Below are 57,671 nucleotides of genomic sequence, written 5' to 3'. Positions count from 1 at the left end.
GTGCAGATTGGTTTTTTATGCATTGGCATGGCGCAACAACCAGTGTGAGTCAGGCGCTGCGTGGTGTTCTTCCGCTGCTTCGACCCTTGCCATTACCTGCCCGACGAGTGATGAATTAGGCAGTGGCGCCGGACTGATCTGCACATTTTCCTGAGCGAACCCGGCATCGTTCTGCAAGGGTGCTGACGGTTCGTTGTAGATCAGAGCGTGGCGAACTTGCTGGTTATCGAGCACAAAGCCCTGCAAATCGAGGGCGCCTGCCGCCAGTTCAGCATTGATCACCAGCACATCGAACGGCTCGCAGCCGTAGTCGACTAGGGTCAACAATTCGCCGAGATTCTGCACCGGGGCTACGCGGTAGTAACCGAGCGCGTTGAACAGGCGCTCGATCTTCATGCGATGAAAGTGCTGCGGGTCGGCGATCAGGATGCGCAACGCTTTATTGCTCATGGTCATTCTCCCGGTGAGGTTTGGGGAGGGCAAGACTACGCAAGCGCCGAGGATAGCTCTGTAGGACTTTTCCTAAAAAGCAGGCCATTCATCCGGCGCCCCAGACACAACAATATTCCGTGTGGGGGCGAGCCTGCTCGCGAAGGCGGTATACCCGTCAGAGATGTATTGACTGACACGACGCCTTCGCGAGCAGGCTCGCTCCGACAGGGGAAAGCATTCCATGGCGGTTATTGCCAGCCGAACCGGCGGATGTAGAAGCCTTTAACAGCTTGGGTGAGCGCCATGTACGCCAGCAGAATCAACGGTAGAAAGACGAAATACAGCGACGGCAGCGCCTGCAATTTGAAGTAATGCGCCAGCGGCCCCATTGGCAGGAAGATGCCGACCGCCATGATGACCCCGGTCATCACCAGCAGCGGCATGGCGGCGCGGCTTTGCAGAAACGGGATCTTCGGCGTGCGGATCATGTGCACGATCAGCGTCTGGGTCAGCAATCCGACCACAAACCAGCCGGACTGGAACAGCGTCTGGTGATCCGGGGTGTTGGCGTCGAACACGTACCACATCAAGGCGAACGTGGTGATGTCGAAGATCGAACTGATCGGGCCGAAGAACAGCATGAAGCGCCCGACGTCAGCCGGCTGCCAGCGCTGCGGCTGTTTGAGCATCTCGTCATCGACGTTATCGAACGGAATGGCGATTTGCGAAATATCGTAGAGCAGGTTCTGCACCAGCAGGTGCATCGGCAGCATCGGCAGAAACGGAATGAACGCGCTGGCAACCAGCACCGAGAACACGTTGCCGAAGTTGGAACTGGCGGTCATCTTGATGTACTTGAGCATGTTGGCGAAGGTGCGCCGCCCTTCGAGCACGCCCTCCTCCAGCACCATCAGGCTTTTTTCCAAGAGAATGATATCCGCCGCTTCCTTGGCGATGTCCACCGCGCTGTCGACGGAAATGCCGATGTCGGCGCTGCGCAGTGCCGGCGCGTCGTTGATGCCATCGCCCATGAACCCGACCACATGGCCGTTGCCCTTGAGAATGCCGACGATGCGCTCTTTGTGCGACGGCGTGAGTCTGGCGAAGACGTTGGTCGTCTCGACCGCCATGGCCAGCTCAGCATCGCTCATGCGCTCAATGTCATTGCCCAGCAGCAAACCCTGTTGGGCGAGGCCGACCTCGCGGCAGATTTTCGCCGTCACCAGTTCGTTGTCACCGGTCAGCACCTTGACCGCCACGCCATGCTCGGCCAAGGCCTTGAGCGCTGACGCGGTGCTTTCCTTCGGCGGATCGAGGAACGCCACGTAACCGATCAGCGTCAGCTCCTGTTCATCGGCCAGGCTGTAAATTTCGCGACCTGCTGGCATTGAGCGAGCCGCGACCGCCACCACGCGCAGACCTTCGGCGTTGAAGGCGCCGGTGACCTGACGGATCCGCGCCAGCAGTTCATCGCTCAGCGCTTCATCGACATCGCCGTGACGCACGCGGCTGCACACCGCCAGCACTTCTTCCACCGCGCCTTTGCAGATCAGTTGATGGGGCTGACCGCGGCCCTCCACCACCACCGACATGCGCCGGCGATTGAAGTCGAACGGGATCTCATCGACCTTGCGAAACGCGCTGCCGACCTTAAGGTCGCGATGGACTTCCACGTGTTCAAGCACCGCAACATCCAGCAGGTTTTTCAGGCCGGTCTGGTAGTAGCTGTTGAGGTAGGCCAGTTCCAGCACTTCGTCGCTGTCTTCGCCCCAGACGTCGACATCACGCGCCAGAAAGATCTTGTCCTGAGTCAGGGTGCCAGTTTTGTCGGTGCACAGCACGTCCATGGCGCCGAAGTTCTGGATCGCGTCGAGGCGTTTGACGATGACCTTTTTGCGCGACAGAAACACGGCGCCTTTGGCCAGGGTCGAGGTGACGATCATCGGCAGCATTTCCGGGGTCAGGCCGACGGCAATCGACAGCGCGAACAGCAGCGCTTGGGTCCAGTCGCCCTTGGTGAAACCGTTGATGAACAGAACCAGCGGCGCCATGACGAACATGAAGCGGATCAGCAGCCAGCTGACCTTGTTGACGCCCTGCTGGAACGCGGTCACCGCCCGGTCCGTCGCGCCTACGCGTTGCGCCAGCGCGCCGAAATAGGTGCTGTTGCCGGTGGTGAGAATCAGCGCAATCGCGCTGCCGGAGACGACGTTGGTGCCCATGAACAGAATGTTGTCCAGCTCCAGCGCGTTACGCGTGTTGCGATCGATCTGCCGGGTGAATTTTTCCACCGGCATCGATTCACCGGTCATCGCTGCCTGGCTGACGAACAGGTCCTTGGCGCTGAGCACGCGGCAATCGGCGGGAATCATGTCGCCGGCCGAGAGCACGATGAGATCGCCGGGCACCAGTTGCCTGATCGGCAATTCCCGCCGTGGCGCATCCCGGCGCAGCACCGTGGCGGTGTTGCTGACCATTGCTTTGAGCGCATCGGCCGCCTGATTGGACTTGCTCTCCTGCCAGAAGCGCAGCAGCGTCGACAGCACCACCATGGAGAAAATCACCACGGCAGCCTTGAGGTCTTCGGTCAGCCAGGAGATCACCGCGAGCAAGGTCAGCAGCAGGTTGAACGGATTTTTGTAGCAGTGCCACAGATGCGTCCACCACGACAGCGGCTGCTCGTGTTCGACCTCGTTGAGGCCATGTTGCGCGCGCAGTGCATCGGCCTCGACCTCGGTAAGCCCTTCGCCGTGCGTGCCCAACGATGACAGCATCGCAGCGCTGTCTTCATGGGCGGCAGCGACCAGCGTACTGGCCAGCGTCGGCGGCACTTCACGGCTGACCGATGTGTCATTGATCGAATCCAGCAACGCGAGTCGACAGAAGTGCCGGGCGATGTGGCGGCTGCGCAGAAAGCCTGCGAACAATTCCTTGAGCGTGAGTTTCATGGCTGTGTCCCCTGTGGTCAGCCGGGAAACCGTCGAGCAGGTACCGCCGCGCCCTGGCACCGGGAAAACCGGCACGGCAAGGCGTGGCACGCCGGTCAGAAACAGGCGTGTCGATAGGCAGCGATGACGACTGAGGTCGCCACCACGCTTGGTTCAGCGTCGATGAGAAGGACGTCGAGACACGACCCAGGACTGGCCGTGCACGGGATGCCGCTGCTCGCTGTTACGGCGAGACAACGGCAGGGAAAGGCTGCGCGTTATCTTGCCGAGAATCTGCCGGTGATCGAGACCGGCCGACAACTGTCACTCGAACAAGTACCCACTGTGGGTCTCCGCAATTGATGAAAACGCGCGCAGCTTACGCCCGCAGCGAAACGGCTGGAAGAGGTGCTCAAGGGGAATGTGGGGGGTGTTCAGGAAGGGTTCAGGATTCCCTCTGCGATCGTTCCCACGCTCTGCGTGGGAATGCAGCCGGGACGCTCCGCGTCCCTTCCAAAAGCCGAACGCGGAGCGTCCGTTGAGGCATTCCCACGCAGAGCGTGGGAACGATCATATGTGGGGCTTTTCATGGCCCCTTCGCGAGCAGGCTCGCTCACACATTTTGGCCTGCGTTCACAGAACCATTGTGGGAGCGAGCCTGCTCGCGAAAGCGGTGTGACAGGCGCCGCAGACTTCAGCTGGCAGTGGCCAGCAACAACTCCGCCACCGAGCGGCTGTGCCCGCGCTGTTTGCCATGCTCGTACAGCGAGCCGGCGATTTCATCGGCGCGAATCGGCAGCACCGACAGCAGCGTATCGCTCAGGCCATGGCTGGCCTGGCAGAAGCCCTGCATATATATACCGGCCTTGCAGCGCTCGTCAGTGATCAGCTTGTAATTGCGATCGACCTCGAACTCGCCGAGGTATTCCTCCAGCGGCGCGAGCAACTTGCGGTGCAGCTGCCGCTCGTAACCGGTGGCCAGCACCACCGCGTCATAGATTCGCACCGTGACTTCGCCGGTGGCATTGTTGCGCACTGCCAGTTCGATACCGTTTGCCGTGGCAGTGGCGCTCTCGACGGTGGTCAGGGTGCGGAACGCATGGCGGGCAATCCCGGAAACTTTCTGCCGGTAGAAGATGCCGTAGATGCGTTCGATCAGGTCGATGTCGACCACCGAATAGTTGGTGTTGTGGTACTCGTTGACCAGACGCTCGCGCTCGACGCTGTTCTGCTGGAACACCAGATCAGTGAACTCCGGCGAGAACACTTCGTTGACGAACGGGCTGTCGTCCGCAGGCTTCAACGCTGAGCCGCGCAGGATCATGTCGACCTGCACCGACGGGAATGAATCATTCAGGTCGATAAAGGCTTCCGCCGCGCTCTGCCCGCCGCCGATGATGGCGATGCTCATCGGTTGGTTGTTCACGCACGGCTGCCTGGCCATTTGCGACAGGTATTGCGAATGGTGGAATACCCGGTGATCGCCCTTCAGTGCTTTGAACGCCTCCGGAATGCGCGGTGTGCCGCCAGCGCTGACCACCACCGAACGCGTGGTACGCACGAATTGCTGGCCGTCGCTGCCCCGGGAAATAACCCGCAAGGCTTCGACCTGCTGGTTGTGCAATACCGGTTCGATGAATTGCACTTCTTCGCCATAACGGCTCTGCGCGGTGAACTGCCCGGCCACCCAGCGCAGGTAGTCGTTGTACTCCATGCGGCATGGATAAAAGGTGCCGAGGTTGATGAAGTCGACCAGACGCCCGTGGTGCTTGAGGTAATTGACGAACGAGTACGGGCTGGTCGGATTGCGCAGGGTCACCAGGTCCTTGAGGAAGGAAATCTGCAATTCGCTCTGCGTCGACAAGGTGTTGCCGTGCCAGCTGTAAGTGGCCTGCTTGTCAAGGAACAGCACATCCAGTTCGCCCTGAATCCGGCCGCGTTCCTGCAGAGCGATGGCCAGTGCCAGGTTCGAAGGGCCGAAACCGACGCCGATCAGGTCGTGAACGATGGGCGATGCAATTGCCTGTGTCATTTCCAGTGTCCTCTGGATGAACCCCTCAACGCGGGGAAATAAAGCCTGGGTGGCCTGACCGGCCTGAATCAGGTCAGCAGGTCGTCTGTTGAGTAGGAACGAGGACGATGAAAGGAAATTTAACCGGCGCGGATCACTGGCCATCCCATTGCTGGATGCGCAAGCGGCAATGTTTCATGGCGTTGACGATGTGTTTTTCCACCAGCGCCCGGGAGATGCCGAGGGTCTGGGCGATTTCCGGATGGGACATTCCTTCGATCTTGCGCAGCAGAAAACTGTCGCGGCACAGTGGCGGCAGCTCGGCCAGTGCGCGCTGGAGCATTTCCAGGCGCTGTCCGTGATCGAGGGTGCCGTGGGGTGACGGTGTGAAATAGCGCTCTTCGTTGTCGAGCACATCCAGCGATTCGACCTGACGCAGCGCATTGCGGCGGTGATCGTCGATGACCAGATTCAGCGCGGTGCGATAAAGGAAGGCCCGGGGTTGTTCGATCGGCACCTCGCTGGAGCGCTCCAGCACGCGTACATAGGCGTCATGCACCACATCCTCGGCGACCTGACGGTTGCCCAGTCTGGCGTTGAGGAAACACACCAGCTCACGATAGTAGTTTTCCAACATGACTCCCGACCGCATCAATGCCGTTTCTGTCCTTGAGCGCACTGATCAGACCTGCGGATCACGCAGTAGCAAGATAGTGGCAACTTGAGGTGCGTAATTTATAGTAATTCTCATATAGATTTAAAGAGTTGATTCCACATCCCGGACAAATAGTCGTGGTCCGGTCCGCGGAAACTCGATGTGTCTGCGGCTAAATTCCGTCGCCCATGCCTCGTTTACAGGACAGCCCCTGTGTCTGTCGTGCCTTGCGACGGGCCGCAACCACTGGCCGGAACCCTGCATGAATCGTCCCCGCCCCGCCCGTCGCGCGCTGTTCGCCGCCCTCTGTCTGATTCCCGTGATCGCCGTTGCTGCCTGGCAAGTGTTGCCACCCGGTCGCGACTCAGTTGCCACTGTGAAGGTCAGTCGCGGCGATATCGAAAACAGCGTAACGGCGCTCGGCACCCTGCAGCCGCGCCGCTACGTGGATGTCGGCGCGCAGGCCTCGGGGCAGATCCAGAAGATTCACGTCGAAGCCGGCGACACGGTCAAGGAAGGTCAGTTGCTGGTGGAAATCGACCCGTCGACGCAAAAAGCCAAGCTCGATGCCGGGCGCTTCTCGATTGAAAACCTCAAGGCGCAACTGCAGGAGCAGCGTGCCCAGCACGATCTGGCGCAGCAGAAATACCAGCGCCAGCAGAAACTCGCCGCCGGTGGCGCCACCCGCGAGGAAGACGTGCAGACCGCCCGCGCCGAGGTCCGTGCGACCCAGGCGCGCATCGACATGTTCCAGGCGCAGATCCGTCAGGCCCAGGCCAGCCTGCGCAGTGACGAGGCCGAACTCGGTTACACGCGCATCTATGCGCCGATGAGCGGCACCGTGGTTGCCGTCGGTGCGCGCGAAGGCCAGACCCTCAACGCGCAACAACAAACCCCGCTGATCCTGCGCATCGCCCGGCTGTCGCCGATGACGGTGTGGGCCGAGGTGTCGGAGGCCGACATCGGCCACGTCAAACCCGGCATGACCGCCTACTTCACCACCCTCAGCGGTGGCACTCGGCGCTGGAGCAGCACCGTGCGGCAGATCCTGCCGGTGCCGCCGCGTCCGCTCGAACAGAATCAGGGCGGCAGTCCCACCGGCGGCCGCAGTGGCAGCGAACGAGTGGTGCTTTATACCGTGCTGCTCGACGTCGACAATGCCGATCACAGCCTGATGACCGACATGACCGCCCAAGTGTTCTTCGTCGCGCAACAGGCGCAGGACACCCTGACCGTGCCGACTGCCGCCCTGCAACCGGGTTCGCGTCCGCAGTGGCAACGGGCGCAGATCGTCGCCGCCAACGGCGATATTCAAACGCGGGAAGTGCGCATTGGCATCAACGATCGTCTGCGCACCCAAGTGCTGGAAGGTCTGGCCGAGGGCGAACATATTCTCAGCGCACCGGCCAGCGGTCATGGGGGCTGAATGCACACGCCTCTGATCGACCTGCGGCAGATCCGCAAAGCCTACGGCGGCGATGACAGCCCGCTTGTAGAAGTGCTGCGCGGGATCGATCTGTCGATCCACGCCGGCGAGTTCGTCGCCATCGTCGGCGCCTCCGGTTCGGGCAAGTCGACGCTGATGAACATCCTCGGTTGCCTCGACCGCCCCACCAGCGGCGAGTATCTGTTCGCCGGGGAAAATGTCGCACAACTGGACAGCGATGAACTGGCCTGGCTGCGCCGCGAAGCGTTCGGTTTTGTCTTTCAGGGCTACCACCTGATCCCCTCCGGCTCGGCGCAGGAAAACGTCGAGATGCCGGCCATCTACGCCGGCACCCCGGCCGCCGAGCGGCATGCCCGCGCTTTTGCGCTACTGGAGCGGCTCGGCCTCGGTACGCGCACCGGCAACCGTCCGCATCAGCTTTCCGGCGGCCAGCAACAGCGGGTGTCGATTGCCCGTGCGCTGATGAACGGCGGGCACATCATTCTCGCCGACGAGCCGACCGGCGCCCTCGACAGCCACAGCGGCGCCGAGGTCATGACCCTGCTCGACGAACTGGCCGAGCAGGGTCATGTGGTGATCCTCATCACCCACGACCGAGAAGTGGCGCAACGGGCCAAGCGCATCATCGAAATTCGCGACGGTCTGATCATCAGTGACAGCGCCGAGCATGCGTCCACGCCCTCTGCGACCAATCCCGGCGCGCTGCAAGCGGTCGATCTGCGCCAGCGCCTGAGCAGCGGCAGCAGCCAGACCGGCGCCTGGAAAGGTGAACTGCTCGACGCCGTGCAAGCTGCGTGGCGAGTGATGTGGATCAACCGCTTTCGCACGGCGCTGACGCTGCTGGGCATCGTCATTGGCGTGGCCTCGGTGGTGGTGATGCTGGCCGTTGGCGAAGGCAGCAAGCGCCAGGTCATGGCGCAAATGGGTGCGTTCGGCTCCAACATCATTTACCTCAGCGGCTCGGCACCGAACCCGCGCACGCCCGAGGGCATCATCACCCTCGACGATGTTGCCGAACTGTCCGCCCTGCCCCAGGTGGAACGAATCATGCCGGTCAACGGCTCGACCGCCGGGGTGCGCTTTGGCAACGCCGATCACAGCAGTTACGTCGGCGGCAATGACACCAACTTTCCGCAGATTTTCAACTGGCCGGTGATTCAGGGCAGCTACTTCACCCAGGCCGACGAGGACAGCGCCGCCGCCGTCGCGGTGATCGGCACCAAGGTCCGCGACAAATTGCTCAAGGATGTCGCCGACCCGATCGGCCAATACATCCTCATCGAAAACGTGCCGTTCCAGATCCTCGGCGTGCTCGCGGAAAAAGGCGCCAGCTCCGGCGATTCCGACAGCGACAACCGCATCGCCGTGCCCTATTCGGCGGCGAGCACGCGCCTGTTCGGCAGCCGCAATCCGCAATACGTGGTGATTGCCGCCAAGGACGCGCGCAAGGTCAAGGACGCCGAACAGGCCATCGAGCAGGCGATGTTGCGTCGGCACCACGGCAAGAAGGATTTCGAGCTGACCAACAATGCCGCGATGATCCAGGCCGAAGCGCGCACGCAGGGCACGCTGTCGCTGATGCTGGGGGCGATTGCGGCGATTTCCCTGCTGGTCGGCGGTATCGGCGTGATGAACATCATGCTCATGACCGTGCGCGAACGCACCCGCGAGATCGGTATTCGCATGGCCACCGGCGCACGTCAGCGCGACATCCTCCGACAGTTTCTCACCGAAGCGCTGATGCTCTCGGTGGTCGGCGGAATTGCCGGCATCGGCCTGGCGCTAGTGGTCGGCGGCGTGTTGTTGGTCAGCGGCGTGGCGATTGCCTTTCAGGCGCTGGCGGTGGTCGGTGCGTTTGCCTGTGCGCTGGTCACCGGCGTCATTTTCGGCTTTATGCCGGCCCGCAAAGCTGCCCGGCTCGACCCGGTCACGGCCCTCACCAGTGAATGATCGACCTATGAAAGTGCGACTGACGTTTCTCGCCGCCAGCCTGTTGCTGGCGGCCTGCAGCAGCCCGGCGCCGCGCCTGGACAGCGGCGTGCAGCCACCGAGCGCGTGGCAGTCCGCCGCCAACCATGGCGCGCTGCAGAGCAATCGGCAATGGTGGACGCAATTCGGCAGCCCCGAACTGGAGCGGCTGGTGGAACAGGCGCGGCTGGGCAGCTACGACCTCGCCGCCGCCGTGGCTCGGGTCAGACAGGCCGAGGCCAGCGCAACCATTGCCGGCGCCCCGCTGCTGCCCGAACTCAAGGCCGGGCTGAACGCCAACCGGCAGAAATTGATCCACGGCAAGGGCTACAGCCAATTGGATGTCAGCCCGGAGAATCGCTCGCTGGATTATTACGATGCCGAGCTCAGCGCCAGTTACGAAATCGACTTCTGGGGCGGCAAGCGTGCCGCCCGCGACAGTGCCGTGTTCGGCGTGCAGGCCAGCGAGTTCGACCGCGCCACCGTCGAGCTGACCTTGCTCAGCGGCGTCGCCAACAGTTACACCCAGGCCCTGGCCTTGCGTGAGCAGGCGCGCATTGCCGGACTCAATCTGGCCAATGCGCAAAATGTCCTGCATCTGGTGCAGACCCGTTTCGACGCCGGCAGCGCCACCGCGCTGGAACTGGCCCAGCAGAAAAGCCTGGTGGCCGAACAACAGCGCCGCCTGCCGCTGGTGCATCAACAGGCGCGCGAAGCACTGATCAGCCTCGCCGCCCTGCTCGGCCAACCGGTGCAAACCTTGCCGTTGCCCACGCAATCCTTCGCCCAATTGCACTGGCCAGACATCGCCAGCGGCGTACCGAGCGACTTGCTCAGTCGGCGTCCGGACATTGCCAGCGCCGAGGCCAGGCTCGCCGCAGCCCAGGCTGATGTCACCGTCGCCCGCGCCGCCATGCTGCCGAAAATCACCCTGACGGCAAGCCTCGGCAGCGGCGCTGATCTCGCCGCCGATTTGCTGCGCACGACGTTCTACAACCTGTCCTCGGGGCTGACCGCGCCGATCTTCAACAACGGCCGCCTCAGCGCCGAACGCGACAAGGCCAAGGCCCGCCAGGATGACCTGCTGGAGACCTATCGCGGGGCGATCATCAACGGCTTCGCCGACGTCGAAAAAGCCCTCAGCAGCATTCGTGGCCTCGACGAACAGCGGCAATGGCAAAGCGAAGAACTGAAACAGGCACAAACCGCCTTCGACATCGCCCAGAGCCGCTACCAGGCCGGCGCCGAAGACCTGCTCACCGTCCTGCAAACCCAGCGCACGCTGTATGCGGCGCAAGACCTGAACGTGCAACTGCGCCTGTCGCGATTGCAGGCGAGCATTGCCTTGTACAAAGCGTTGGGTGGGGGCTGGGAGGTGATCTGACGGAGATGCGTCGACTGGACTGACGCCTTCGCGAGCAAGCCCGCTCCCACAATGAAATTCGGGTCAGGCCAAATACTTCGCTCCAACCATGCCCACTCTGTGGGAGCGAGCCTGCTCGCGAAGAGGCCGTGTCAGTCAAAGATGTAATGGATGACCCACCGCTTTCGCGAGCAAGCCCGCCCCCGCAATGAAATTCGGGTCAGGCCAAAACCTTTGCCCCGACCATGCCCCCCTGTGGGAGCGAGCCTGCTCGCGAAGAGGCCGTGTCAGTCAAAGATGTAACGGATGACCCACCGCATTCGCGAGCAAGCCCGCTCCCACAATGAAATTCGGGTCAGGCCAAAACCTTCGCCCCGACCATGCCCCCTGTGGGAGCGGGCTTGCTCGCGAAGAGGCCGTGTCAGTCAAAGATGTAACGGATGACCCACCGCATTCGCGAGCAAGCCCGCTCCCACAATGAAATTCGGGCTAGGCCAAATACTTCGCTCCGACCATGCCCACTCTGTGGGAGCGAGCCTGCTCGCGAAGAGGCCGTGTCAGTCAAAGATGTAATGGATGACCCACCGCATTCGCGAGCAAGCCCGCTCCCACAATGAAATTCGGGCCAGGCCAAAACCTTCGCCCCGATCATGCCCGCTCCCACAATGAAATTCGGGTCAGGCCAAAACCTTTGCCCCGACCATGCCCCCTGTGGGAGCGGGCTTGCTCGCGAAGAGGCCGTGTCAGTCAAAGATGTAACGGATGACCCACCGCATTCGCGAGCAAGCCCGCTCCCACAATGAAATTCGGGCCAGGCCAAATACTTCGCCCCGACCATGCCCACTCTGTGGGAGCGAGCCTGCTCGCGAAGAGGTCGTGTCAGTCAAAGATGTAACGGATGACCCACCGCTTTCGCGAGCAAGCCCGCTCCCACAATGAAATTCGGGTCAGGCCAAAACCTTTGCCCCGACCATGCCCCCGCTGTGGGAGCGAGCCTGCTCGGGAAGAGGCCGTGTCAGTCAAAGATGTAATGGATGACCCACCGCTTTCGCGAGCAAGCCCGCTCCCACAATGAAATTCGGGCCAGGCCAAAACCTTCGCCCCGACCATGCCCCCTGTGGGAGCGGGCTTGCTCGCGAAGAGGCCGTGTCAGTCAAAGATGTAACGGATGACCCACCGCTTTCATGAGCAAGCTCGCTCCCACAATGAAATTCGGGTCAGGCCAAAAACTTCGCCCGACCATGCCCCCCTGTGGGAGCGGGCTTGCTCGCGAAGAGGCCGTGTCAGTCAAAGATGTAACGGATGACCCACCGCATTCGCGAGCAAGCCCGCTCCCACAATGAAATTCGGGCCAGGCCAAAACCTTCGCCCCGATCATGCCCCCTGTGGGAGCGGGCTTGCTCGCGAAGAGGCCGTGTCAGGCAATGATGCACTGGATGACCCACCGCCTTCGCGAGCAGGCTCGCTCCCACAAGGGGATTGCGACCTATTCTGAGTGTGTGTGTGTGTTGAACCGATCTAAAGCTGTCGGCCCTTGACCTTCAGATTCCGTGCATACCACGGGCGCTGTGGGACTTTGCGGAACAGCTCGGTCATGTTGTCTTCGTCGCCGAAGGTGATGCGCAGCGCCAGTTTCATGGTTTCCGGGTCCATCTCCACCGAGCGCCCGACCTGCAGGCCGGGCACGGTGCTGCAGCCGTGGGTGTCCGGGCCGAGCCAGGGATCGGCGACTTCCACCCAGCGCCCCGGTGCAAACCACGGCACGCCGTTGACTTGCAAACGGCTCACTTCGCCCGGATGAAAACGTTCATGGGCGCGGAACCAGTCTTCCAGGCGATCATCGATCCAGCCGTGAAAGCGCCAGAACACCGGGTTCACATGGGACGAAAACGGGTCGCCGAGAAAGTCGTTTTCCGGCGCATACCATCGCGCGCCGAAATCCGCCTGATCGCGCGCCATCGGCACCGGAATGTCGTTGGACGGATCGCGCGCCACCGAAGCCCAGCGCATGTGCAGCCAGTCGTGCAGGCCCAGTTCGACTTCCGAACCGAACTGGCCAAGGGTCAATTTCGATAAGTAGCGCGGGTCACGGTACTGCGATTCCCAAACCAGAAAATTGCTCTGAAAAGTCTCCGCCGCTTTGATGTCGCTGACCCACTTGGTGTACTCGTCATCGCCCTCGGCCAGCCAGGTCGGCGGCAGCGAATTGCCGTCGTGATTGTCGAAATAGCGGGCGAAGCCCTGGCGGTCACGCTCCAGCTCAGGCTGCGGCTGCGGGAACGCCGGCCAGGAAGGCAAATCCTGCATCGAACGGGCGATGCCTAGCATGTGCCGATGCATAAAGAAAAAATCCACGCCCGAGCCATTGCGATCCTTGCTTGGCCCACGGGCGTCGCGCTCCTTGTCACGCGGCCCGGGCTGCCAGCCGATGCCGCGCAGCGCTTCGCGTTTTTTCTCCGAGAGCTTGTGCCACTTGTCGCGGGTGGCGTGCCAGAGCTGATGGAACAAACGATGTTCGGGCGCCACCAGCCAGGCCAACAGTCGCGGATTCAGACCGGTGCGTTCACGGGCCTCGGGAAAACGCCGTTTGATGGCGATGAACTGATTGTCCAGCTCGGGCCACGCCAACGGCCGGTCCAGACGCAGCACTTGCCCGGTGAACGTGGCGCTACCGGCATTGCCGAACGCCGCCCAGACCTCATCCAGTTTGACTTTGAATTCATACACCGGCGGCGCCAGCGGCGCATCGGTGCGCAGCAGGCGCCAATACATCTCGGCGCCGTTGCCCGGTGCCAGATCGCCGATCACTTGATAACGCGCAGGCCCCTCGGCACGCAGATTGGTCCCGGTGTCGAGATAACCACGCAGGCCGCGCCCACGATGGGCAATGTCGAGAAACAGCTCCAGGCCTTGCGCTGGCAAACCATCAAGCCCCGCTGCCGCACCGGTAAAGCGAATGTCCCAGACCCCACGCAAATTGTCCGCCAGCTGCTGCCCGGCGGTGTCCGCCAGATCGACCGTGGCTTCGCCCGGGGTGATCGGAAACTCCTCGCGGGTCAGTTCACGATGTGCATAAAAAGCGGCAGGCAGCGCGGCGCCCGTAAGTGCCATGCCCGCCATGAACCAGCGTCGAGAGATCGTCATTGCCCTACCTGTGTCAGCCATGAAGCAGGCTTTATCCAAGCTAGAACGTTTGCTCGGCGGGGAAATTTACGCTGCCGGCAAAACATCACGACGGTGCCGCCGAGCATTTGTAACGCGCGCCTAAATTAGCCCTGCAGCCACTCGTTCTTCCCAGATAGCAAAGGCCCCTGCGCCTGTACCTCGACGGCGAACTGAATGAGATGGCAATGACAAAACCGCGTTGGAAAAAGGCTCTATTCATCGGCCTGCCGCTGGCCCTGGCGATCAGTGCCGGCGCAGGATTTCTGGCCTGGGATTACCTGAACAACCCCGGCTACCCGGTGAAAGTGATGAAACAGGCGACCGAGTTGCAGGATCGCCTGCTGTCGTTCGACAGCCACATCACCGTGCCGCTGAGTTTCGGCAGCCACGATCACGAAGCCGACAAGGATGGCTCGGGCCAGTTCGACCTGGTCAAGGCCAATCGCGGGCGCCTGTCCGGTGCGGCGCTGACGGTGTTCGGCTGGCCGGAAATGTGGAACGGCCCGAACGCCCCGCACCGTCCGACCGAGGGCTTTGTCGAAGAGGCGCGCAACCAGCAGGAAGTGCGCTACAAGATCATCTCCGGGATCGTCCGCGACTTCCCCAATCAGGCCGGCATCGCCTACACGCCGGATGATTTCCGCCGACTGCACGGCGAAGGCAAGTTTGCGATTTTCATCAGCATGCTCAACGCCTACCCGCTGGGCAATGATCTGAGCAAACTCGACCTGTGGGCCGGGCGCGGCATGCGCATGTTCGGCTTCAGTTACATCGGCAACAACAGCTGGGCCGACTCGTCGCGGCCGCTGCCGTTTTTCAACGACTCGCCCGACGCCCTCGACGGGCTTTCGGAAATCGGCAAACAAGCGGTGCAACGTTTGAACGATCTGGGCGTGATCATCGATGTTTCGCAGATGTCGACCAAGGCCCTCGAGCAAGTCGCCGAACTGAGCCGTACACCGCTGGTGGCCTCGCACTCGGCGCCAAGGGCGGCAGTGGATATTCCGCGCAACCTCAGCGACAAAGAGCTGCAACTGATCAAGAACAGTGGCGGCGTGGTGCAGGTCGTCGCCTTCTCGCAGTACCTGAAACCGTTGACCCAGGTCACGCAGGACAAACTCAATGCGCTGCGTGCGCGCTTCGATCTGCCGCCACTGCCTAATTTGGCCATGGCGCTGATGCCGGGCGATCCGATCATCACCGCCTGGTCGGAGCAGAAGCTCGGCCAGTACGCCAGCGGCCTCTACGCGATCCTCGAAGAGGAACCGAAAGCCACCCTCAAGGACTTCGGCGACGCCATCGATTACACGGTACGCAAGATCGGTATCGACCACGTCGGCATTGCTTCTGACTTCAACGATGGCGGCGGCATCAAGGGCTGGGAAAACGTCGGCGAAATCCGCAACGTCACCGCCGAACTGCTGCAGCGCGGCTACTCCGAAGCGGACATCGCCAAGCTCTGGGGCGGCAACTTCATGCGCGTCTGGGATCAGGTGCAGAAAGCCGCGAAACCGGCACTGGCGTCGCGCCAGGAGGTGGCCCGGCCATGACTGATCGTCGCACTTTTCTGAAACACGCCGGCCTGCTCGCCGCCGCCCTGCCCCTGGGCGCCAGCCTGACTGCACCGGCGGCCATCGCTGCCGCGCAGAATGCCTCGCGGGACAAATGGGCGCAGTTGCGTCAGTTGTTCGATCAGGATCCCCAAGCCATCCACTTCGCCAATTTCCTCGTCACCTCACACCCCAAACCGGTGCGCGAAGCCATCGAACGCCATCGCGCGGCGCTGGATCTGAATCCGGGTCTGGCGATGGATTGGGATCTGGGCGTCACCGAGAAGCGCGAAGAAAACGTGCGCCAGTGGGCCGGCCAGTATCTGCAAGCCAAACCGGCGCAGATCGCCCTGACCGGCAGCACCACCGAAGGCCTGGCGATGATCTACGGCAGTGTGCAGGTGCGCGCGGATCAGGAAATCCTCACCACGGTTCACGAGCATTACTCGACGCGCAACATTCTCGATTTCCGCAGCCGGCGTGACGGCACGCGCGTGCGCAAACTCACCCTGTTCGAAACCCCGCAAAGCATTTCTCTGGATCAGGTGCTCGACACGATCAACCGTAATATCCGCCCCGAGACCCGCGTGCTGGGCATGACCTGGGTGCATTCCGGCAGCGGCGTGAAACTGCCGATCAGCGAGATTTCGCGGCTGGTCGATGAGCACAACCGCCAGCGCGACGACCAGGATCGGCTGATTTACGTGGTCGATGGCGTGCACGGTTTCGGCGTCGACGACCTGAGTTTCCCGCAGATGAACTGCGACTTTTTCATCGCCGGCACCCACAAGTGGATGTTCGGCCCGCGTGGCACCGGCATCGTCTGCAGCCGCACGGAAGAACTGAAATACGTCAGCCCCAGCGTTCCGACCTTCTCCGAGGCCACGGCTTTCTCGACCATCATGACCCCGGGCGGCTACCACGCCTTCGAGCATCGCTGGGCGCTGGACGAAGCCTTTAAGTTGCACCTGCAACTGGGCAAGGCCGAGGTGCAGACACGCATTCATCAGCTCAACAGCTACCTAAAGGAGCGCTTGCAGGAGCACCGCAACATCGAATTGGTGACCCCGCTCGACTCGCAGTTCTCCGCCGGTTTCACCTTCTTCCGGATCAAGGGCCAGGACAGTGACGAAGTTGCCGCTTATCTGATGCAAAACCGGGTGATCTGCGACGCGGTCAGCCGCGATGTCGGGCCGGTGATTCGCACCGCGCCGGGCTTGCTCAACAGCGAAGCCGAAGTGGATCGCTTCATGGACATCCTCGGCAAAAAGCTGCGCGCCTGACCCTCGACTGCCGTTTTCCTTTCAAAGAGACGACCCATGAAAAAGCCTCACGCGTCACACCTCTCCAAAGCCCTGCCCGCACTGGCGCTGAGCGCCCTCTGCGCCGCACTGACTCCCGGCAACGCGCTGGCAGCGACCGCGCCCGCTGCTGGCAAAGTGTTCAAGGACTGCAAGGACTGCCCGGAAATGGTCGTGCTGCCGACCGGCAGCTACACCATGGGCACGCCGGATGATGAAGTCGGCCGTCAACCCGACGAAGGCCCGCTGCACACCGTGACTTTCAGCAAACCGTTGGCCATCAGCCGCTCGCAGGTGCTGGTGGGCGAATGGGACGCCTATGTGCGCGAGACCGGCAACAAGCCCTACGACTTCGATGATCGCCCCGGCCGCCGCTGCACCGCCGGCAAGCCGGAATTCAAACAGACGCCCCGCGACCCGGCCGTGTGCATGAACGTCGCCGAAGCCCAGGGCTACATCGACTGGCTGTCGAAAAAGACCGGCCACGCCTATCGCCTGCAAAGCGAATCGATCCGCGAATACGCCGCCCGTGGTGGCAGCGCCGGGCCTTTCCCCTTTCCGTTCGATGAGGACAAGGATTACCAGATCTCCAGGCACGCCAACACCTACGGCGCGGCCGACGGCTACAACTTCACCTCGCCCGCCGGCACCTTCCCGGCCAACGCGTTTGGCGTGTTCGACGCCCACGGCAACGTCTACGAATGGACCGCCGATTGCTATCACCCGGACTACTCCGGCGTGCCCGCCGATGGTCGCCCATGGACCCGGAAAACTGCGAACGCCAAGTCATGCGCGGCAACGATTGGGGCGAGGCGCCGATCTTCTCGCGCTCGGGCAACCGCAACAGCAGCTGGCCGACCAGCAAGGGCGACTGGCTGGGCTTTCGCGTAGTGCGCGACCTCTGACACTGCCCTCGACGAGCGCAGCCACGCCTGCGCTCGGTTAAAGAAACTCCGCGACCATTCGTTTTCCTTAAGTACCGGCACTCCCTCCGCATCGAAGCAGGAATCCTCCATGACCAAGCCTACGCGTGGGGCGATCAACGAATTGTTCGCCCTGCTCAAGCCCTTCCGCCTGATCGTCTCGGCGTCCATCGTGCTCGGCATGCTCGGCGGCCTGAGCGTCACCGTGCTGCTGGCGACCATCAACAACGCCCTGCATTCCGATGACGGCCTGACCCGCACGGTGGTGATGATTTTCGCCGGCCTCTGTGCCCTGGCCCTGCTGACCACGATCCTGTCGGACATCGGCACCAACTATGTCGGCCAGCACATCATCGCCAAACTGCGCAAAGAGCTGGGGGAGAAAGTCCTGTCGGCGCCGATCGACCAGATCGAACGCTATCGCAGCCATCGCCTGATTCCGGTGCTGACCCACGACGTCGACACCATCAGCGACTTCGCCTTCGCCTTCGCGCCGCTGGCGATCTCGATGACCGTGACCCTTGGCTGCCTCGGCTATCTGGCCATGCTGTCGTGGCCGATGTTCCTGATGATGCTGGTGGCCATCGCCATCGGCACCACCATCCAGGCGATTGCGCGGGCCAAGGGCATGCGCGGTTTCTACGCCGCCCGCGACTCCGAGGACGAACTGCAGAAGCATTACAACGCTATCGCCGAAGGCGCGAAGGAACTGCGCATCCACCGCCCGCGCCGTCAGCGCATGTTCGTCGCCGGCATTCAGAAAACCGCCGAGAAAATCTGCGACACCCAGATCAGATCGATCAACACTTTCGTCATCGCCAAGTCGTTTGGCTCGATGCTGTTTTTCGTGGTCATCGGCATGGCCCTGGCCCTGCAATCGCTGTGGCCGAGTGCCGACAAAGCGGTGATGAGCGGTTTCGTTCTGGTGCTGCTGTACATGAAGGGGCCGCTGGAACATCTGATCAGCACCCTGCCAATCATCAGCCGCGCGCAGATTGCCTTCCGTCGCATTGCCGAACTCAGCGAACAGTTCTCATCGCCGGAACCGCACCTGTTGCTGCAGGATCAGGGCAGCAAGCCGGCCGTCGTCAACAGCCTGGAACTGCGCAACGTGCGCTACGCCTTCCCGCCCGTGGAAGGCAGCGAACCGTTCCGCCTCGGCCCGGTGAACCTGCGCATCGAACAGGGCGACATCGTGTTCATCGTCGGTGAGAACGGCTGCGGCAAAACCACGCTGATCAAATTGCTGCTGGGTTTGTATGCGCCGACCGAGGGCGAAATCCGCGTCAACGACAAGCCGATCACTGCGGTCAGCCGCGACGATTACCGCCAGAACTTCACCACGATTTTCGCCGACTACTACCTGTTCGACGACTTGATTCAGGGCGATCGTGAGGTACCGCAGGATGCCACCCGCTACCTCGAACGTCTGGAGATCGCGCACAAGGTCAGCGTGCGCGACGGCGCGTTCAGCACCACTGACCTGTCCACCGGCCAGCGCAAACGCCTGGCACTGGTCAACGCCTGGCTCGAAGAGCGGCCGGTGCTGGTGTTCGATGAATGGGCGGCGGATCAGGACCCGACCTTCCGGCGGATCTTCTATACCGAGCTGCTGCCCGACCTCAAGCGTCTGGGCAAAACCATCATCGTGATTTCCCACGACGACCGTTACTTCGACGTCGCCGATCAACTGGTGCGCATGGAGGCCGGCAAGGTCAGAAGCGAACTGCAAACCGCTTGATCGAGGCAGCCGCGACCGGGCCGGAGAAAAACTTTTCCGGTTTGCCGCGGCTTCCTCGTCTTAATGAGATGAATAAGAACCATTAACAACTATACCTGCCAAGGTCTTAACCTCATGTCCGCATCCCGTTTCATGCTTCGCCCTCTGACTCGAGCCCTGCTGATGCACGGCGCGACCCGCACACGCCTGGCCGGTAGCGGCCTGGGTCTGGCACTGAGCCTCGCGGCAGCGCCATATGTCCAGGCCCAGGAATGGACCCTGAACATCCCTGCCCAACCGCTGGCCCAGGCCCTGCAGACCCTCGGTCAGCAGACCAGCCTGCAAATCGTCTACAGCCCGGAAAGCCTGCAAGGCCTGCGCTCCAGCGCCCTCAACGGCCGCTATCAGGACGACGAGTCGCTCAAGGCGATGCTCAGCGGCACCGGCATTCGCTATCAGCGTGACGGCAACACCGTCACCGTGCTCGGCCCGGCCACTGGCGGCAGCGCAATGGAACTGGCGCCGACCAACGTCAACGCCAACCGCCTCGGCGCCACCACCGAAGGCAGCAACTCCTACACCACCGGCGGCGTGACCATCGGCAAGGGCGTGCATTCGCTGAAGGAAACGCCGCAGTCGGTCACGGTGATGACCCGCAAGATGCTCGATGACCAGAACCTCAACACCATCGAACAGGTGATGGAGAAGACCCCGGGCATCACCGTCTACGACTCGCCCATGGGCGGCAAGTATTTCTACTCGCGCGGTTTCCGCATGAGCGGCCAGTACCAGTACGACGGCGTGCCGCTGGACATCGGCAGCAGCTACGTGCAGGCGGACAGTTTCAACAGTGACATGGCCATTTACGACCGCGTGGAAATCCTCCGCGGCGCGGCCGGCATGATGAAGGGCGCGGGCGGCACCGCCGGCGGCGTCAACTTCGTGCGCAAGCGCGGCCAGGACACCCCGCACACGCAGCTGTCGCTGTCGGCCGGGACCTGGGACAACTACCGCGGCCAGGTCGACACCGGCGGCCCGCTGAACGACGCTGGCACCGTGCGTGGCCGCGCCGTGGTGACCCAGCAGACCCGGCAGTATTTCTACGACGTGGCTGAACGCCGCGACCAGATCTACTACGGCGCCCTGGACTTCGACCTCAGTCCCGACACCACCCTCGGTCTGGGCATGGCCTATGAAGACGTCGACGCCACCCCGTGCTGGGGCGGCCTGCCGCGCTACGCCGACGGCTCCGACCTGCACTTGAAACGCTCCACTTGCCTGAACACCTCGTGGAACAACCAGCGCAGCAAACGCGCCACCTACTTCGCCGACGTCAAACACCAGTTCAACGATGACTGGTCGCTGAAAGTCGCCGGTGTCTACTCGCGCAACACCCAGGACATGGAATATTCCTTCCCGAGCGGCACCGTGCCGTTGGGCGCCACCGCGACCAACACGCTGATGCTCGGCAGTACCTATGATTACGATCAGCGCGACTACGGTTTCGATGCTTACGTCGACGGCAAATTCGACGCGTTCGGCCAGCAGCACGAACTGATCGTCGGCGCCAACGCCAGCCGTTCGCACAAGGACGACTTCTACGCGGTGGCGGCATTGCCACAGCGTCAGAACGTGTTCAACCCGAACCACAACATCCCGCAGCCAGATGAAAGCTACTACCTGGCCAACGCCTCCCGTGGCGGCCCGGTGGACATGCACATCAAGCAATACGGCGCTTACTCGATCGCCCGCCTGAAACTCGCCGACCCGATGACCCTGGTACTCGGCAGCCGGGTCAGCTGGTACAAATCCGACACCGACTCGGTGCAGTACTTCCGTGGCGAAGGCACCGAGGTCAACACCCAGTCCACCGAATCCGGCCAGGTCACGCCGTTTGCCGGCCTGCTGTACGACCTCAACGACAACCTGACCGCCTACGCCAGCTACACCGACATCTTCACCCCGCAAGGCTCGTACAAAACCATCGACGGCAGCACGCTCAAGCCGCTGATTGGCCAGAGCTACGAGCTGGGGATCAAGGGTGAGTGGTACGACGGTCGTCTGAACACCACGTTCAACCTGTTCCGCACCATCCAGAAAGACGCGGCCCAGGATGACCTGCGGTGCGAAGACAGTTCCTGCCAGATCAACTCGGGCAAGGTCCGCGCCCAGGGCTTTGAAGCTGAAGTCAGCGGTGAAGTGATCGACCGCCTGCAATTGCTCGCCGGTTATACCTACACCCAGACCAAAGTGTTGGAAGATGCCGACGCCACTCAGGATGGCGCGGTGTACAACTCCTACGTGCCGCGTCACCTGTTGCGCGTGTGGGGTGATTACGCCCTGAGCGGACCGCTGGACCGTGTGACCATTGGTGCGGGTGTCAATGCACAGACGGGCACCTACCGCGTTTCGCCTCTGGGCGGGGACAATGTCGACGGCGCGGGTTATGCGGTCTGGAACGGTCGCATTGGTTATCGGATCGATGACACCTGGTCGGTAGCGTTGAACGGCAACAACCTGTTCGACAAGCGTTATTACGCGACCATTGGGACCGAGGGGTTCGGTAACTTCTATGGTGAACCGCGGAATTTTGTGATGTCGGTGAAGGCTGATTTCTGATTTTTTGATTTGAGCTGTGAGAGAGCCCCGCATTGTGAGATGTGGGGTTTTTTTGTTTTTTGGGATTGGGAGCTTATCCGTTGCTGCGGGTGTTGCCGCTGGCGGTTTCGCTCTTACAGCGAGTCACCTTTTTCAAACGCCAAAAAGGTACCCCAAAAGGCTTTGCCCCGGCGTACGGCCCGCTCGCTAAAGCTCGGGGTACCTTCGTTACGGGACCGATCCGGGCGCAGCGGCTACGGTTTGCTTCGCTGCACCTCCTTCCGCTGTGTACGACTGCGTCGTACGGTCGCTGCGCTCCCACCCCCGGATCGATCCCGTAACGAAGCCTGCCGAAGGGGCAAAAGATCAAAAGCCGGATCAAAAGCCAAAGCAAAAGCCAGATCAAAAGATCGCAGCCTTCGGCGGCTCCTACAGTTGGATCAGGTGCGGGCATAGAGAAATCGGTCGGCTGTCAGGACGCCTTCGCGAGCAGGCTCGCTCCCACAAAAGCAAAAGCAAGGCAGCGCAGCTGCCCGCGGCGAAGCCGCACCACTCAACAATGAGCGCAAGCTCGAGTGCTTTTGATCTTGATCCACCGGCGACATCGGAAGGCTGAGTGGAGGGATTGATCCGGGCGTGGGAGCGCAGCGACCGTTCGACGAAGTCGAACACAGCGGAAGGAGGTGCAGCGAAGCAAACCGTACCCGCTGCGCCCGGATCGATCCCGCAGCGAAGGAACCCGAGCCTGCGAGGGCCGAACGTAGGAGCAAGCCTTTTGGGTTACCTTTTGGCGTTTGAAAAAGGTGACCCGCCGTAAGGGCGGAACCGTAATCAGCAACACCCGCAGAAACGGATATGCACACTAAACCAGAGCCCGCGCAAGCGCCCCACCCACCCTCGGATAAACCTCCAGAACCCCAGGCACCACCGCCCCCAACCGCAACAAATCATGAGTCAACCCGGCACAAACCTCGACCTCGACCTCAACCCCCTGCCCACGCAGCCTGTCGACATAAGCCTGCCCCTCATCCAGCAACGGATCAAACCCGGCCAATACCACAATGGCCGGCGCCACCCCACGCAAATCCTCCGCCAGCAACGGCGAAAAACGCCAATCGAGATAATCCTCCGGCCCACGCGCATAGTGCTGATAAAACCACTCCAGCGTGTCGTTCTCGAGCAAATACCCCTCGCCAAACAACAGCCGAGAATCATGCACCCGCGAAGCATCCGTCACCGGATAACACAACAACTGCGCCTTCGGCGCGATAGCCACCGTGTGCGGTTGCCGCACCGCCTGAATGGCCAACACCGTCGCCAACGTCGCGCCTGCGCTGTCGCCGCCAAACGCAACGCGCGAACCATCCAGGCCGAGACTCGCAGCCTGTTCCGCCAGCCAGGCTACAGCGTCCTCGCCATCCTCCAGCGCCGTCGGAAAGCGATGCTCCGGCGCCAGCCGATAACCGACCGAGAGCACCGCACACGGCGTGCGCTGGCAAAACTCGCGGCAGACGCCGTCGTGGGAATCCAGACTGCCAACCACAAACCCGCCACCGTGGAAATACACCAGCACCGGCAGCGGCGATTCAACACCGTTGGGCCGATACAAACGCAACGCCAGCGCCGCGCCATCCCGGGCCAGTGTTTCGATTTCCGTGACGTCCAGGTCCAGCGGCGCCGGCCAGCGCAGTTGCGCGGTGGTCTGTTCGAATGTAGCGCGGGCCTCGCTCGGGCTCAGCTGGTGCATGGCTGGCAGGCCGGCGTCCTGGCTGTCTTGCGCGAGGTCGAGGAAAGCTTCCAGATCAGGGTGTAACGACATCGATAAAAATCCTTGTATCCGCAATAGGACGGGCGCGCCTGAGCAGCGCCCGCGCAAAAGACCGGGCGATCAACCCACCCGTGCCATGCAATGCTCGATCAACGCTTCAAGCTCACGCTGGTAATCGCTCATCAGCGCATCCATGGTGCCGGCGCGGTAACGCTGACTGCTGTAAATGCAGCGCAACGCCAGTTGCCCGTCATAGACCTGGCCGACGATTTCCAGCCAGTTGCCCAGATTCGCCTTGAGGCTGTAGTTGTCGCCGGTCTCTTCCAGTGCCGGCACCAGCAACGCCTGTTCATCGAAGCTCTGGTCGAACTGCCCGAGGTAGTTGAAGGTAACCCGTGCCTGCGGCAATCCGGCCAGTTGCGCCGAGATTTCCGGCCCGGCCAGATGACGCAACACGCCGTAGCCGATGCCCTTCTGCGGCACGCCCGCCAGTTGCGCCTGCACATCGATGATCGACTGGCCGATGTCGTCGCTGTCCGGGTGCAAACGCACCGGGAACATGCTGGTGAACCAGCCGAGGCTGCGGCTCAGGTCGATCGATTCGAAGAGGTCTTCGCGGCCGTGCCCTTCGAGCAGGATCAACACCGACGGTTGCTGGCTCCAGCGGCACAGCGCGCGGCTGAGCGCTGACAACAGCAAGTCGTTGATCTGCGTGCCGTACACCGCCGGGGCCTGTTTGAGCAGTTGTTCGGTGTGCTCGCGGGACAGCTTGAGCCGCGCCTGCGCCTGTTGCCGCACAAGGTTCTTGCCGCGCGGGTTGTCGCACGGCAGATCAACGCCGGGTTGATCCAGTTGCTCCAGCCAATAGCTCAGCTCCTGTTCGGCAATCACTGGCGCCTGCGCCTGCAATGCCTCGGCAAACGAACGGTAACTGCTGGTGCGAATCGGCAGTTGTGGCGGCAGCCCCTGCACGCACGCTTCATAAGCGACTTTCAGGTCGTCGAGCAGAATCCGCCACGACACGGTGTCGACCACCAGGTGATGAATCACCACCAGCAAGCGCGCCTGACCATCCGGCAAGGCCACGTGCATGACCCGCCAGACCGGCCCGTCATCAAGTTTGAGGCTGCGCTGCGCGAGGTTGGCCAAGGCTTCGACCTCTTCGCTGCTTTGCGCTTCGCGGCGCCACAGCACAGCCTCGTCGGACAAGCGGGTGCTATAGCGCTGCAACCAGCGCCTACCGTCGTTGGAAAAACGCAGGCGCAGCGAATCGTGATGTTGTTCGATCAAGCCCAGCGCCTGTTCGAGTGCATCGAGATCCAGCGGCTGACGTGCGCTGAGCAGCAACGACTGGTTGTAGTGATGCGCCTCGGCCATGCCTTCGGCGAAGAACCACTCCTGGATCGGCAGCAGATTGAACGCGCCCTCTGCGGCAACCTGAGTCAGGTCCGGCAGCGCTTGCCCAGTGCCCTCCTTCGCGACTTGCTGCTCGAGAATGCCGGCGATGGTTTGATAGCGCATCAGATCGCGCAGCTTCAGCTCCATCTGCAGGGTCGGATGGTTTCTCACCCGCGAGATCACTTGCAGGCTGAGGATCGAATCGCCGCCCAGTTCGAAGAAGTTATCGCTGATACCGACCTGCCCGACCTGCAACACCTGCGCCCAGATTTCCGCCAGCAGGCATTCCTGCTCGGTGCGCGGGGCAACATATTCGTCGTTTTTGAACTCCGGCTCCGGCAGTGCCTTGCGATCGAGTTTGCCGTTGGGCGTAACCGGGAACGCACTGAGGCAGACGATCTGTGCTGGCACCATGTATTCCGGCAGCGAAGCGCGCAGCCCGGCCTTGAGTTCATCGCCGATATCATCGCCTGTGGCAGTGACCACGTAACCGATCAATTGCTTGCCGGAGGCATTGTCGCGGGCAATCACCAGCGCATCGCTGACTTCCGGCAACTGACGCAGGCTGGCCTCGACTTCGCCCAGCTCGATGCGGAAGCCGCGGACCTTGACCTGATGGTCGATGCGCCCGACGTAATCGACTACGCCGTCCGCGCGACGCCGCACCAGATCGCCGCTGCGGTACAGGCGCTCGCCGAGGGCAAACGGATTGGGCACGAAGCGTTCGCCGGTCAGGTCGGGGCGCTCGTAATAACCGCGAGCGACACCGTAACCGCCGATGTACAGCTCACCGGCAAAGCCCGGCGGCAGGGGATTCAGATCGTCGTCGAGCACGTACAGCGACCGCGCACCCACCGCGCGGCCGATCGGTGCATAGGCCGCTTCGCAGTGCTGGCTGATGGCGACTTTCCAGAGCATCGGCGTGACCACGGTTTCGGTCGGGCCGTAGCCGTTGGTGAAGAACTGCGGACGCAACGCGGCTTTGACCTGTTCGAAGGTCTGCTCCGGCACCGCATCGCCACCGAAGCAGTAGATGCGCACTGGCGGTGGTGCGATGCCACTGGCGGCGGCGTACTCGGCGAGTTGTTTGAGATAGGCCGGCGGGAAGCAGGCGATGGTCACGCCGTAATCGTGCAGGGCCTGATAGGTCTGCTCCGGCGTCCACAGACAACCGTCGCGAATCACCAGACGACCGCCGCTGTACAAGGTACTCAGCCAGCGTTCGTGAGCGCCGTCGAAAGCGAACGACATGAAGTGCAACTCGCAACTGCTCGCGTCCATTTCGTACAGCTCAGCAATGGCCTGGCAGTGCATGCTCAGCGGTCCCTGGGTCACGGCCACGCCTTTCGGCCGCCCGGTGGAACCGGAGGTGTAAACCAAGTACGCCAGGCTCTGCTCGTGAACATCGCAGACCGGGGCAGCGTCGCTGTAAAGACTGCGATCGAGTTGATCGATTTCCAGACGCCGCACGCCTTGTGGTGCAGGCAACGTCGCGCGCAGGCTGGTTTGCGTCAGCAGCAGGGCCATGCGCGAATCTTCGATCATGTACGCCAGACGCTCCGGCGGATAATCAATGTCCAGCGGCACGTACGCCGCACCGCTCTTGAGCACGGCGAGGAAGCTCACCAGCATTTCCAGCGAACGCGGCAATGCCACGCCGATCACCACTTCCGGCCCGGCGCCGTGGGCGATCAGGCACTGCGCGAGTCGATTGGCCTGCCGCTCAAGTTCGGCGTAGCTCAGGCTCTCGCCGGCGCATTGCACCGCGATCGCATCGGGTTGCTGTTGCGCATGACGGCTGATCAGCTCCGGCAGCAACTGCGGCGCATGGCGGTGGGAAGGCTCGGCGCTCCAGGCCTGCGCCGCTTGCCATTGCTCGGCGGACAGACGCTGCAAGTTGCCCAGCCGCTCATACGGCGCAGCCATCATCGCCGCGAGGGTGTTTTCCAGGGTCAGGCGAATGCCTTCTACCGCCGCGGCGCTGAAGTGGCTGCGCAGGTACAGGTACTCGATCGACAACTCGTCGCCGAGCATCACCGCAAGGTCCATCGGCACGTTGGTCACGCCGTGGCCGATGGATTTGCCGAAGGTCAGCTCGGTGTCGGTTTCTTCCTGCAAGCGCTCGTCGATCGGGAAGTTTTCGAACACCACGATGCTGTCGAACAGCGCCTGACCACCAAGGTTCGACCAGCGCTGCACATCGGCCAGCGGTGCCTGGGAGTAATCGCGAATGTCGAGGTTGTAGGCCTGCACTTCCCCCAGCCAGTCGGCCAGACGCTGATCGGCCTGTGGGGTCTGAATGATCGGCAACGTGTTGATGAACAGGCCGAGCATGTTGCCGACGTTCGGCAGACTTTCCGGACGCCCCGATACGGTGGCGCCGAAGGTCACCGTCTGTTGGCCGGTGTAGCGTTGCAACAGCAGCAGCCACGCGCCCTGGATCAGCGTGTTGGGGGTGATGCGCAGGTCGCGGCAGAACTCCAGCAGACGCGCGGTTTGCGCTTTGTCCCAGTTCGAATAGAGCGCATCGTGACCGGTAACGTCGGCACTGTGACGCGGGTGCATCGCCTGACTCAGCGCGGTCGGTTCGTTGACCACCGCCAGACGCGCCTTCCAGAACAGCTCTTGCGCATCCTGATCCTGCGCCTGCAACCAGGCGATGAAGTCGCGATAACGGCCATTTTCGCCAGTCACCTCGCCCGTGGAGTAGTACTGCAAAACCTCGCCGAACAGCCGCGAACTGCTCCAGCCGTCCATCAGAATGTGGTGGCTGGTCCAGATCATCTGGTACTGCTCGTCGCCCAGCTGCAGCAGGGTTACCCGCTGCAATCGCGCTTCGGACAAGTCGAAGCCCAGCGCGCGATCGGCGCTGGCGAACTCGGCAATCGCCGCCTCGCTGCAGTCCTGCCCACGCCAATCGAGCACCTGCATCTGCAACGGCGCATGGCGATGCACCACCTGCAGCGGTTTGGCCAGACCGTCCTGCCAATGGAAACTGGTGCGCAGGATCGCCTGACGCACAATGATGAATTCCCAGGCCCGGCGGAAACGCTCAACGTCGAGGCCCTTGATCGGCAGGCTGACCTGTTGCACGTAAAGGCTGCTGCCGTTATCCGACAGGGTGTGGAAGAGCATGCCCTCCTGCATCGGCGACAGCGGATAGACGTCTTCGATCAGCTCCGCCGGCACCGGCAACGCATCGAGCTGCGCCTGATCCAGTTGCGCCAACGGGTAGTCGCCGGCGCTGGCGGATTGTGCGTCTTCAAGCGAAACCACTGCGGCCAGTTTCTGCACCGTCTGCTGCTGGAACAGGTCTTTGGGCGTGAAGCAAATGCCCTGCTGACGCGCACGGCTGACCAGTTGGATCGAGACGATCGAATCACCGCCGAGGGCGAAGAAATTATCGGTCACGCCGACCCGCTCGATTTTCAGAATGTCCTGCCAGACCTCGGCGAGTTGCTGCTCCAGCGGCGTCGATGGCGCGACGTAATCGCGTTGTGCCTGGCTGGCATCCGGCGCCGGCAAAGCCTTGCGATCGAGTTTGCCGTTGGGTGTCAACGGCAATTGCTCAAGGAACAGCCACTGCGCCGGCACCATGTAGTCCGGCAGATGCGCCTTGAGCGCGGCTTGCAGCGCAGTGCTCAGCTCATCCAATTGCGCGGGGCTTTGATCGGCCTCGGTCGGTACCACATAAGCCACCAATTGCTGGCCGCCAACGCCATCCACCGCCAGCACCACGCCTTCGCGCACGCTGGCCTGGGCCAGCAGACGCGCTTCGATTTCGCCGAGCTCGATACGGAAGCCGCGCACTTTGACCTGATGGTCGATGCGGCCGACGTATTCAATACGGCCGTCATCGATGAAACGCGTCAGGTCGCCGGTGCGGTACATGCGCTCGCCGTTGCTCGTCAACGGATTCGGCACGAAACGCTCGGCAGTCAGTCCCGGGCGCGACAGATAGCCACGGGTGATGCCCTCACCGGCCAGATACAGCTCCGCTGCGACGCCGACCGGCGCTTCCTGCAATTGCTCGTCGAGCAGGTACGCAGTGGTGTTGCGCAATGGCCGGCCAATATTGGCCTGACCGCCGAGTTCGCGGAGGGTCCAGGTCGAATACGTGGTGTCTTCGGAAGGCCCGTACAGATCGTAGACGTGGGCGACCGAAGTCTCGCGGTACAGCGTGTCGACCAGTGCCTGCTTGAGCGGCTCGCCGGCCAGATTGATGATGCGCACGCCCGGCGGGATCTGGCCGATGCGTTGCAACGCGGCAATCGCCGACGGCACGGTGTTGATCAGGCGCACCTGATCACGCTCGGGCAAGTCCGGTAGCTCTAGAGCATTGCGCGCCATGACCATGGACCCGCCACGCGCCAGGGTGACGAAAATCTCCCACACCGACAGGTCGAAGCACACCGACGTCGAGGCCAGCACGCCTTGCAGATCGTCCTCGCTGTAGACCTCGGCGGACCAGTGAATCAGTGCCTGTACGTTGCGATGGGCGATGGCCACGCCTTTCGGTTTGCCGGTGGAACCGGAGGTGTAGATCACGTAGGCCAGATTGGCCGAATTGGCGCGCGCCGGCAGGTTGTCCGGCGCCTGCGATGCAAACGCCTCGCCGCCGGCCTCGACCAGCACCACCTGCGCTTCGCTGGACGGCAGTTGCGCCAGCAACGCCTGCTGGGTCAGCAGAACTTTCGCCTGGCTGTCATCGAGCATGTAGGCCAGGCGGTCGGCCGGGTAGTCCGGGTCCAGCGGCACGTAGGTGCCGCCGGCTTTGAGCACTGCCATCAGGGCGATCACCAGTTCCGCCGAACGCGGCAGCGCCACGCCGACGCGCACTTCGGCGGTGACACCCAGCGTCACCAAATGCCGAGCCAACTGGTTTGCCCGCCGGTTCAGTTCGCCGTAGCTCAGGGCCACGCCGGCATGACTCAACGCCAGTGCCTGCGGATGCGCCGCCACCCGTGCTTCAAAGCTCTGTGAAATCAACCGCTCGGCCGGATAAGCCGCGTGATTGTCGTTCCACTGCGCCAGCGTTTGACGCTCGGCCAACGGCAGTAGAGCGATCTCGCCGAGTGCCCGCTGCGGCGCCTGGATAAATTGCTCGAGCACTTCACGCAGATGCGCGGCCAGAGCGAGCACGCTGCGCTCGGCAAAGTGCTCGGTGAGGTAGTTGAAATCGAGGTTGAGCACTTCGCTGGCGCCAGCGATCAGGGTCAGGCCGTAGTTGGTCTGCTCGCGATGCTCCAGACCGGAAAAACCCAGCCCGCCCGGATTGGCCTCCAACGCATCGGACACCGGATAGTTCTCGAACACCAGCAAGGTGTCGAACAACGCTTCGCCACTCAACGCGGCCAGACGCTGAATGTCTTGCAACGGCGTCTGTTCGTAGTCGCGCAACAGCAGGTTCTTGTCCTGCACGCTGCGCACCCAATCGCCGACGCTGAGGCTGGCCTGCGGGCTGGCGATCACTGGCAAGGTATTGATGAACAGCCCTAACTGTTCTTCGATGCCCGATAGATCCACCGGCCGCCCGGAAACCGTAGCGCCAAACGCCACCGTGGCCTGGCCGGTGTAGCGCTGCAACACCAGCAGCCATGCCGCCTGCACCAGACTGTTGAGGGTCACCTGTTGCTGACGGGAGAAGTGGTTCAGGCGCTGGGTCAACGCTTCATCGAAATGCAGACGATGCATCTGTTTGCCCGGCCCCGGTACGGTGCGTCCATGACACGCCGAGGCCAGTCGGGTCGGTTCGTCGAGTTCGGCCAGTTGCCCGCGCCAGAAGTCCTGCGCGGCGGCCTTGTCCTGGCCCTGCAGCCAGACCAGAAAATCGCGATAGCGGCCCTGCGCGCTCGGCACCGGCTGGCCGGCGTAATCCTGCAGCACTTCGCCGAACATGCGCGAGTTGCTCCAGCCATCCATGAGGATGTGGTGACAAGTGAAAATCAGCCTATGGCGATCGTCGGCAGTGCGCAGCAGGCACAGGCGCAGCAGCGGTGGATTCTGCAGATCGAAGCCGCGTTCACGGTCGGCTTGCGCCCGCGCCTCAAGCACGGCCGGCAGATCAGCGGCATCGCGCACATCGATTTCCGGCATTTCCAGGGTCAGTTGGCGATTGATCACCTGCAACGGCGCATCGAGGCCGTCGCGGCCCCAGATGAAACCGGCGCGCAGCACTTCATGGCGATCGACCACGCGCTGCCAGGCTTGCTGGAACCGCGCAACGTCGAGGCCGTCGATGTCCAGCAGCATCTGATAGACGTAGGCGCTGGCGTCCGCGTCGTACAGGCTGTGGAACAGAATGCCCTGCTGCATCGGCGCCAGCGGATAGATGTCCTCGATGCGCTGGGCGGCAATCGGCAGGCTGTCCAGATGCGCCTGGGTCAAACCGGCCAGCGGCACGTCAGACGGCGTGAGGCCGCCCGCATGGCTGAGGCAGTGGTCGATCAATTCGTTCAGTGCCACTTCGTAGGCGCGGGCCAGAGCGGCAATGGTCGCTTCTTCGAAGACGTCACTGGTGTAAGTCCAGGTCAGGCTCAACTGGCCCTGATAAACCCGGCCATCGATGGTCAGCCAGTTGGCCATCGGTGCGTTTTCGTCCTGACCGGCGCCCTTGTCCTCGGTGGCTGGCCGCCACAAGGCGTCTTCGTCAAAGTTGTTATCGAACTGGCCGAGGTAGTTGAACGTCACCTGCGGTTGCGCCAATTCATGCAGTGCCGCTTGTGCGTCGGCCGTGCCGAGATAACGCAGCAAGCCGTAGCCGATGCCCTTGTTGGGAATCGCGCGCAGTTGCTCCTTGATGCCTTTGATCGAGCTTTCCAGGCTGGCGTTTGGCGTCAGGCGTACCGGGAACATGCTGGTGAACCAGCCGACGGTGCGGCTCAGGTCGATGTCATCGAAGAGGTCTTCGCGGCCATGGCCTTCGAGCTGCACCAGCGCACTGTCGCTAGCGGTCCACTCGCAGAGCACCCGCGCCAGTGCGGTCAGCAGCAGGTCGTTGGCTTGAGTGCGGTAGACCGCCGGAGCCTGTTGCAGCAATTGGCGGGTACGTTCGGCGTTCAGTCGCGTGTCGACGCTGCGTTCGAAGCGGTTGTTCAATTGACCCTGCGGATTATCCAGCGGTAAACCGAGCGGCGCGTCGCGCAACTGCTCGCGCCAGTAACTCAGTTCGCTGCCCAGCGCCGCGCTGCGCGCGTGCTCTTGCAGGCGCAAGCCCCAATCCTTGAACGCGCTGGTCTTGGCCGGCAGATGCACGCGCTGTCCGCTGCTGATCTGCTGATAGGCGCTTTGCAGGTCTTCGAGCAGGATTCGCCACGACACGCCATCGACCACCAGGTGATGAATCACCAGCAGCAGACGCTGACTGGCGTCCGGCAAATCGATCAGCGCCGCGCGAATCAGCGGGCCGTTGTGCAGGTCGAGGCTGCGTTGCAGGTCCAGGCACAGCGCTGGCAATGCCGCGCTGTCGTCCAGCGTAAAGCTGCGCAACAAGTCTTGTGGCTGATCCGCCGCGCCGTGGCTTTGCTGCCAGCCCTGCTCGGTTTGGCGATAACGCAGACGCAAGGCGTCATGCTGTTTTTGCACCTGCGCCAGGGCCTGTTGCAGCGCAGTGGCTTGCAGGGTTTTCGCCGGGGTCAGCAGGATCGACTGGTTCCAGTGGTGGCGCGCCGGGATGTCGCTGTGGAAGAAATACTGCTGGATCGGCGTCAGCGGCGCATCGCCGAGCACCTCGCCCTGCTCCGTTTGCACGGCGTCGCTTTGTTGCGCGACGGTGGCCAGACGCTGCACGGTCTGGTGCTGAAAAATGTCCTTGGGCGTAAAGCGGATACCGACCTGCCGCGCGCGGCTGACCACTTGAATCGAAATGATCGAATCGCCGCCCAGCTCGAAAAAGTTGTCGTGAAGCCCGACCCGTTCGACTTTGAGCACGTCCTGCCAGATCTCGGCCAGACGCTGCTCCAGTTCACTGCGCGGCGCCGCGTAGGCCTCCAGCACTTGCGCAACGTCCGGTTGCGGCAGTTGCTTGCGATCGAGCTTGCCGTTGGCGGTCAGCGGCAGTCGGTCGAGGAACGCCCAACTGACCGGGACCATGTAATCCGGCAGGGTTTCGCGCAGGTGCGCCTTGATCGAATCACGCAGCGCGCCCTGCTCGTCGCCGTTCAATGTCTCAACCGGCACGACCCAGGTCGCCAGTTGCTGGCCGCTGAGGCCGTCCACCGCCAGCACCACCGCTTCGCGCACCTGTGGATGCTTGAGCAGTTGCGCTTCGATTTCACCGAGCTCGATGCGGAAACCACGGATTTTCACTTGCTGGTCGATACGGCCGATGTACTCGATCACCCCATCGCCGCGCAGGCGTGCGAGGTCGCCGGTACGGTACAGACGCTGGCCAGCCTTGCGGTTGAACGGGTCGGGCACGAAGCGGGTGGCGGTCATGCCGGCCTGATTCAGATAACCACGGGCCAGACCGGCGCCAGCAATGTACAACTCGCCGATGCAGCCTTGTGGCACCAGGTTGAGCGAGCTGTCGAGCAAGTACCACGACAGGTCGACAATCGGCGCGCCGATCGGGCTGCTGTGATTGCTCTGCAGATCCGCCAGCGACAACGGTCGGTAAGTCACGTGCACGGTGGTTTCGGTGATGCCGTACATGTTGATCAGCGTCGGCGTGCGGTCGCCAAAACGCTCGAACCACGGACGCAGATTCTGTACTTCCAAAGCCTCGCCGCCGAACACCACGTAACGCAGGGCATTACTGCGGCTCGACTCGCAGGCGACCTGCATCAACGGCTTGAACGCAGACGGTGTCTGGTTCAGCACCGTGACGTTTTCATCGCACAGCAGCGTGTAGAAATCCGCCGGCGAACGGCTGACGTCGTGCGGCACGACCACCAGTTTGCCGCCGTACAACAGCGCGCCGAAAATCTCCCACACGGAAAAGTCGAACGCGTAGGAATGGAACAGCGTCCAGCTGTCCTGCGCGCCGAAATCGAACCAGTGCTCGGTGGCGCTGAACAGGCGCATCACGTTGCCGTGCGGCAGTAGCGCGCCCTTGGGTTTGCCGGTGGAACCGGAGGTGTAGATGACGTAGGCCAGATTGTCCGGCGTGGTCAGGCATGGCGGGTTGCTTGCGATGCCGTGCTCCGGCGTTTGATCCAGATCGAGGCAGATCAGCCCCGGCGGCAGCGGCAATTGCCCGAGCAAATGCCCCTGGGTCAACAGCAAGTAAATTCCGCTGTCGTCGATCATGTAGCTCAAGCGGTCATCCGGGTAGCTCGGGTCCAGCGGCACATAGGCGCCGCCGGCCTTCAGCACCGCGAGAATGGCGACGATCATGTCCAGCGAACGCTCGACCGCAACGCCGACGCGCACGTCCGGGCCGACACCTCGTTCGATCAGGGTGTGCGCCCACTGATTAGCGCGGCGGTTGAGTTCTGCGTAGGTGAGGCGCTGCCCGACAAAGGTCACCGCCACCGCATCGGCATGCAGCTCAGCCTGGGCCTCGATGGCTTGCTGGAGGCACTGGGTCAGCGGTTGTTCAATCAGCGGCGGATTCCATTGCGCCAACAGCTGTTGCTGCTGGCCGGCGTCGATCATCGACAATTGGCCGATGCGCTGGCTCGGCTCGGCGACGATCGCTTGCAAAAGCGCAGTCCAGTGCTGCGCCAGGCGCTCGATGGTCGCGGCGTCGAACAGGTCAGTGGCGTACTTGAGCACGGCTTCGATGCCGTGGGCCTGTTCGGTGGTGTTGAGTGTCAGGTCGAATTGCGCGGTCTGGCTCTGCCATTCCAGCGGTTCGATGTTCAGGCCGTTCAGGCGCGTGGCGACGCTCGCACGGCGCTCGGCCTGGTGGTTGAACATCACCTGGAACAGCGGACTGTGGCTGAGGCTGCGGCCCGGCTCCAGCGCTTCGACCAGTTGCTCAAACGGCAAATCCTGATGCGCCTGCGCCTCCTGCGCGGTCTGTTTGACCTGACGCAGCAGTTCGATAAACGGCAGCTCTGCGTCGATGTCCGCCTTGAGCACCTGGGTGTTGACGAAGAAGCCAATCAACCGCTCGATTTCCACCCGGCCACGGTTGGCCACCGGCACGCCGACACGGATGTCGCTTTGCCCGCTGTAGCGATGCAGCAAGGCCTGAAACGAAGCCAGCAGCAACACGAACAGGGTGACGTTTTCCTGCCGGGCAAAGGCCTTGAGGGCATTGCATAGCGCCGTGTCGAGAATCAGGTTATGGCTGGCGCCGGCAAAGCTTTGATCGACCGCGCGCGGGCGATCCAGCGGCAGTTCCAGCACCGGTTGTTCGCCGCCGAGCTTTTCCTGCCAGTAGGCCAGTTGGCGCTCCTGCTCACCGGCCTCCATCCACTGGCGCTGCCACAAGGCGTAATCGGCGTATTGAATCGGCAGGGCCGGCAGACCGGCGTCGTGACCGAGGTTGAAACCGGCATAGAGCTGCACCAGTTCCTCGATCATCACTTGCAGCGACCAGCCATCGGAAACGATGTGGTGCAGGGTCAGCACCAGCACATGCTCATCCGGGTTGACCTGCAGCAGCGCGGCACGCAGCAACGGGCCGTGCTGCAGGTCGAAAGTCTTTTGGCTCTGGGTCTGGACGAAAGCTTCGATCGAGTGCTCCGGGTCATTCGCCGGATCAGCGCGCAGGTGATGAATCTCCAACGCAAAGGGTCCTGCGGGCAGGACCACTTGCAAGGGTTGTGCGCTGTCTTGAGTGAATACGGTGCGCAAGGTTTCGTGGCGCTCGATCAGCGCCGCAATGCTGCGTTCCAGTGCCGGCACATCCAGCGGCCCCTGCAAGCGCAGGGCCGTCGGAATGTTGTAGGCCGCGCTGTGCGGTGCCCACTGCCAGAGGAACCACTGGCGCTGCTGAGCGTAGGACAGCAGCAACGGCTCTTCAGCCGTGCGCTTGAAAACCGGGGCAATGTCAAAGAGGTTGACGCCTTTCTGCTTGAGCAGAATCGCCAGAGCCTTTCTTTGCTTAGCCGAAAGTTGTCCTACCGACTCGATTAACTCTTGCACGCGTTTTTCCCTCTCAAGAAATCAGTTTTTCCAGATCATCGAGGGATAGACGTTTGAGGGCCTCCAGTGATTTAGCCAATTCATCCTGAACGGGCGACATTTCGACGCGCAGCGCTGCGATCCGCGCGCAGAAATCCTTGAGGGTGTCGGTCTCGAACAACGCCTTGAGCGGCACCTTGTCGCCGAGGCGCTCCTGCACCCGGGTCACCACCAGCGTCGCCAATAACGAATGGCCGCCGAGCTGGAAGAAGTTGTCCGCCAGCCCTACCCGCTCGACTTCCAGAACCTCCTGCCAGATCGTCGCGACCTCCCATTGCAGATCGCTTTGCGGCGCCTGGTATTGCTCCTGCGTCGGGCTCTCGCCCAACGCCATCAGCGCCTTGCGATCGAGCTTGCCGTTGGGCGTCAGCGGGATCGCGTCGATCAGATGCAGATGCCCCGGCAGCATGTGCGCCGGCAAGCGACTGGCCAACGCACTGCGCACCCGCTCGGCCAGCGTCGACCGTTCGCTGTCCGGCGCAGCGACGAGGTAGGCATGCAGGTGTTTGCCGGCGGCGCCGTCCTGCGCCAGTACCACCGCCTCGCGAATATCGTCGAGTTCCAACACGCGCGCTTCGATCTCGCTGAGCTCGATGCGGAAACCGCGAATCTTCACCTGATGGTCGGCGCGACCGATGTACTCGATGTTGCCATCGTCGCCCTGGCGCACCAGATCGCCGGTGCGGTACAGGCGCTCGCCATTGGCTGCGTAAGGATTCGGCACAAAGCGTTCGGCGGTCAGCGCGGCGCGGCGCAGATAGCCGCGCGTCACCCCGGCGCCAGCGAGGTACAGCTCGGCCGCCACGCCCTCGGGCAGCACCTGCAACTGACTGTCGAGCAGGTAGGCCACGGTGTTGTCCAGCGGCCGGCCAATGTTCGCCCGGCCCTGCGGGTTGCGCAGGGTGAAAGTCGAATAAGTGGTGTCCTCCGACGGGCCGTAAAGATCGTAGACCTGCTGCACCTGAGTGCTGGCGTAGAGGCTGTCAACCAGACTCTGCTTGAGCGGTTCGCCGGCCAGATTGATGGTGCCGACCGAAGCCGGAATCTGTCCCGCCCGTTGCAACGCGGCAATCGCCGACGGCACGGTATTGATCAGCGTGACCTGCTCGCGCGCCGGCAAATCGGCCAGCGCCAGGGCGTTGTCGGCCAATATCAGACAGCCACCGCAGGCCAGCGTGACGAAGATTTCCCACACCGACAGATCGAAGCAGATCGACGTCGAAGCGAGCACGCCGCGCAATTGTTCTTCACGATAGACCCCAGCCGACCATTGAATCAGCGCCGACAGATTGCCGTGGCTGATGGCTACGCCTTTCGGCTTTCCCGTGGAGCCGGAGGTGTAGATCACGTACGCCAGATTGTCTGCCGCGATATTCACCACAGGCGCAGTGGCCGGGCATGCGCTGGCGACGTTCTCGTCCACCAGCAGCACCTGCGCACTCAAGGTTTCGGGCAGCATCGCCAACGCCGCCGGCTCGGTGAGCAGCACCGCCGCGCGGCTGTCGTCGAGCATGTGCAGCAAGCGCTCCTGCGGATAATCCGGGTCAAGCGGCACGTAGGCGCCACCGGCCTTGAGGATCGCCAGCAAGCCGACCAGCATCTGCGGCGTGCGGCGCATGCACACGCCGACGCGCACTTCCGGCCCGACGCCCATGCCTTGCAGCTTGTGCGCCAGACGATTGGCCCGGGCATCGAGGTTTTGGTAAGCGATGGATTGCTCAGCGAACAGCACCGCGTTCGCCTGCGGCTGACGTTGCACTTGCGCGGCGATGTGCGCCAGCACCGTGCGTTGATCCGGCGTGGCAACCGGCGCCTTGCCCCACTCGATCACTTGTTGCCATTGTGGCTCGGCGAGCAGTTGCAGCGCACCCAGCGGCTGCGTGGCGTCGGCGAGGAATTGCTCGAGCAGGCCTTGCAACTGCCCACTCAATGTACTGATCGCTTGAGCGTCGAAGCTGGCCTGATCGTAACTTACGCCCAGACTCAGCTCGCGGCCGGTGATCGCCACCAGCGTCAGCGGATAGTTGGTCTGCTCCTGCCGGCGGATTGCCGAGAACTTCAGGCCCGTCTCAGGGCCCTGCGCCAACGCCTCGGCCATCGGGTAGTTTTCGAACACCAGAATGCTGTCGAACAACGCCCCGGCGCCCGTACCGGCCCAGCGCTGAATGTCATACAGCGGCGTGTGTTCGTGCTCGCGCACGGCCAGGTTGAGGTCTTGCACCTGTTGCAGCCATTGGCTGACGCCGATCTCCGGCGATGGCGCTGCCACCACTGGCAAGGTGTTGATGAACAGACCGATCTGTTGTTCGACGCCCGGCAAATCGGTTGGCCGTCCGGCGACCGTCGCACCAAACGCCACGTGATCCTGGCCGGTGTAGCGCTGCAACAGCAGCAGCCACGCCGCTTGTACCAGCGTGTTGAGGGTGACTTTCTGCTCGCGGGCGAAGCGGTTGAGATCGGCGGTCAGCGGCTCGCTGAACACATGCTCGTGATCGGCATAGCCGCTGGCCGCGTGCCGGACCGGCATGGCGCTGGCCAGTCGCGTCGGCTGTTCAAGGTCCGCCAGCGCCGCACTCCAGAACTGTCGACTGGCCTGCTGATCACGCTGGCCGAGCCATTCGATGTAATCGCGATAACGCCCCTGCCCTGCGCTCGGCGCGATGCCGGCATAACGTTGCAGCACTTCGCCGAACAACTGCGAAGTGCTCCAGCCGTCCATCAGGATGTGATGGCAGGTGTAGATCAGGTGATGGGTGTGTTCAGCGCTGCGCACCAGCGTCACGCGTAACAGCGGCGCGTCGAGCAGATCGAAGCCACGTTGCAAATCTTCAGCGGCGAGATGATCAAGCGCGGCATCAAGATCAGCGCGACCGCGCCAGTCCTGCACTTGCCACGGCATCTGCACGCGGCTGCGCACCACTTGCACCGGCGCGGCGGCATCCTGCGGCCAGACGAACGCCGTGCGCAGAATATCGTGGGCATCGACGGTCTGCTGCCAGGCCTGGCGGAAGCGCTCGGCGTCGAGTTGCTCGACGTCGACACGCAGCTGATTGGTGTAGGCCGGGCTGTCCGGCTCGTTGCGGCTGTGGAATAGAATGCCTTGCTGCATCGGCGACAGCGGGTACAGATCGACGATGTCACGCGGCGCCATCGGCAGCGCCGACAACTGCGCCTGGGTGAGATGGGCGAGGTTGAAGTCCGAAGGTGTCACGCCACCGGCGCCGCTCGCGCAGCAATGTTCGATCAGGCGTTCCAGCTCGCGGCGATAAGCCTCGGCCAGTGCCTCGATGGTCTCGGCGCGGTACATGCCGGTGCCGAAGGTCCAGGTCAGTTCCAGCTCACCACCGAGGACCTGACCGTCAACACTCAGCCAATTGCCCAGCGGCGCTTGCCCATCCTGATTGGCGCCGGTGCTGTCGCTGCTCGGCAGGAACAACGCGCCCTGCTCAGCGCTGAACGCGCCGTCGAACTGGCCGAGATAATTGAAGGTCACCCGTGGTTGCGCCAGCGTCTGCAACTCGGCTGCACGCGTGAGGTAACGCAGCACGCCATAACCGATGCCTTTGCCCGGCACCGCGCGCAGTTGTTCCTTGACCGCACACAGCGATGCAGCGGGATTGGCCTGCGGGGTCAGGCGCACCGGGAACAGGCTGCTGAACCAGCCGACCGTGCGGCTCAGGTCGACGTCGTCGAACAGGTCTTCTCGACCATGGCCTTCGAGCTGGATCAACACCGAAGGCTGCTCGCTCCAGTCACACAGCACCCGCGCCAAAGCCGTGAGCAACAGGTCGTTGATCTGCGTGCGATAAGCCGCCGGGGCGACTTTCAGCAGTTTGTCGGTCAGTGTCTGGCTCAGGCGCGTACTGGCGCGGGCCGCCTGGGCGCGGGTCTGGCTGTCCACGGCGAAATCTCGTGGCCATGCCGAGTTATCCGCCGCCAGAGTCTGCTGCCAGTAAGCGCTTTCGGCCGCCAGCGTTTCGCTCTGAGCATAACGGTGCAATTGCCCGGCCCAGTCGTGCAGCGAACTGCTCTGGCTTGGCAAAATGGGCGCCGTCCCCGCCGCCAGTGCCTGGTAAGCCAGCTGCAAGTCTTCGAGCAGAATGCGCCACGACACGCCGTCGACCACCAGGTGATGAATCACCAGCAACAAGCGCTGCTCGGCGTTCGGCAGAGTGACCAGCACCGCGCGCAGCAAATGCCCGCGTTGCAGGTCCAGGCTGCGCTGCGCCGCGTCGGCCAGTGCCGGCAAAGCGTCGAGGCTGTCCAGCTCGCGTGCGCAGAGCAGTTCGGGATCGCGCTGAATCTGCGGCAACGCCTGCCAGCTATCGCCCGACTGCACAAAGCTCAAGGCCAAAGTCTCGTGCTGTTCGACCAGCGCCGCCAGCGCCTTGCGCAAATGCACGGCGTCCAGCGCCAGGGTCGGTTGCAGCATCACTGACTGGTTCCAGTGCTGGCGCTGGGCAATCGGCGTGTCGAAGAAACGCACCTGGATTGGCAGTAACGGTAACGGCCCGCGTGCCACTGGTGCCGCGATGGCAGCCGGTTTGGCTTCGATCAGTTTGGCCACAGCGGCCAGTTGGCCGATGGTCTGTTTTTCGAATAGCTGCTTGGGGCTCAGCTTGATCCCCTGGCGCTTGGCCCGGGCGATGATCTGCAAGCTGAGGATCGAGTCGCCGCCCAGTTCAAAGAAGTTATCGCTGCTGCCGACCCTTTCAAGCTTGAGCACCTCGGCCCAGATCGCGGCGAGTTTTTCCTCGATCTCACCGACCGGCGCGACGAACTGCTGGCTGACCACGCCGGGCACTGGCAAGGCACGCTTGTCGAGCTTGCCGTTGGCGGTCAGCGGCAAGTGATCGAGCAACAGCAACTGCGCCGGCACCAGGTAATCCGGTAGCCGCGCCTGCAATTGCTCGCGCAGATCCTGCGCCTGCACCTTCGCGCCCACTGCCGGCACGCACCATGCCAGCAGTTGCAGGCGCGCCGGATCGTCATCCAGTGGCAGCGCGAGCACGGCGGCTTCGCTGACGCCATCGAGGCTGAGCAACACCCGCGCGACTTCCGCAGGCTCCACACGGTAGCCGCGCACTTTGACCTGATCGTCGGCACGACCGATGAACTCCAGCGCCTGCTCGCGATTGCGCCGGACCCGGTCGCCACTGCGGTACACTCGCGCGCCGCGGTTCCCAAACGGATCAGGCAGGAAACGCTCAGCGGTGAGCCCCGGCTGATTCAGGTAGCCCAGGGCAACGCTGTCGCCACCGATGTACAACTCACCGGCAACCTGATCGGCCACCGGGTTGAGCACATCGTCGAGCACATAGACATGGGCACCGGCCAGCGCTGTGCCGATTGGAACACTGCGCGCCAGCGCGGCGAGCTCTTCGACCTCATGAGTCAGCACGCCCACGGTGGTTTCGCTCGGGCCATAGTGATTGATCAGACGACAGCCCGGTTTCAGTTGCTGCACACGCTCGACCAGCGCCGGCGAACAGGCTTCGCCGCCGACGATCAGCGCGTGTTCCGGCAGCACATCGGCAGGCTTGGCCGCCTGCAACAGCGCGGCGAGATGCCCGGGGACGATTTTCAGCACGGCAACGCGATGGCAGGCCATGTATTCGGCAAAGCGATCCGGGTCGAAGCCGAGTTCTTCCGGCAGCACATGCAGCAGTCGGCCCGAGCACAACGCGCCGAACAGCACGGTGAAGCCAAGGTCGGCGGCGATGGTCGAGACCAGCGCCATGCTCGCCTCCGGCGCCGGCGCCAGACGCTCGAGTATGCCGCGCACGTAACTGCCCAGCGCGCCGTGGCTGACCAGCACGCCCTTGGGTTGCCCGGTGGAACCGGAGGTGTGAATCACGTAGGCCGGCGACTGCGCATACAGCGCCAGCGCAGGCGCGGATGCCGGCAGCGAATGCCATTGCCCCGGTGTAAACGTCAGGCCCTGACAGCCCTCACCCGCCAATTCGCTGAGCCGTGCATCGCCTTCAGCACCGATCAGCGCACGGGCCTGCGCAGCGCCGAGCATCTGCTTCAGGCGCGCGCTCGGCGCCTTGACGTCGAGCGGCATGTACACCGCGCCAGCCTTGAAAATCGCCAGCAGGCAAGTCAGCCAGTCCAGCGAACGCTCGAGCAGCACCGCCACCGGGTCGCCGACATTGACGCCCTGCGCACGCAAATAATGGGCGAGACGATTGGCCTCCTGATCCAGCGCCTGGAACGTCATTGTCTTCTGCAAATCACGAGCCGCCAGCGCCTGCGGCTGCCGAGCCACTTCACGCGCCCAGTGTTGCAACACCGTCAACGCTGGTTCGCGTTGGCTGGCAAGCGCAGCAGGCCGCGGTGTGGCAACCGTGTGCAATGGCGCCTGCGGCGAGTCGAGCAACTGGGTAAACAGATCCAGCAACATCGGCACAAAACCGGCGACTGTTTCCGCCCGATAGAGATCGCTGGCATAGGTCATCTGACCGTGGATCAGTGCGCCGTCGTCGGTGATGTCCAGCGCCAGATCGAAGTGCGTGCCGTCCTTGGCCAACGGATATTCGCTGACGGTCAGGCCGGGCAAGGCCATCGAGCGCTGTTTCTGCATGCCGACGTTCTGGTTGAACTTGGCCTGGAACAGCGGGTTGTGGCCCAGGGTGCGTTCGGCGACCAATTCGTCGACCAGTTGCTCGAACGGCAATTCCTGATGCGCCTGCGCGCCGAACGCCGCTTCACGCACCTGCGCGAGCAAATCGGCGAAACTGCCGCGCTCATCGACCTGGCAACGCAGCACCTGGGTGTTGACGAAGAAACCGATCAGCCCCTCGACTTCGGCGCGGCCACGGTTGGCATTCGGCACGCCGACACGAATGTCGCGCTCGCCGGCCAGACGCGAAAGGAACAGCGAGAACCCGGCCAGCACCAGCATGAACAGGCTGATGCCCTGGCTGCGCGCGAAGACGTTGAGCTGTTGTGACAGATCGGTGCCGAAATCAAAGCTCAGGGTCTGCCCGGCGAAGCTCTGGGTCAGGGGGCGGGCAAAGTCCGGTGCCACTTCCAGCAGCGGATGCTCGTCGCCCAGTTGCTGACGCCAGTAGTCGAGCTGGCGCTCGCCCTCGCCGGCCTCCAGCCAGCGCCGCTGCCAGATTGCATAGTCGGCGTACTGCAACGGCAGCGCCGGCAATTGCGCCTCGCGCTGCAGGCTGAACGCCTGATAGCACTGCACGAATTCCTTGACCATGACGTCCATCGACCAGCCATCAGAGACGATGTGATGCATGCTCACCACCAGCACGAACTCATCGTCGGCCAAGGCAAACAGGCTGGCGCGCAACAACGGGCCGTGGCGCAGATCGAACGGTTGCGCGGTGACGTCTTGCACGTGTTGCGCGAGCAGTTCTTCGCGCTCTTGCGCGGCGGTGCCAGTCAGATCGAAGCGTTCCAGGGCAATACTTTGCTGCTCGAGAATCAGCTGATGCGCTTGATCGCCGTCAGTGTGAAACACCGTGCGCAACACTTCATGGCGCGCCAGCAGATGATCGAACGAGCGGCTCAGGGCCGACTCATCCAGCCGGCCTTTCAGACGCAAGCCAGCGGCCATATTGTATGCGGCGCTGTGCGGTTCCAGTTGCCAGAGAAACAGCAGGCGTTGCTGGGCGAACGACAGGGGAATCTGCGCGCAGTCGTGGCGGCTGACCGGCAGCGGCAACAGGCTGAAATCCTTGCCCTCCTCGCGCAGCTTGGCGAGAAACAGCCGACGCTGTTCCAGCGGCAGGCCGACGAACCTTTTTGCAATACGTTCCGCCATCGTGCCGCTCATACTTCTTCTCCTTGCAAAGCATTCATGAACTGATCCAGGTCGGACCAATCGTCGTCGCCGCTCGCCTCGGCCAGTTGCCCGAGCACCTCGGCGAGATCCGCCAGCAGCGGCTTTTCGAACAGGCTGCGCAGCGGCAGCACCACGCCCATCTGCTCCTTGACCCGCGCAATCACCTGCGCGGCCAGCAACGAATGGCCGCCCAGTTCAAAAAAGTGATCGCCCAGGCCCACACGCGGCACGTGCAGCACCTCGGCCCAGACCTGCGCCAGACACTGCTCGGCCGGCGATTGCGGAGCGCGGTAATCGCCCTGCAACTGCGCCGGATCCGGCGTCGGCAAGGCCTTGCGGTCGAGCTTGCCACTCGGTGTCAGCGGCAGGTTCGCCAGCAACAACAGTTGCCCCGGCACCATGTAATCCGGCAGGCTGGCTTGCAGCGCGGCGCGGGTCTGCTGACGGAACGCCGTTTGCGTCGCCGCGCTGGCAAGCACTGCCGGCTCCGTCACTACATAAGCGACCAGTTGCGCACCGCCGGCGAACGGCACCGCCAGCACCACTGCTTCGCGAACGCCCGGAGATTGCTGCAGGCGCGATTCGATCTCGCCCAGTTCGATGCGGAAGCCGCGAATCTTCACTTGATGATCGACCCGGCCGACGTACTCCAGCGCGCCATCGCTGCGCAGCCGTGCACGGTCGCCGGTGCGGTACAGGCGCTGGCCGTCAGCAAACGGGTCGGCGATGAAACGCTCGGCGCTGAGGCTCGGCTGACGCTGATAACCGCGCGCCAGCCCCGGCCCACCGATGTACAACTCGCCCACCGCGCCTTGCGGCAGCAGGTTCAGATCATCGTCGAGCACGTACAGACGCCGCGCTGCCAGTCCGTGGCCGATCGGCATGCCGCGCCACGACACGTCTTGGGCGGTCAGCGCGGTGCAGTCATGAATCGTCGAGACCACCGTGGCCTCGGTCGGGCCGTAAGTGTTGAGCAAACGCACATGCCCCAGGCCGGCCTGCTGCCACAAGCGCAATCCATCCACCGCCATGGCTTCGCCGCCGACGTGAATCTGCCGCAGCGCACCGAAACTGGCCGGCGGTTTCGCCGCGTATTCCTGCACCAGCCAATACCAGTAGGCCGCGGGCAGGTCGGCCAGGGTGATGCCGTGATCGATGATGACCTGATGCAGTGTCGCGCTGTCCCACAACGGCGCGTCGCGCATGACCACGCTCGCGCCATGGCACAGCGGCGGGAAAAACTGCTCGACGAAACCGTCGAAGCTGCTGGTGGCGAATTGCAGAACCCGGTCACCTTCGCGCAGATCGCTGTAGTCGATGGCGCGGGCGATGAACTCGCTCAGCGCGCCATGACTGACCGCCACGCCTTTCGGCCGCCCGGTGGAGCCAGAGGTGTAGATCACGTAAGCGAGGTTGTCAGCCTCTACAGTGACCGGCAGGTTGTCGCTCTGCCCGCTGGTGGGCAATTGCTCCAGACACAGGCACTCGATGCCGTAGAGTGGCGGCAGGCTGGCGAGGCTTTGCTGGTCGCTGAGCAACAGTTTCAAACCACTGTCAGCGAGCACATGGCGCAAGCGTTCGGCCGGGGTCTGCGGATCCAGCGGCACATAGGCACCGCCGGCCTTGAGCACGGCCAGCAGCGCCACCGCCAGTTCCAGCGAACGCCCCAGCGCGACGCCGACCAGCACGTCCGGGCCGACACCCTGTGCGCGCAACTGATGGGCCAGACGATTGCTGCGGGTGTTAAGTTCGTCGTAGCTGAGTGCCGGCGCGGGCGCTGTGGCCAACAGCACCGCCGGGGCTTGCGCAGTGCGCGCGACTTGCGCTTCGAACAGGCTTTGCACGCTGGTAAACCGAGGCACGGGTGCAGTCGCTTGTATCAGCGCTTGCCGTTCGCTGTCGGCGAGCATCGCCACTTCGCCGATCGACTGCTGCGGGTCGCGGCACACCGACTGGAGAATGTTGCGCCAATGCCCGGCCAGCGCGGCGATGGTCGCGGCATCAAAAATATCCGTGGCGTAAGTGAAGGCAGCAAACAGTTGCTCGCCCTCCTCGCGGGTGTCGAGCATCAGGTCGCTGGTGGCCGCGTGTTGCCGAGCGCTGCCGGCCAGTTGTTCCTCGCTCAGATAGCCCACGCGCAAGCCTGAAGCGAGTTGCGCCTGGTGCAAATCGGTGACCAGCGGCTGGTGGTTGAACATCACTTGAAACAGCGGATTGTGGCTTTGGCTGCGCGCCGGTTGCAGGGCTTCGATCAAGGCGTCGAACGGCAGATCCTGATGGGCCTGAGCGCCCAGTGCAGCCTGGCGCAGGTTCTGCAGCAACTCAGTGAAGGGCGTTTGTGCGGTGACCGCGCTGCGCAGGATCTGCGTGTTGACGAAGAAGCCGATCAACCCTTCGGTTTCACTGCGGGTGCGGTTGGCGATCAGCCCGCCAACACGAATATCGGTCTGGCCGCTGTAGCGATGCAACAGGGTCTTGAACGCTGCCAGCAACACCACGAACAAGGTCACGCCCTGACGCTGGGCAAGGTTTTTCAGCTCTTCGCGCAGGGCGGCGTCGATCACCGTTTCCAGGCGTGCGCCTTGATGGCTGGCTTGCGCCGGATAAGCGCGGTCGGTGGGCAATTCCAGCACGGGATGTTCGTCACCCAGTTGCGTGCGCCAGTAGTCCAGTTGCCGCTCGCGCTCACCGGCCTCCAGCCAGCTGCGCTGCCACAGCGCGTAGTCGCGGTAATGCACGGTCAGCGGCGCCAGCGTCGGTTCACGCCCGGCGACCAACGCGTCGTAGGTGCGCATGAATTCGTCGATCAGAATGTTCATCGACCAGCCGTCGGCGATGATGTGATGCAGGGTCAGCAGCAGCACGTGTTCCTTGGCGGCCAGGCGCAACAGCCGCAGGCTCAGCAGCGGGCCGTTCTGCAAATCGAAAGCCTGGGTCGCCTCGACCATCATGTGCTGCTGCGCCAGCGGCCAGCGCTGGGCTTGGGGCAACTCGCTCAGGTCAGTCACGGGCAACTTCAGTGGCTTTGGTTCGGCCACACGCTGGAAGGCCCGCTCGCCGTCCTGGCCGAAGGTGGTGCGCAAACATTCGTGCCGCGCCGCCAGACGGCTGAAGGCCTGTTCCAGTGCCTCGACGTGCAACTCACCATCCAGACGCACCGCCATCGGCAGGTTGTAGGCAGCGCTGGTCGGTTCCAGTTGCCAGAGAAACCACATGCGCTGCTGCGCGTAAGACAGGCCGTCACGCTCGGCGATGCCGTCGCAGGCGGTCATCGGAAGCTGCGCAAAATCGATGCCTTCGCGGGCCATGCCGGCGAGGAACAGACGGCGTTTGTCCTGGGGCAATTCGATAAAGCGGCGGGCTAGTTTCTGTGCGTCTGCGGCATTCATGCGTGGAGTCCTTGCTGATCGGCGGCGTGACCTGGAGACCCGGTCGTATCAACAAGAACGAATGGCCCGCGCGACGATTTAGCGCGCCAGGGGCAATCGCGGCCCGACGGCACAAAGGCCACACAGACAAATGCCGAAGCCGGTGCATGACCGGCTTCGGCATTGAGTTGAACAGTTGCGAAGTGCTTAGCGTGCGTCCTGCGAATGCCCCTCGGCCATCGCCACGATGACTTTGCGCGGCCCTTCGAACGGTGAGCGCGCGTGAGCGGACAACATGTTGTCGAGCATCAGCACATCGCCCTCCTGCCAGGGAAAACTGATCGCACAGTCGTCGAGCACCGCACGAATCTGCGCCAGCACTTCGTCTTCGATCGGCGAGCCGTCGCCGTAATAGACGTTACGCGGCAGGTCTTCTTCGTCGACGATGTCGAGCAGGCTTTCGCGCACGTCCGCTGGCAGGTTGGAGATGTGAAACAGGTGCGCCTGATTGAACCAGACGTGGTCGCCGGTCACCGGGTGCATCGCCACCGCCTGACAGGTCTGCCGTGTGCGCAGTTCACCGTCGTCCTTCCATTCGCAGACAATGCCGTGAGCCTTGCAGTAGGCCTCGACGACTTCACGGTCTTCGGTGTTGAACACGTCTTCCCACGCCACGTCGAGGCCATTGCCGAAGTTGCGCACATACATCAGGCCTTTGCTGACGAAACGCTCGCGGATCGCCACGGGGATGCGCCGGTAGACTTCGCGGCTGTCGGCAATGGGCGTCTCACCGCCGGACCTGGCGGCGATCATGCTGTAGAACCAGATCTTCATCGGCCAGTCGCGGGAATACGCCTGTTCGTTGTGCAACGGAATGCTTTGGTGCGCCGGGTATTCGGTGGAGGTGTACACGCCTTGGGTGACGTTGGTGCGCGGCGTCGAGCCGAACTCGTAGTTCAGCAATGGATGGCCGAAACTCGCGGCAAACTGGCGAAACTGCTCGGCGCCGTCGAGGCGGAAGCCGCGAAACAGCACGCCACCGTCGCGCAGCAGATGCTCGTCGACCAAGGCCTTCAATTCATCGAATACCGCCAACAGATCGGTGTCGGCATCGCCCGCCTCGACCAGCAGCGGCAAGCGCCCGCGCTCAGGCAGCAGCGGCCGAACGGAAAATCCCAGAGCAACAGCCATGACTGGCCTCCTGAAAATGATAGATGAGTCGCGTCTCAGAACGCCGGTTGCGCGGCCTGCGCAAGGCGCCGGTGATGCACTTCCAGATGCGTCTTGATCGCGCGAATGACCCGCGCTTCGTGCTCATGAATGAAGAAATGCCCGCCGGTCATCATGTCCACCGAGAAACTGCCCAGGGTCTCTTTGCTCCAGCCGATCAGTTGTTCGGTGGTGGCGCGGTCTTCCTTGCCACCGAGCACGTGCACCGGGCAATTGAGCAAGGGCCGCTGGGCAGGCGTGAAGCGCCCGCACATCATGAAATCGGCGCGCAGCACCGGCAGGGTCAGGCTCATCAACTCTTTATTGGCGAGGACTTCTTCGCTGGTGCCCTGAAAGGTGCGCAGCTGTTCGATGAGCTCTGCATCACTGCGCGGTTCGGCAAAGCCGCGGTCGTAATCGCTGCGCATCGTCGGTGCGGCGGTGCCGGAGGCAAATAGCGCCAGCGGCTCGGGCATGCCGAGTTCGCGAAAGGCATGGGCCATTTCGCAGGCGAGCAACGCACCCAGGCTATGCCCGAACAACGCATACGGGCCTTGCAGCCCCGCTTTGTGCTCGCGCGCCAGTTGCCGCGCCAGTGCGCGCATGTCGGTTTGCAGGGGCTCATCGAACCGCGCGCCACGCCCCGGCAGTTCCACGGGTTGCAATTGCAGCCACGTCGGCAGTTGACGCCGCCAGCGGCTGTAAACCATGGCGCTGGCGCCCGAATAGGGCAGGCACAGCAATGTCAGCTTGGTCACCGCGCTTTCCTTGAAAAATGTGTCTGCAAGAAAGACGGATCACTGGCCGGACAAATTAGTCGCCCGGCCGCTAAATTCCCCCGCCAGCCGCTCGTTGCCTGTTCAGGAAAAAACAACAATCGCGAGGGCATCACCGTGGACCTGCAGAGCATTCTGGGCAAGTTGTTCGCCAACGCCGGCGCGGTCGGCATCGAGGGGGTTTTCCAGTTCATCTTCAGTGGGCGACAGGCGTACTGGTATGACATCAAGACCAGCCAGCGCACGGAAGCCGGGCGTCACCCGCGTCCGAACGTGACCATCGAAGTCGCGGAAAAAGACTTTCTCGGGATCATGGCCGGCGTGGTCAACGTCGAGGAACTGTTCGCCAGCGGGCGCCTGAAGATCGGCGGCAACATGGGCCTGGCGACGATGTTGCCGCAAATTATCGACCACGCCCGCCAGGGTGGCGGCACGGTGGAAAAAGTCGACATGAACAAGCGCTACCCGACGCCGCCGCGCTTCAGTGAAAAGCTCACTGCTCCGCTGCCTCGGCAGACCAGCGTCGAACGGCGTGCGCGCGCCGAGTTGAGCCGGCACGAATTCGAAACCCGATATTTGCCCAACGGCATTCCGTTGGTGATCAGCAATGCGCTGCACGACTGGCCGCTGTTCAGCCTGAGCCGCGAACAATCGCTGGTGCATTTCGCCGAACTGCAGGGCATCACCCGCCATGGCGATTATGTAAAGAAGACCTTTTCCACCGAGCGTGATTTCCGCTCGACCTCGATGGCCGAGTTCATCGCCTCGCTGGACAGCCCGGCAGGCAAAGGCGCGGACGGCGAGCCGCCGGCGTACATGGGCAACAACATCCTGCCGGCGCAGTTGCTGGAGCAGATCCAGTACCCGCCCTACTTCGACACGTCGCTGTTCATCCCGCCACGTATCTGGATCGGCCCCAAGGGCACGCTGACGCCGTTGCACCGCGATGACACCGACAATCTCTTCGCCCAGGTTTGGGGACAGAAAAAATTCACCCTCGCCGCACCGCACCACCGCGAGGCGCTGGGCACCTGGTCGACCGCGCCCAAAGGTGGCCTGGATGGCTGCGATTTCAACCCGGACGCGCCGGACTATGAACGTTTCCCGGCAGCGCGGGAGGTGACGTTCTTGCGGGTAACGCTGGAGGCTGGGGATTTGCTGTTCCTGCCCGAGGGCTGGTTCCATCAGGTGGAGTCGGTGTCGACCTCACTATCCGTCAACTTCTGGATCAACTCAGGACGCGGCTGGTAACACCGCAAATAACTGTGGGAACGAGCCTGCTCGCGAATGCGTTGTATCAGGTATGAAGATATTTACTGACACACCGCCTTCGCGAGGAGGCTCGCTCCCACAGTGGAATTTCATTTCAAGTGACGGAAACTTTGAAACGCTGAAACCAGCACCACCGCCCCCGCCGCAATTGCCAGCCAGAAACCGCTACGCGCGCCGAACGCATCCACCAGCGCGCCGGAGCCGGCGGCGCCGATTGCCACGCCGATGCTCAGCCCGGTCACCAGCCAGGTCAGGCCTTCGGTGAGTTTGGCCGGCGGAACGATCCGTTCGATCAACGCCATCGCGACAATCAGCGTCGGCGAAAAGAACAGCCCGGCGACGAAAACCGCGATCGACAAGCCGAGAATGTTGCTCGCCAAAAGCAGCGGCAGCGTGGTCACTGCCGTCGCCACGCCGCCGTAGAGAAACAGGCGCGGCAACGGCAGTTTCGAACGCATCGCACCGAAGGCGATGCCGGCCAGGCATGAGCCGATCGCGTACACCGACAAAACAATACTCGCCGCTGCCGGCTGGCCCTGATGTTGAGCGAAAGCGACGCTGACCACATCGATGACTCCAACGATCACGCCCATCGCCAGCATCAACGCCAGCAGCCATTGCACGTCAGTCGAGCGAATGATCGAGCCCTGATGCTGCGACTCCTGCGCGTGCAGCGGTGGTTCGGTGCTGCGCTGGGCGACAAACACCGTCACGCCGATGGCCAGGGCCAACAACGCGGCCAGCGGCCCGGCCTCGGGAAACACCGCGACCGACAAGCCCACCGACAGCGGCGGCCCGACAATAAAACACACTTCGTCGAGCACCGATTCCAGCGCATACGCCGTCTGCAATTGCGGCTGGCCACGGTAGATCTCGGTCCAGCGCGCCCGCACCATCGCCGACATGCTCGGCATGCACCCGGCCAGCGCGGCGAACACGAACAACGTCCAGTCCGGCGCCTGCACACGCGTGCACAGCAGCAACATCAATAACCCGCCGCCACCGGTCAGCGCTGCGACTGGCAGCACCCGCCCCTGCCCATAACGGTCCACCAACCGCGATACCTGCGGCGCGCAAAACGCCGTGGCCAAGGCAAACGTCGCCGCCACCGCACCCGCCAGCGCATAACCGCCGTTCAACTGCGCAAGCATGGTGATCAGGCCGATGCCGGTCATGGAAATCGGCATGCGCGCCAGCATCCCCGCCAGCACAAAGGCACGGGCGCCGGGGGCGGTGAACAATTCGCGGTAGGGGTTTGCCATGGTTTGCAGCCTCATCAGGGGCGGCCAAGTTGCCATAGCGTTGGTTGCCGTGGAAGCACGCAATTGTTAGCGGTCTGTGAAGGCCCCTTCGCTCGCACATTCGAAATGCCGTCCCTGTGGGAGCGAGCCTGCTCGCGAAGGGGCCAGCGCAATCACCGCTTCCAGTAAATGAACTCTCAGCGTCTGCCATCAGTCAGCTACTTAAGTCTCTTGAACCAAGGCGCGAATCGTCATGCAGATTTCCCTCGCTCATCAGGTGGCGCTGGTCACGGGTGCCAGCTCCGGCATCGGCCATGCCGCCGCTAAAGCACTGGCCGCCGCCGGCGCTGCGGTCGTGATCAACTACAACAGCAGCGCCAAACCCGCCGAAGAACTGGCTGCACAGATCAACGCCGAAGGCGGCAAGGCCCTCGCCATCGGCGCCGATGTCTCGAAAGAAGAAGATGTCGAGCGGCTTTTCAAAGAGACCGTCGAAGCCTTCGGCTCGCTGGACATTCTCGTCGCCAATTCCGGCCTGCAAAAAGACGCTGCCGCCGTGGACATGACCCTCGACGACTGGAACACGGTAATCGGCGTCAACCTCACCGGGCAGTTCCTTTGCGCCCGCGCGGCGTTGCGGATTTTCCAGCGTCAGGGCGTGCGCGAAGGCGTGTCGCGCGCGGCGGGCAAGATCATTCATATGAGTTCGGTGCACCAGCGCATTCCATGGGCCGGGCATGTCAATTATGCAGCGTCCAAGGGCGGCGTCGATCAGTTGATGCAGAGCCTCGCCCAGGAAGTCAGCCACCAGCGCATCCGCATCAACAGCATTGCGCCCGGTGCGATCAGCACGGCCATCAACACAGAAGCCACTGAAGGCGCGGCCGGCGACAAACTTCTTCAGCTGATTCCCTACGGACGCATTGGCGATGTCGAGGATGTCGCCAACGCAGTGTTGTTCCTCGCTTCCGATCTGTCTGACTACATCGTCGGCACCACCCTGTTCATCGATGGCGGGATGAGCCTCTATCCGGAGTTCCGCGGCAATGGCTGAGCCTGAAGTGGAACAACAAAGTCCCATCGGTGCCCACGGCATCATCGGCGACATGCGCAGCGCCGCACTGGTCAACGACAAGGGCAGCGTGGATTTTTTCTGCTGGCCGGAGTTCGACAGCCCGACGATCTTCTGCTCGCTGCTCGACACCCCTGAAGCAGGGATTTTCCAGCTCGCGCCGGACTTGCCGGATGCGCGCCGCGAACAGATTTATCTGCCCGACACCAACGTCTTGCAGACCCGCTGGCTGAGCGAACACGCGGTGGTGGAAATCACCGATCTGCTGCCCATCGGTGACGATGTCGACGCCCTGCCCCTGCTGATGCGCCGGGTGCGCGTGGTCAGCGGCTCGGCGACGTTCAACCTGCGTTGCGCGGTGCGCCACGACTACGGTCGCGCCGACACCCGGGCAGAGATGGACGCAAAGGACGTGACGTTCAACGCCGCTGGCCAGCCGTCGATACGCCTTGCCTCGGATCAGGCGCTGCAAATCGACGCGCAAGCCGCCGTCGCGCAGTTCACCCTCGAGCACAACGAAACCGCCGCATTTATGCTCGGCGGCAGCGACGACCCGCGTTTTACGGAAGGCGCCGCCGAGCTGTGCATGCAGCGCACCCTGAAATTCTGGCGTGGCTGGATCGGCCAATCCAACTATCGCGGACGCTGGCGGGAAATGGTCAACCGCTCCGCCCTCGCCCTGAAACTGCTGACCTCACGCCGCCACGGTGCAATCCTCGCCGCTGCCACCTTCGGCCTGCCGGAAACTCCCGGCGGCGAGCGCAATTGGGATTATCGCTACACATGGATCCGCGATGCCTCGTTCACCGTGTACGCGTTCATGCGCCTGGGTTTTGTCGACGAGGCCAACCATTACATGCAGTGGCTGCGCGGACGGGTCAGCGATTGCTGCGGCAAACCGATGAAACTCAACATCCTCTATGCCATCGACGGTCAGCAGGAATTGCCGGAAACCGAACTCGCGCACCTGTCAGGCCACGGCGGCGCGCAACCGGTGCGCATCGGCAACGGCGCTTATGACCAAATCCAGCTCGACATCTTCGGTGAGCTGATGGACGCCGTGTATTTGGTCAACAAGTACGGCGACGCGATTTCCCACGAAGGCTGGCGGCACGTCGGCGAGGTGGTCGATCAGGTTTGCGAGACCTGGCAGAGCGAAGATGTCGGCATCTGGGAAATGCGCGGTGAGACCCATCACTTCCTGCACTCGCGGCTGATGTGCTGGGTGGCGCTGGACCGGGCGATCCGTCTGGCCTCCAAGCGTTCACTGCCGGCACCGTTCGCCCGTTGGGATCAGACCCGGCAAGCGATCTACACCGACATCTGGGACAACTTCTGGGATGAAGAACGCGGGCATTTCGTCCAGTACAAGGGCGGCACCGCGCTGGATGGCTCGATGCTGTTGATGCCGCTGGTGCGCTTCGTCAGCGCCAAGGATCCGCGCTGGCTGTCGACCCTCGATGCGATCGAAAAAACCCTGGTGCGCGACGGCATGGTCTATCGCTATCGCAACGAAGACGCCAACATCGATGGCCTCAGCGGCACCGAAGGCGCGTTCGCTGCGTGTTCGTTCTGGTACGTCGAATGCCTGGCTCGGGCCGGGCAAGTAGAAAAGGCTCATCTGGAGTTCGAGCAATTGCTGCGATACGCCAACCCGCTTGGGCTGTACGCCGAAGAGTTCGACAGCCATGGCCGGCATCTGGGCAACACGCCGCAAGCGCTGACGCATCTGGCGTTGATCAGTGCGGCGAGTTTTCTCGATCGAAAATTGAGTGGCGAAAAGAGCTCCTGGCAACCATAGCGTTGAGCGCTTTTTCGCCAGCGCTTGTCAGACCAATCCCTGATCGACAGGTATTTTTCCACAATGGGCCTGCACGCCAGATAACTGGTTCAGGCCCCTATTCATGGTGAAACCTGCGCAGCGGTGACCCGCAGTCCGCTCGCAGGTCCAAAGTGTTTGAATGCGATTCAAACGGAGTGGTTCGTCATGATCGAGAGCGTTCTTACCCCAACCCTGACCATTGCTTACGAACAGCTCGGCCCGAACAACGGCGACTCGGTGATTCTGCTCCACGGCTTCCCCTATTCCCCGCGCGCCTTCGACGAAGTCGCCCCGGCGCTGGCCGCGCAAGGCTACCGCGTCATCGTGCCGTACTTGCGCGGTTACGGGCCGACCCGGTTCAACAGTGCGCAAACCCTGCGCTCCGGTCAGCAAGCTGCGATGGCGCAGGACTTGCTCGATCTGATGGATGCGCTGGGCATCGAACAGGCCATGCTTTGCGGGTATGACTGGGGCGGTCGGGCGGCGTGTATTGTCGCGGCGTTGTTTCCGGCGCGGGTGCGCGGGCTGGTCAGCGGCGACGGCTACCTCGTGCAGGACATCGCCCATGCGAACCAGCCGTTGGACCCGGAAGACGAGCATCGGCTCTGGTATCAGTACTACTTCCACACGTCGCGAGGCATCGAGGGCCTTAGGCAGAATCGCCGGGCGTTGTGTCAGTTGCTTTGGCGGCTGTGGTCGCCGACGTGGGCGCGCAAGGACGAACGCTTCCCGCTGACCGCTGGCGCTTTTGATAATCCTGATTTTGTCGACGTGGTGATTCATTCCTATCGGCATCGCTTCGGATACGCCCCGGGCGATCCAGCCCTGGAGTGGATGGAGGAAGCGCTCGCCACACAGCCGGTGATCAGCGTGCCGAGCATTTCGCTGTGCGGTGCCGATGATGGCGTCGGCCCGCCTTCGGTGATCGATGAAGATGCCGGGCATTTCAGCGGTTTTTATGAGCGGCGCGTGCTCGCGGGCGTCGGCCACAACATTCCCGAAGAAGCGCCGCAGGAAACCCTCAAGGCGATACTGGATCTGCTGCAACGCTGACCGAAAACCGCTCCCGATAAGCCTGCGGTGTCACGCCAATCGCTCGCAGAAAACTGCGCCGCAGTGTCTCTTCACTGCCAAATCCGCAGTTGGCCGCAATCCGTTTCACCGGCAAACCGGTATCGCTGAGCAATCGCCGGGCGGTTTCGACGCGGATCAATTCGATCGCCCGCGCCGGGGTCTGGCCGGTGTCGGCGCGGTAGTGGCGGATGAAGCTGCGTTCGCTCATGCCGGCCTGTTCGGCGAGGGTCGGGATGCCGAGGTCGCAGGTCAGGTTTTCGGCGATCCAGGCGTGCAGTTCATCGAAGCGGTTGCCCTGTTGTTGCAGCGACAGCGTCACGCTGAACTGCGACTGTCCGCCCGGGCGTTTCAGGAAAACGACCAAGTGCCGGGCGACGTCGAGGGCGATGTCGCGGCCGAGGTCTTCTTCGACCATGGCCAACGCCAGATCGATACCGGCCGTGACCCCGGCGGAAGTCCACACCGGGCCGTCGTTGATGAAAATCGGATTGGCTTCCACGTGCAGATTGGGATGTTGCGCGGCCAGTTGCTCGCAACGCGTCCAGTGCGTCACCACGCGGCGGCCATCGAGCCAGCCGCTGGCCGCGAGCAGAAAGGCCCCGGTGCACACCGAAGCCACGCGCCGGCAATGAGTGCCGTGCTCGCGCACCCAGTCGACCAATTGCGGGTCTTCGGCGGCAGGATAAATGCCCCAGCCGCCGGCGATGATCAAGGTGTCGCTGGGCGTTTGTGGCAAGGGTTCGGCGAGCACCGCCAACCCCGCCGATGACATCACCGCCCCGCCGCCACTGGCGATCACGCTCGGCGCATAGGGCATCGGCAAACCGCGCTGGCGGGCCAGATCGTTGGCCGAGGCGAACACCTGTAGCGGTCCGGTGACATCAAGAATCTGCATGTTGGCGAACGCGAGGACGTGAATGGCTTTAGGCATTTGGCGTAATTCGTGGGGTGATTGGCGTATGCGCCAGAACCTACGCGCCTACAGTGAAGTCGTCCACTTCTTTCAACGGAGCAAGAACGATGACGCTGCAGATCGGCTTTCTGTTATTCCCGCAGGTTCAGCAACTCGACCTGACCGGCCCTTACGACGTGCTCGCCTCCTTGCCCGGCGTGCAGGTGCACCTGATCTGGAAGGACCTGATGCCAGTGACGTCCAGCACCGGCCTGCTGCTGAAACCGACCACGACCTTCCACGACTGCCCGGCTCTCGATGTGATCTGCGTGCCCGGCGGCGGTGGCGTCGGGCCGTTGATGGAGGATCCGCAGACGCTGGACTTCATCAAGCGCCAGGCCGCGCAGGCACGTTATGTGACCTCGGTGTGCACCGGCTCGCTGGTGCTCGGCGCGGCTGGCCTGCTGCAGGGCAAGCGCGCGACCACGCATTGGGCATATCACGAGTTGCTGCCGACGCTGGGGGCGATTGCGGTGAAGGATCGGGTGGTACGCGACGGCAATCTGTTTACCGGTGGCGGAATTACCGCTGGCATCGATTTCGCCTTGGTGCTGGCGGCGGAACTGGTCGATGCCGACACGGCGCAACTGGTGCAGTTGCAACTGGAATATGCCCCGGCCCCGCCGTTCAATGCCGGCAGCCCGGACATGGCGCCGACTGCAGTGGTCGATGAAGCACGGTTGCGCGCGGCGCCTTCGTTGAAACTGCGCACGGAGATTACCGAACGCGCGGCGGCCAAACTGGGCCTGCGCTGATACCGAACGCCCACCGATTTC

General features: G+C 62.9%; 25 protein-coding genes and 1 pseudogene. 13 read left to right on the top strand and 13 right to left on the bottom strand.

Annotated elements, in window-relative coordinates; genetic code table 11:
• Positions 1 to 15: 15 nt before the first annotated feature.
• From ACZZZ4_RS18125 to ACZZZ4_RS18110, 4 genes are all read right to left on the bottom strand, one after another.
• A complete protein-coding gene (locus tag ACZZZ4_RS18125; RefSeq protein WP_463548372.1) occupies positions 16 to 450 on the bottom strand; it encodes a chemotaxis protein CheY in 435 nt (144 codons plus the stop codon).
• Between the two features lie 230 nt (positions 451 to 680).
• Positions 681 to 3,380 carry a magnesium-translocating P-type ATPase gene (gene mgtA, locus ACZZZ4_RS18120; protein ID WP_463548371.1) on the bottom strand — a complete coding sequence of 900 codons (2,700 nt, stop codon included), beginning with the start codon at positions 3,378 to 3,380 and terminating at the stop codon, positions 681 to 683.
• Positions 3,381 to 4,053: 673 nt separating this feature from the next.
• Positions 4,054 to 5,391, bottom strand: a complete 1,338-nt coding sequence (locus ACZZZ4_RS18115) for a lysine N(6)-hydroxylase/L-ornithine N(5)-oxygenase family protein (RefSeq protein ID WP_463548370.1) — start codon at positions 5,389 to 5,391, stop codon at positions 4,054 to 4,056.
• A 133-nt stretch (positions 5,392 to 5,524) separates the two neighbouring features.
• The gene (locus ACZZZ4_RS18110; RefSeq protein ID WP_016773904.1) at positions 5,525 to 6,007 is read right to left on the bottom strand and encodes a sigma-70 family RNA polymerase sigma factor; all 483 of its coding nucleotides are present in this window, start codon (positions 6,005 to 6,007) and stop codon (positions 5,525 to 5,527) included.
• Between the two features lie 280 nt (positions 6,008 to 6,287).
• Between ACZZZ4_RS18110 and ACZZZ4_RS18105 the strand changes: the two genes are divergently transcribed.
• The 3 genes from ACZZZ4_RS18105 to ACZZZ4_RS18095 are packed head-to-tail and all read left to right on the top strand — an operon-like array spanning position 6,288 to position 10,824.
• On the top strand, positions 6,288 to 7,451 hold the full coding sequence (locus tag ACZZZ4_RS18105) for an efflux RND transporter periplasmic adaptor subunit (protein WP_463548369.1): 1,164 nt from the start codon (positions 6,288 to 6,290) through the stop codon (positions 7,449 to 7,451).
• Positions 7,452 to 9,422, top strand: coding sequence for a MacB family efflux pump subunit (locus ACZZZ4_RS18100; RefSeq protein ID WP_415763133.1), 1,971 nt, complete (start codon positions 7,452 to 7,454; stop codon positions 9,420 to 9,422).
• A gap of 7 nt (positions 9,423 to 9,429) precedes the next feature.
• Complete coding sequence (locus ACZZZ4_RS18095; RefSeq protein WP_463548368.1) at positions 9,430 to 10,824, top strand: efflux transporter outer membrane subunit; 1,395 nt, start codon at positions 9,430 to 9,432, stop codon at positions 10,822 to 10,824.
• A gap of 1,497 nt (positions 10,825 to 12,321) precedes the next feature.
• Here ACZZZ4_RS18095 and pvdP read toward each other — a convergent pair.
• Entirely contained in the window at positions 12,322 to 13,947 is a 1,626-nt protein-coding gene (gene pvdP / locus ACZZZ4_RS18090) for a pyoverdine maturation tyrosinase PvdP (RefSeq protein ID WP_415763135.1), read from the bottom strand.
• Between the two features lie 206 nt (positions 13,948 to 14,153).
• On the opposite strand from pvdP, the gene pvdM reads away from it, so the two are divergent.
• The 5 genes and pseudogenes from pvdM (at position 14,154) to ACZZZ4_RS18065 (ending at position 22,081) form a co-directional block, all read left to right on the top strand.
• A complete protein-coding gene (gene pvdM / locus ACZZZ4_RS18085) occupies positions 14,154 to 15,518 on the top strand; it encodes a pyoverdine-tailoring dipeptidase-like protein PvdM (protein WP_415763136.1) in 1,365 nt (454 codons plus the stop codon).
• A complete protein-coding gene (gene pvdN / locus ACZZZ4_RS18080) occupies positions 15,515 to 16,801 on the top strand; it encodes a pyoverdine-tailoring periplasmic protein PvdN (protein ID WP_463548367.1) in 1,287 nt (428 codons plus the stop codon). The genes pvdM and pvdN overlap by 4 nt, the downstream gene beginning before the upstream one ends.
• 36 nt (positions 16,802 to 16,837) lie before the next feature.
• Positions 16,838 to 17,724, top strand: a pseudogene (gene pvdO / locus ACZZZ4_RS18075) (dihydropyoverdine dehydrogenase).
• A gap of 109 nt (positions 17,725 to 17,833) precedes the next feature.
• Positions 17,834 to 19,483: a cyclic peptide export ABC transporter gene (locus tag ACZZZ4_RS18070; RefSeq protein WP_463548366.1), complete on the top strand. Its 1,650-nt coding sequence runs from the start codon at positions 17,834 to 17,836 to the stop codon at positions 19,481 to 19,483.
• Between the two features lie 114 nt (positions 19,484 to 19,597).
• Entirely contained in the window at positions 19,598 to 22,081 is a 2,484-nt protein-coding gene (locus ACZZZ4_RS18065) for a TonB-dependent siderophore receptor (protein WP_463548365.1), read from the top strand.
• An 841-nt stretch (positions 22,082 to 22,922) separates the two neighbouring features.
• On the opposite strand, the gene ACZZZ4_RS18060 is transcribed toward ACZZZ4_RS18065, so the two are convergent.
• The 6 genes from ACZZZ4_RS18060 to ACZZZ4_RS18035 form a co-directional block, all read right to left on the bottom strand.
• Positions 22,923 to 23,879, bottom strand: a complete 957-nt coding sequence (locus ACZZZ4_RS18060; protein ID WP_463548364.1) for an alpha/beta hydrolase — start codon at positions 23,877 to 23,879, stop codon at positions 22,923 to 22,925.
• A gap of 69 nt (positions 23,880 to 23,948) precedes the next feature.
• Positions 23,949 to 36,263, bottom strand: coding sequence for a non-ribosomal peptide synthase/polyketide synthase (locus ACZZZ4_RS18055; RefSeq protein ID WP_463548363.1), 12,315 nt, complete (start codon positions 36,261 to 36,263; stop codon positions 23,949 to 23,951).
• Positions 36,264 to 36,276: 13 nt separating this feature from the next.
• Complete coding sequence (locus ACZZZ4_RS18050; RefSeq protein ID WP_463548362.1) at positions 36,277 to 44,100, bottom strand: amino acid adenylation domain-containing protein; 7,824 nt, start codon at positions 44,098 to 44,100, stop codon at positions 36,277 to 36,279.
• Positions 44,097 to 47,498, bottom strand: a complete 3,402-nt coding sequence (locus tag ACZZZ4_RS18045) for an amino acid adenylation domain-containing protein (RefSeq protein ID WP_463548361.1) — start codon at positions 47,496 to 47,498, stop codon at positions 44,097 to 44,099. Before ACZZZ4_RS18045 ends, ACZZZ4_RS18050 begins: the two co-directional genes overlap by 4 nt.
• 186 nt (positions 47,499 to 47,684) lie before the next feature.
• Positions 47,685 to 48,668: a TauD/TfdA family dioxygenase gene (locus ACZZZ4_RS18040; RefSeq protein ID WP_463548360.1), complete on the bottom strand. Its 984-nt coding sequence runs from the start codon at positions 48,666 to 48,668 to the stop codon at positions 47,685 to 47,687.
• Between the two features lie 35 nt (positions 48,669 to 48,703).
• Positions 48,704 to 49,444 (bottom strand): thioesterase II family protein, encoded by a 741-nt coding sequence (locus tag ACZZZ4_RS18035; protein WP_463548359.1) that lies wholly within the window; start codon positions 49,442 to 49,444, stop codon positions 48,704 to 48,706.
• 135 nt (positions 49,445 to 49,579) lie between these two features.
• On the opposite strand from ACZZZ4_RS18035, the gene ACZZZ4_RS18030 reads away from it, so the two are divergent.
• Entirely contained in the window at positions 49,580 to 50,713 is a 1,134-nt protein-coding gene (locus ACZZZ4_RS18030) for a cupin-like domain-containing protein (protein ID WP_463548358.1), read from the top strand.
• A gap of 110 nt (positions 50,714 to 50,823) precedes the next feature.
• Here the strand turns inward: ACZZZ4_RS18030 and ACZZZ4_RS18025 are convergent, their stop codons facing one another.
• Positions 50,824 to 51,996, bottom strand: coding sequence for an MFS transporter (locus ACZZZ4_RS18025; protein ID WP_463548357.1), 1,173 nt, complete (start codon positions 51,994 to 51,996; stop codon positions 50,824 to 50,826).
• Positions 51,997 to 52,228: 232 nt separating this feature from the next.
• Between ACZZZ4_RS18025 and ACZZZ4_RS18020 the strand changes: the two genes are divergently transcribed.
• The 3 genes from ACZZZ4_RS18020 to ACZZZ4_RS18010 all read left to right on the top strand — a co-directional run bounded on the left by ACZZZ4_RS18020 (position 52,229) and on the right by ACZZZ4_RS18010 (position 55,922).
• The gene (locus ACZZZ4_RS18020) at positions 52,229 to 53,029 is read left to right on the top strand and encodes a glucose 1-dehydrogenase (protein WP_463548356.1); all 801 of its coding nucleotides are present in this window, start codon (positions 52,229 to 52,231) and stop codon (positions 53,027 to 53,029) included.
• Positions 53,022 to 54,848 carry a glycoside hydrolase family 15 protein gene (locus tag ACZZZ4_RS18015; protein ID WP_463548355.1) on the top strand — a complete coding sequence of 609 codons (1,827 nt, stop codon included), beginning with the start codon at positions 53,022 to 53,024 and terminating at the stop codon, positions 54,846 to 54,848. The genes ACZZZ4_RS18020 and ACZZZ4_RS18015 overlap by 8 nt, the downstream gene beginning before the upstream one ends.
• Before the next feature lie 186 nt (positions 54,849 to 55,034).
• Complete coding sequence (locus tag ACZZZ4_RS18010) at positions 55,035 to 55,922, top strand: alpha/beta fold hydrolase (protein WP_463548354.1); 888 nt, start codon at positions 55,035 to 55,037, stop codon at positions 55,920 to 55,922.
• Here the strand turns inward: ACZZZ4_RS18010 and ACZZZ4_RS18005 are convergent.
• Positions 55,891 to 56,874, bottom strand: coding sequence for a GlxA family transcriptional regulator (locus ACZZZ4_RS18005; protein WP_463548353.1), 984 nt, complete (start codon positions 56,872 to 56,874; stop codon positions 55,891 to 55,893). The genes ACZZZ4_RS18010 and ACZZZ4_RS18005 overlap by 32 nt on opposite strands.
• Positions 56,875 to 56,963: 89 nt before the next feature.
• Between ACZZZ4_RS18005 and inhA the strand changes: the two genes are divergently transcribed.
• On the top strand, positions 56,964 to 57,650 hold the full coding sequence (gene inhA, locus ACZZZ4_RS18000; protein WP_463548352.1) for an isonitrile hydratase: 687 nt from the start codon (positions 56,964 to 56,966) through the stop codon (positions 57,648 to 57,650).
• Positions 57,651 to 57,671: the final 21 nt, after the last annotated feature.

It is taken from the genome of Pseudomonas sp. AC252, from assembly GCF_979258105.1.
This window is presented reverse-complemented; position numbering and strand designations above follow the sequence as displayed.

What these genes read in the sequence shown, in the direction of transcription:
- ACZZZ4_RS18125 (WP_463548372.1), bottom strand. Translation starts at nt 450, where the DNA reads ATGAGCAATAAAGCGTTGCGCATCCTGATCGCCGACCCGCAGCACTTT.
- mgtA (WP_463548371.1), bottom strand. Translation starts at nt 3,380, where the DNA reads ATGAAACTCACGCTCAAGGAATTGTTCGCAGGCTTTCTGCGCAGCCGC.
- ACZZZ4_RS18115 (WP_463548370.1), bottom strand. Translation starts at nt 5,391, where the DNA reads ATGACACAGGCAATTGCATCGCCCATCGTTCACGACCTGATCGGCGTC.
- ACZZZ4_RS18110 (WP_016773904.1), bottom strand. Translation starts at nt 6,007, where the DNA reads ATGTTGGAAAACTACTATCGTGAGCTGGTGTGTTTCCTCAACGCCAGA.
- ACZZZ4_RS18105 (WP_463548369.1), top strand. Translation starts at nt 6,288, where the DNA reads ATGAATCGTCCCCGCCCCGCCCGTCGCGCGCTGTTCGCCGCCCTCTGT.
- ACZZZ4_RS18100 (WP_415763133.1), top strand. Translation starts at nt 7,452, where the DNA reads ATGCACACGCCTCTGATCGACCTGCGGCAGATCCGCAAAGCCTACGGC.
- ACZZZ4_RS18095 (WP_463548368.1), top strand. Translation starts at nt 9,430, where the DNA reads ATGAAAGTGCGACTGACGTTTCTCGCCGCCAGCCTGTTGCTGGCGGCC.
- pvdP (WP_415763135.1), bottom strand. Translation starts at nt 13,947, where the DNA reads ATGACGATCTCTCGACGCTGGTTCATGGCGGGCATGGCACTTACGGGC.
- pvdM (WP_415763136.1), top strand. Translation starts at nt 14,154, where the DNA reads ATGACAAAACCGCGTTGGAAAAAGGCTCTATTCATCGGCCTGCCGCTG.
- pvdN (WP_463548367.1), top strand. Translation starts at nt 15,515, where the DNA reads ATGACTGATCGTCGCACTTTTCTGAAACACGCCGGCCTGCTCGCCGCC.
- ACZZZ4_RS18070 (WP_463548366.1), top strand. Translation starts at nt 17,834, where the DNA reads ATGACCAAGCCTACGCGTGGGGCGATCAACGAATTGTTCGCCCTGCTC.
- ACZZZ4_RS18065 (WP_463548365.1), top strand. Translation starts at nt 19,598, where the DNA reads ATGTCCGCATCCCGTTTCATGCTTCGCCCTCTGACTCGAGCCCTGCTG.
- ACZZZ4_RS18060 (WP_463548364.1), bottom strand. Translation starts at nt 23,879, where the DNA reads ATGTCGTTACACCCTGATCTGGAAGCTTTCCTCGACCTCGCGCAAGAC.
- ACZZZ4_RS18050 (WP_463548362.1), bottom strand. Translation starts at nt 44,100, where the DNA reads ATGAGCGGCACGATGGCGGAACGTATTGCAAAAAGGTTCGTCGGCCTG.
- ACZZZ4_RS18045 (WP_463548361.1), bottom strand. Translation starts at nt 47,498, where the DNA reads ATGAATGCCGCAGACGCACAGAAACTAGCCCGCCGCTTTATCGAATTG.
- ACZZZ4_RS18040 (WP_463548360.1), bottom strand. Translation starts at nt 48,668, where the DNA reads ATGGCTGTTGCTCTGGGATTTTCCGTTCGGCCGCTGCTGCCTGAGCGC.
- ACZZZ4_RS18025 (WP_463548357.1), bottom strand. Translation starts at nt 51,996, where the DNA reads ATGGCAAACCCCTACCGCGAATTGTTCACCGCCCCCGGCGCCCGTGCC.
- ACZZZ4_RS18020 (WP_463548356.1), top strand. Translation starts at nt 52,229, where the DNA reads ATGCAGATTTCCCTCGCTCATCAGGTGGCGCTGGTCACGGGTGCCAGC.
- ACZZZ4_RS18015 (WP_463548355.1), top strand. Translation starts at nt 53,022, where the DNA reads ATGGCTGAGCCTGAAGTGGAACAACAAAGTCCCATCGGTGCCCACGGC.
- ACZZZ4_RS18010 (WP_463548354.1), top strand. Translation starts at nt 55,035, where the DNA reads ATGATCGAGAGCGTTCTTACCCCAACCCTGACCATTGCTTACGAACAG.
- ACZZZ4_RS18005 (WP_463548353.1), bottom strand. Translation starts at nt 56,874, where the DNA reads ATGCCTAAAGCCATTCACGTCCTCGCGTTCGCCAACATGCAGATTCTT.
- inhA (WP_463548352.1), top strand. Translation starts at nt 56,964, where the DNA reads ATGACGCTGCAGATCGGCTTTCTGTTATTCCCGCAGGTTCAGCAACTC.